Origin of the sequence: Pelagicoccus sp. SDUM812002 (assembly GCF_031127835.1) — a bacterium.
GTDB lineage: Bacteria > Verrucomicrobiota > Verrucomicrobiia > Opitutales > Opitutaceae > Pelagicoccus.
The window spans coordinates 1-57,671 of sequence record NZ_JARXHX010000004.1 but is presented as its reverse complement, the minus strand read 5'-3'; the positions used below and the strand labels follow the sequence as shown (position 1 = coordinate 57,671).

The following is a 57,671-nucleotide window of genomic DNA, read 5'->3' as shown; positions in this document are numbered from 1 at the left end:
CCGAGCTCGATACTCAGAAGCCTTAATGACTAACGGAAAAAAAAACGGCAAAGTCACAAGCCCTTGGTTCGCTATCCGAAAAGACCTCGACGCGAGGCAACGCCTCACCCTTAGCTGCCTATCCTTCATCTTGCCATTGGTCGCCTGGGCCTTTGTGAGCTACTCGCCTTTCATTTGGCATCCAGACGTAAAACTGCACATTTCGGCTGACCGCTCAGATGTAACCACGGTCTACACCGCCGGAGACCATCTCTCCAAAACTTACTTCCCTGAATTCGTAGCAGCCATCCGATCGGACAACCTGGAGATCCTTGCCTCCCGCGAATCTGGAGATGCTGAAAGCAGGGGCTCCTCCGTCCGAAGAGCGAACCTCAAGATCATGAGGCACATCTCCGACGCGGCGATCGCCAACGATTGGCTAACCCGCGTTGAGGCCAAGGAAGACGACCTGCTCTATGGAGTTTGGAGAGATGTCGCCGAGGGAAAATTAAGCGGCAAAAAGGTTAAATTTTCCGAGGAAAACCTAGCCATTATCAATCGAAACTGGGAACTGATGTCAGCAAGCTCGCCGACCTTTAGCTCCAGAGACTTGCCGGAAATCCCCCTCGAAAAACTCGTGCCACAAGGCGTTTCAGCCAACCCTGTCTACCTCCCTGCTCCGCACGAGGTAGTCATCAAAGGCCTCCAAGATTTCACCTTCGAATCAGAGAGTGACAAGCCATCCATGTTCGATCGCTACAAGCACTCGCTCAAGATCGTCTTTCTCGGCTTCCTACTCGCCGCCGTCGTCGGCGTGCCGCTGGGTGTGCTCTGCGGAACTTTTGACTTCTTCTCCAAGCTGTTCGAACCCTTTGTCGACTTTTTCCGCTATATGCCGGCTCCCGCATTTAGCACATTGTTGGTCGCGGTTTTCCTCGCTCATGACGCTCCCAAAATCGCGTTGGTCTTTGTTGGTACCTTCTTCCAGCTGGTACTAGTCGTGGCCAACACCACCCGACAACTCGACCGCTCCTTACTCGAAGCAGCCCAAACCCTCGGAGCGAAGAATATCACTCTCATCCGTCGCGTGATTCTGCCCGGTATCACACCAAACTTGTACAATGACATGAGAATCCTTCTTGGCTGGGCCTGGACTTGGTTGGTCATCGCCGAGCTGATCGGAGTCAAAAGCGGGTTGACTGAGTTCCTCGAAACGCAAGGTCGCTGGCGAAACTTCGATAGCGTCTTCCCAATCATCATCCTGATCGGCATGTCAGGCTTCGTGACCGACCAATTTCTCTCCTCCCTCCGCAAGTACCTTTTCCCATGGACGCCCGATGCCGCGGAGAAGAAGCACGGTTTTATCGGACGATTCTTCCTCTGGCTGGTAGATCCAAAAGCCTACAGCACACCTCTAAACGGAAAGGCTAAATAATGAGCAGCTCTATCGAATTACCGAGTTACAAGGAGCAGAGCGAAGACGTACGAACGCGGTTCGCCGAACTCTACCAGCGTCCCATAAAGCTGGAAGTCGAAGGCCTCAGCAAAAGTTTCACAACCGCTAAGGGATCCGTCGAAGTTCTCAGCCCCATAAGCTTCAATGTCCATCGGCGCGAATTCGTTTCCGTCATCGGCCCTTCTGGTTGCGGAAAATCGACCTTGATTCGCATGCTAGCGGGCTTGGAAACTCTCTCCTCTGGGACCTTCCTCCTCGACGGACAAGAGCCAAGCGGTCCGGGCGCAGACCGCGGAATGGTCTTCCAAGGCTACACATTGTTTCCTTGGCTCAGCGTGAAGAAAAACGTCATGTTCGGACTCGAGGTAAACGGCAAATCTGGCGCCGCAGTCGAACAGGAGGCCATGCAGTGGATCGAGCTCGTGGGTTTGACCCACGCCGCCGATAAATATCCAAGGGAACTCTCGGGCGGAATGAAGCAACGAGTAGCTATCGCTCGCTCGCTCGCCAACCAGCCGCAGATTCTTTTTATGGACGAGCCTTTCGGTGCCCTCGACCCCCACACGCGGTGCCAAATGCAAGCGCACCTCTTGCAGATCTGGCGCAACGTTGACGTCACCATCATGTTCGTCACCCACGACCTCGACGAGGCTATCTACCTCTCGGACCGCATCCTAGTCCTCAAGGCAAACCCTGGGGAAATTCTCGAATACGTCGAAGTTCCCGTTCCGCGACCGCGTACACCTGAGCAATTGCTCAGTCCAGAGTTTCTCGCCATCAAACAGCGCCTCGAGGAGCTCATCCATCCCAAGGAACCAGAAAGAGACGACGAGCCCCTGCCCAATATCCGCATGACGGGCATCGGCGACGAGGTCGAATGATCAGGAGTATGAATACACTAGCTTTGCAACATTGGGAAGAGCTCACCTGGGAAGAAATTCAAGCTAGGATTTCTTCTGGTAACGATGCGGCGATTCTCCCCATTGGGGCGACCGAACAACACGGACCGCAACTCACAGTCGGTATGGATTCCCTGCTAGGCCGGCACCTCTGCTCAAGCGTCGCCAAAATCACGGGAGTCCCCAGCCTCCCTCTCCTTCCTTACGGCTGCTCGCTCGGCCATTCCCACCGCTGGCCGGGGACGCTTGCCCTGAGCCCACACACCCTTGTCTCAGTAGTCACGGACATCGCCGATTGGCTTTATCCAGCTGGCATAAAAAAGCTATTTATCGTCAACTCCCACGTCACTAACGAGGCTCCTCTTCGCTGCGCATTAGAAATATTGCGAGCAAAGCATGACGATCTATGTATCGCCCTTTTCAATACCGGAAAGCTCACGCCAGAGATCGCTCAAGACTTCTCTGCAGACGCTGCGGACTGGCACGCCAATGCTGCGGAAACTAGCATTGTTCTCCATCTCGACCCTAGCGCCACTCGTCCTGGCAAGCTGGCAAGCTCCGACGATCCCGACCGCACCCAAGGCAAAGTCTTCTCGCACCCCGTTAACCGCACGAGTTTAATCGGTGTCACTGGCACTCCCAGCAAAGCCTCTCCCGACGCAGGAAAAGAGCTCTACCAGAAGCTACAATCTGCGCTCGTAGAGCTGATCCGTACTGGCCTGCAAGAGTCCCCTCCCTTGGATCACTCTTACTTCGAACAGAGTGTGCAGTAACCTCGGCTTTCAATAAACCAAACGACATGACAACCCTTTCAGACATATATAACAACCATAACACCGCTCGTGGATTCGCCTACGAAGAGGCGTATCCATGGAGCGACGACCAACTCGACTCTATCCAAAACTCGCTCAAAGAAGCGGGAGTCAAATACTGTGTCGGCTCTTACGTGGACATCCACGGCACCCCTAAAGGCAAGTTCGTGCCCCTCTCCCATTTTGACCACTTCGCCCATGGCTCGGAGCTCTACACCGGCTACGCATTGGACGGTCTCGGACAGGCCCCCAACGATGATGAGATCGCTTCCGTTCCCGACCTCGGAATGATCATTCCACTCCCGTGGAACCCAGAGGTTGCATGGATTCCCGCCGACAACACACTGCACGGAAAGCCCTACGAAATCAGTGCCCGCGTCGCGCTCCAAAAGGTGTTGTCACAAGCAAAGGAGCTCGGGCTCGGAATGAATCTCGGCATCGAAGCCGAACTTTTTGTTCTCAAGCAAGACGAGGCAGGTCGTCTCCATATACCTAATACTGACGACAACCTGACAAAAAGCTGCTATGACATCAAACGCTTCATGGATCGCTACGACTGGCTCGACAAGATGGCCACCGCGATCGACGATCTCGGCTGGGGGCTTTACTCCCTCGACCACGAGGATGCCAACTCACAGTTCGAGTTCGACTTCAATTACGCGGACGCCCTGACCATGTGCGATCGCTTCACCTTCTTCCGCATGATGGCCAAGCACTACGCCGCCGAGGAGGGTCTCGTCGCCACCTTCATGCCCAAGCCGTTCGCCGACAAGACTGGCAGTGGCGCCCATTTCAACATGTCGCTTTACGATCTCAAAACCAAAGAGAATCTCTTCAAGCGACCTCATACAGAGGACCCACGCGGACTCGGCATTACAGAACTCGGCTACCAATTCATGGCTGGGATTCTCAAGCACGGTCCTGCTCTCTGCGCCACCTTTGCTCCCACCGTCAACAGCTACAAGCGACTCGTCCGACGAGGGCTCATGGCCTACTACTCTTGGGCTCCTGTATTCAATTCATACGGACGCAACAATCGTACCAATTCCCTTCGCGTTCCCATGTCCGGCGGCCGCGTCGAATCCCGAAACGCTGACGCTGCCTGTAACCCTTACCTCGCTGCCACCCTCGCCCTTGCGGCTGGCCTCGAAGGCATTCGCGAAAAGCTGGATCCCGGTGAGCCTCAGGAAGTTAACCTCTACGAACTCTCTCTCGAGGAAATGCAGGAACGCGGAATCAGCGAACTTCCCACTTCACTCAAAGAAGCCGTCGCCGCCTTCGCCAGCGATCCTTTCACAAGAGAAACCCTGGGGGACACCCTCCACTCAGAGTTCGTAAACTATAAATCTGAAGAATGGCGCCAGTACCACCAAAGCGTCAGCCAATGGGAAATCGATCGCTACTCACGCCTCTATTAGTTGAAGAAAGTCCTTGCCCACGAAACCATCCCAAGTATTACGTTTTCTTAAATTCGTAATACTTTATGAAACCTGAAGATATGAACGATCCCGCAGAACGCGTCAGTATAACCATACCACGCTCTGTCCTCGCCAAGTTTGACAGCATGCTCACTCAGCGGGGATTTGCGAACCGTTCACAAGCTATCACCGAGATCCTTAACCGCGAGATCATCGAAGCCAGCGCCGACCACGACGAACAAATCATGGCCGGCACCATAACGCTTTTCTACAGCACGCGACGGAACAACCTACAAAGCACCCTCAGCAGGATCCAGCGCAAGCACCTCGCCGAAGTCATCAGCTCCCTGCACGTCCAACTCGAGGACGATCACATCATGGAGGTCCTCGTAGTCCAAGGCCCTGCTCATAAGCTCCGCTCTATCTCAAACGAACTCATTACCTGCAAAGGGGTTAAAACCGGAAAGCTGAACCTTTCCTCCACCATTATGCCACCGCTTCACCAGAAGTAGCTAGGTTTTCAATACTCACTCTTAACCGAAAAGATTTCACCATGTCTCTCCTACACAAAGAAACCCTCTCCGGAGCGGGAATGTGGTCCAAAGTCATTAAGCGAGGACGCACCCTTCGTCTCACCGATCTGGAAGGCGGCGCTAATGTTGGCATGCTCCTCTACAACGCCTACGAAAAACACGAGCGTTACAACATGCCCGACACGCTCAAGGGCCAATACATCTTCCACCTCAAAGCACCTTATTGCCTGCATTCTGATATGGGGCGACTATTCGCCTCCATCACCGCCGAAAGCTCCGGCTGGCACGACACGGTCTGTGGCGCGTCTGACGCAAAATCAGTGAAAGCCAAATACGGGCAAGGCGACTATCAAGAGCTACACAACGATTTCCATCGCAACGCCCAGGAGTGTTTCCTCATCGAACTCGCCAAGTGGGGCCTCGGCAAACGCGACCTCGTCCCCAACATCAATTGGTTCTCTAAGGTAGTCCCCGACGAAGAAGGCAAGTTAAGCTTCATAAAAAACCACAGCAAACCGGGTGACTGCGTAGCGCTACGCTTCGAGCTCGACACGCTCGTGGTCCTCAATACCTGCCCACACCCCTTCGATCCAAATCCTGAATACAAACCCAGACCCGTAGAGCTCGCTATCTCAGAAGCCGATACTTTCGACGAAGAAGATCCATCCCTGCAAGTCCGTTCCGAAAATCAGCGAGCCTACCATAACACGACCGTCTACAACACCCTCCGCTTCTAACTATTTTCCGCCCATGCTCACAGAATCAACCCTCGATCCCGCCGACGCTGTCTACCGTGAAGTCATCAAAGCCGGCGACCACTGGAGCCATGTCATTAAAAAAGGCCAAACGTTCCGCATCCTCGATCTAGAGGGCAACCAAGCTGCAGATACGCTTTTCTACAATGCTCACGATCCCGTCGATCGATACTCGGCTAGCGACACCATCCGCTGCCAACAAGCGCTTTACTTGACTTCCGGCACCACGCTTATGTCCACCGGTGGCAACGCCCTGCTCGAAATCACTGCCGATACCTGCGGACGACACGACACCCTCGGCGGCGCTTGCTCCCGCGAGTCCAATACGATGCGCTATGCCATCGAGAAGGAACCGATGCACGCCTGCCGCGACTCCTTTATCTGCGGGTTGCACGACCATTCAAGCGACCTCGGCAAGCGCGATATCACCTGTAATATCAATTTCTTCATGAATGTCCCCGTCACCCCCGAAGGCGGTCTCAGTTTCGAGGATGGCATTAGCGCTCCCGGCCGCTACGTCGAAATGGTTGCCCTCATGGATGTCATCGCCCTCATCTCAAATTGCCCGCAGCTCAACAATCCCTGCAACGCCTACAACCCAACCCCCGTCGAAGCCATAATCTGGGATTAAGAAAAGCCCACAAATTTAAAAAATCCTCACTAATAGAATTCCATTTTCCAAAATCAATTCGTGCCCATTCGTGTAATTCATGGGCAGAAAACCACTCTCCAGCAATCTACCGTGTTTAAAAAAGTTCTCATAGCCAATCGAGGCGAAATCGCCTGTCGTGTCATCCGCACGCTTCGCAAGATGGGCATTGGCTCCGTTGCAATTTACTCCGACGCGGATCGCTTCGCCCAGCATGTCGACCTCGCCGACGAAGCCGTCCGCATTGGCCCCGCGCCGGTTAAGCAGAGCTATCTTAATATACAAGCCATCCTCGACGCAGCCCACTCCAGCGGAGCCGAAGCCATTCACCCCGGCTACGGTCTTCTCTCCGAAAACGCAGATTTCGCGACCCAAGTCGAAACAGCCGGCCTCGCCTTCATCGGTCCCACTCCTCAGCAGATGATTGAGTTCGGCCTTAAGCACACGGCTCGAGAGATCGCCGTCGCAAACAACGCTCCACTTTTGCCAGGTAGCGATCTGGTGAATACGCTCGACGAAGCTTGTTCCGAAGCCAATCGCATCGGATTTCCCGTTATGCTCAAGTCTACCGCTGGTGGCGGCGGTATCGGCATGCGTCTCTGCTGGGCAGAAGATGAACTTCGAGACGCTTACGAATCCGTCAAACGCCTCGGAGAAAACAATTTCGCCAACAGTGGCATCTTCCTAGAGAAGTTCGTACAACGTGCCCGCCATATTGAAGCCCAGATATTCGGAGACGGAGCTGGAAACGTCGTCGCTCTCGGCGAACGCGATTGCTCCGTGCAACGCCGCAACCAAAAGGTTATCGAGGAGACTCCCGCACCTGCCATTTCTGAAGCCCAACGTAAGGACCTTCTTGATACGGCCGTACGCCTTGCCCAAGGCGTCAATTACCGATCAGCCGGCACCGTCGAGTTCGTCTACGACGTCGACGCTTCCGCCTTCTATTTCCTAGAGGTCAACACCCGCCTCCAAGTCGAACACTGTGTCACCGAGGAAGTCACCGGAGTCGATCTGGTCGAGTGGATGATTAAACAGGCAGCTGGCGAGATGCCTGACCTCGACTCTCTCGAGATCAAGCCAAGCGGCGCCGCCATCCAAGCCCGCGTCTACGCCGAGGACCCGAACAAAGACTTCCAGCCTTCCTCTGGGCTACTCACCGAGGTCACCTTTCCTAGCGACGTTCGCGTCGATTCCTGGATCGAAACGTCTACCGAGGTTTCCGCCTTCTACGATCCTTTACTCGCCAAGGTGATCACCAAAGGCTCCACCCGATCAGAAGCAATCGCCAAGCTCGCAATTTCCCTTGCTGCTTCTCGCGTCGAAGGCATCGAGACCAATCTGGAATACCTTGAGAACATTCTCGCATCCGACACCTTCCTCAATGCCGAGCACACCACAAAATTTTGCGATAGCCTAATCTACCACCCGAGTACCATCGACGTGCTCGACGCCGGAACACAAACCACCATCCAAGACTACCCTGGCCGCGTCGGTTACTGGGACGTTGGCGTTCCGCCCTCGGGCCCTTTCGACGCGTACGCCTTCCGCCTCGGTAACAAGATCCTCGGCAATGACGAAAAAGCCGCCGGTCTGGAAATCACAGTCACCGGACCAACACTTGTCTTCAATCATGCAACCACCATCGCCCTAACCGGAGCGGCAACCAACGCCACCCTCAATGGCGAACCTATTCCCTTTTGGCAGGCCATTGAAGTCTCAGTAGGCGACGAGTTGTCTTGCGGCAAAATCGTTGAAAACGGATGCCGCTCCTACCTCGCGGTCCAAGGCGGCCTGGATGTGCCCGACTACCTCGGGAGTAAGTCAACATTCACCCTGGGCCAATTTGGCGGTCACTGCGGCCGTACGTTGATCTTGGGTGACGTCCTCCATTTCAATAAAGCTGAACCGCAGCCACTCTACGAGGTTGAAGCGTCTCAGATTCCTGAATACAATAGCCACTGGAACATCCGCGTTCTTTACGGCCCACACGGAGCTCCCGACTTTTTCACCGACGAAGATATAGAGACCTTTTTCAAAACCAATTGGGAGGTTCACTACAACTCAGCTCGCACTGGTGTACGTTTGATCGGCCCCAAGCCTAAGTGGGCCCGGACCGACGGCGGCGAAGCTGGTCTACACCCATCTAACCTGCACGACAACGCCTACGCCATCGGCACCGTCGACTTCACGGGGGACATGCCCGTCATTCTCGGTCCCGACGGCCCCAGCCTTGGCGGCTTCGTTTGTCCGGCCACCATTATCAAGGCCGATCTTTGGATGATGGGACAACTCAAACCGGGCGACTCCGTCCGCTTCGTAAAAGTCGACCAAAGCACCGCCACTCGCCTCGAACTGGATCAGGAAACCATCTTTTCAAACACGTCCGTTTTAAAAGAACTCCTCTCGCGATCCTCGCACTACGGTACCGACCACGCCATCTTAGATCGACGCCCGAAACTCCCTCACCTTGACCGTCCATCCGTCTGCTACCGACGCTCAGGCGATAAGTATTTGCTGATCGAATACGGGGATATGAAGCTAGACCTCAACCTCCGCTTCCGAGCCCACGCTTTGATGGAGGCTGTCAAGGCTGCCGCTATCCCCGGTATCCTAGAACTCACACCCGGCATTCGTTCCCTGCAGATCCACTATGAGAGTCTGCAGCTCTCGCTCGATGCCCTCGTGGATCATCTGAAGGAGATCGAGGAGAAGCTCCCGCCGATCACTGAAATGAAGGTGCCCACCCGCACCGTCTACCTGCCACTTTCGTGGGATGACGAGGCCACAAAGCTGGCTATCAAGAAGTACGAGTCCGTCCGTAAAAACGCGCCATGGTGCCCGTCTAACATCGAGTTCATTCGCCGCATCAACGGCCTCAGTTCCATCCAGGACGTAAAGGACATCCTCTTCAACGCGAGCTACTTGGTCATGGGACTAGGCGACGTTTACTTGGGAGCCCCGGTGGCGACCCCTGTCGACCCGCGTCATCGTCTTGTCACTACAAAGTACAATCCGGCTCGCACGTGGACCCCAGAAAATGCGGTCGGAATCGGTGGAGCCTATCTCTGCGTCTACGGCATGGAGGGACCGGGCGGCTATCAATTTGTCGGTCGCACCGTGCAAATGTGGAATCGCTACAAGCAAACCAAGGACTTCAAGGAAGGAAAGCCGTGGCTGCTTCGCTTCTTCGACCAAATTCGATTCTACGAAGTCAGTGCCGACGAACTCCTCACGATGAGAGAGGACTTCGTACACGGTCGCTTCGAACTGAAAGTGGAAGAGTCCACCTTCGACTTGGCCCAGTTCAACAATTTCCTCTCCGAAAACGAGGCCGACATCAAGACTTTCAAGGACAAGCAGCAGGCCGCCTTCGACGCCGAACGCCAACACTGGATCGAAACCGGTCAAGCGACGTACGAAGCCGACGAAGCTGGGCTGGGAGCCATCGAAGAAAGCGAAATCCCAGAAGGTTGCCGCGCTATCCAAAGCCATGTACCGGGAAGCGTATGGAAAGTTTGCGTACAAGAAGGCGACACCGTCCGAAAGGGTGACGTCCTCCTCATTGTCGAATCCATGAAAATGGAAATCAACATCACCGCTCCGTCAGATGGCACGGTCGAAGCTTTACTGACAAACGAAGGCTCTCCCACCAACAAAGGCCAGAACTTAGCAGTAATTAGAGAGTAATCGTACAGTAGAAATACGAAGCTCAAGAGACAACATATCATCCACTTCGTGTTCTTCGTTGGCAAAATACCAATATGAATCTTTCTTTCGATCTCACTTCTCTTCGCGAAGGCTACCTCGCAGGTCACTACACTGTCTCCGATATCGTTCGTGAAACGCTCTCCCGCATAAAATCAGGTGACTCCAAAATCTGGATATGCGTGGACACCGAGGAGCGCCTTCTCGCTCAGGCGACCGAACTCGAATCCAAATCAGCTGACGAGCTTCCCCTCTACGGTATTCCATTTGCGGTTAAGGACAATATCGACGTCGCCCAGCTGCCCACCACTGCAGCCTGTCCTGACTACCTCTATTTCGCCGGCTCCGACTCTACCGTAGTAGCCCAGTTACGGGCCGCCGGAGCCATTCCCATCGGCAAGACCAATCTCGATCAATTTGCCACCGGGTTGGTGGGCGTACGCTCTCCGTACGGCGTTCCGGGAAACGCTTTCAATCCAGAGTACATTCCCGGCGGATCGAGCTCTGGGTCAGCTGTATCCGTGGCCCTTGGACAGGTTTCATTTGCGCTCGGGACCGACACTGCAGGCTCGGGTCGCGTGCCCGCTTGCTTTAATAATCTCATTGGCCTCAAGCCTAGCCGAGGTCTGCTCAGCAACACTGGGCTCGTGCCAGCCTGCAAATCCCTCGACTGCATCTCAATTTTCGCGCTCAACGCGAGCGACGCTCAAACCGCTCTGCACTCAGCTGCGTCCTTCGATCCGAGTGATTCCTACTCGCGTGCCTACCCTCGGAACCTGGAGTCGCCTCGTAGAACCTTTCGCGACGGTATGACTTTTGGAGTTCCTTCCCCAGAGCAACTCCAATTTTTTGGAGACGAGGACTACCTCAACCTCTACTTGGAAGCGGTCAAGAGACTGGAAGCTCTTGGTTTCAAGAAACAGGTCATCGACTTCTCCCCTTTCCTCGCGGCGGCCCGACTTCTCTACGAGGGCCCTTGGGTCGCCGAACGCTACTGGGCCATCCAGGACCTGATTAAAGAATCACCCGATTCGCTGCATCCCACGACACGGGCCATCATCGAAAAAGGGATTGAGGGCACGGCAGTCGATGCCTTCGACGCGGCCTACAAGCTACAAGCTTTCCGTCAGCAAGTTAAGCCTTTGTGGGATGAGATAGACTTCCTCGCCACCCCAACTGCAGGCACTCATTACACGATCGAAGAAGTCGAGGCCAACCCGATCCAATTGAATTCAAACCTTGGATACTATACAAATTTCATGAATTTGCTGGATCTCGCATCGGTCGCGGTTCCCACAGGATTCACGCCGAAGCAACTCCCTTTCGGAATAACCGTCATCGCACCGGCTTTCCACGACGAAAAACTACTCGCCATCGCGGACAAGCTCCAAGACGCCTCCGACCTAAATCTCGGAGCAACCCAATTCAAGCGGCACAGCGCTCTTGCACACGCGCCTTGCGATTCTTCACCGATCGCAGTCTGCGGAGCTCACATGAGCGGTCTTCCACTCAATCACCAGCTGACCAATCTCGGAGCCACTTTCAATCGGGCAACTCGAACCAGCGGCACCTATCGACTCTTCGCCCTTCCGGGTACCACCCCACCCAAGCCGGGGATAGTTCGAGACTCCGAAAGCGGAGCCTCGATCGAGCTGGAAATTTGGGACCTTCCAAAATCGCAATGGGCTAGCTTCATCGAACAAATCCCACCTCCACTCGGTATAGGAAATATCGAGCTCGAAGATGGTAGCTACGTGAAAGGCTTTTCCTGTGAAGCGTGGGCAACCACAGATGCCACAGAGGCTACATCACTAGGTGGCTGGCGGGCTTATCTGGAAGCGGCGCCGTAGCCGTCTATCCATCGCAAGTCTTCACCACATAGGTTCGGAACGATCTAATCTAAAGAGCGAAGACGATTCGCCAACAAAGCGGTGCAAAATCTGTCCGGCGGGAACAGTCTTTATCAGCGGGCCTGGTTAATTAAGGCTAACTCCCTAGTTTAGGGAGCTCAAAATTCCTAGAGTAGGTAAAAAGGGTACAAATTGCACGAGTAGTAGCCCTCAAGCCTCAAGGCTGTGCTACTTATCTCGATGTCCGGAAATCAGTCCATCGATTGAAACGAACGCACGCTATCCAAATGAAATTGACTTTCGCCAAAAGAACAACGCTCGCCTTTGCGTCCCTCACTATCTTGGGGCTCATCATCGGAGGTGTGGGAATCGCAACCAAAAAATCCATCCTTCAAGACTTACAGCTCTTTTCGCAGAACGTTCTCGATGCGACGGACCACCTACTCCAGCTCGATCGCGACTTACACCAAGCCTACATTGCCCAGCTCATGTTCGCGAACAGTAGCCCGGAAGAATTTGAAGGTCTGACAATTGTAACCAACGAAAACCTCGGTCAGGTTGAAACTCGCTGGGCAGGATTCAAGAAATCGGCCGCCCCCTATACGACTCCACGCATCAAAGAGATTCAATCCAAGTTTGAAGAGAGATTCGACAGGTGGAAGCAGTCGGCCCACTCGGCGCTTCGCCAACTAAACAGCTCCGACCCATTACAGCAGGCTGCTGGAACGGCCTTCGCCAGTGGACCTGCTCTTAAGGACTTCGACAGCGCCCGAGAACAAATAGATATACTAACAGAGGTGTTAGAAAAAGAGTCAGCGAGGATAAGGGAAAACGCTCAGTCCACAGCCAACAAAGGTGAGTGGGCCATACTGGCGACCATTTTCGTGAGCTTGATTATCGGTGCGCTTGTGAATTGGAAAATTGGATACGCCACGGCGAACAAACTTAAAATTATCGCAAGCAATATTGCTACCACCGCCTTCGAAACCGCTGAAACCACTTCTCAAATTAGCGACAGCAGTCGACGTGTAGCGGAAGGAGCGTCCGAGCAAGCTGCTTCCCTAGAGGAAACCAGCGCCTCCCTTGAAGAGAGTGCCGCCACCATCCAAAGTAGCGCCACAGCCGCCCAGCAAATTAAAGACGTATCTGCCGAGACCAATGCCGCCGCCCAGCAAGGAAGCTCTGAAATGAGGACCATGATCGAGGCGATGCAGCTGATTGCGGATTCGAGCTCCAATATAGCCAGTACCTTGAAAACGATCGATGAAATCGCATTTCAGACAAATATACTCGCCCTTAACGCCGCTGTGGAAGCCGCTCGCGCTGGCGAAGCCGGAGCCGGCTTTGCCGTAGTAGCCGACGAAGTACGCGCCCTCGCTCAGCGTTGTGCCAAAGCCGCCCGCGAAACTTCCGACCGCATCGAGGAGTCGACACAACGAAGCGAAGCAGGAATCCGCACCAGCGAACGCGTTGCTGAGGTTTTGGAACGCATCTGTAGTAAAGCATTCGAGATGGACGAGCTCATGAGCAACATGGCCACCTCTGCACAAGAGCAATCAGCAGGTATCACTCAGCTCAATACAGCCCTCACACAAATGGATCAAGTGACTCAAACCAACGCAGCTTCCGCAGAGGAAACTGCTAGCGCCACCGTCCAACTCGACCAACAAGCAGGCAAACTTCATCAAATGGTGGAAGAGCTTTCCGAATTGCTGGGTACTGAATCTTCATATAGGCATCATTCGAAGAAAGCAGCGAGTCCACTCCGCACGAGTGCAAGCGACGACTCCTGGAACTTTGACGAAACTCAACGCTCTAACGCCTCCCTCTCTACAACCACTTTCAATTAGTCGAACGGCATGAAAAATGTACTCATCACAATCGCATGCATTTGCCTTCTTCCAATCGCGTACTCTAGCGAGGGAACAGACCTATGGTTCACGGTGAATAGCTCGTCCAAGAATGTTGGAGACAACACCAAAACCAAGACTCACTTCGAAATTCGTCTACCTGATTTTGAAGAGATCGGATACTTCAGAGTTTCTCAAAAGTTCAACACAAACATTGGACAGAATTGGTCGCTCGGAACGCATCCCGTAGTCGAATTCAGCAAGCAAGGAGACGATTGGAACAACACCTATAGATTCGATCTAGAACTCAATCCAGCCAAGTTCACGTTAGGCGAAAATGGACCTTCTATCAGCATGCGAAACCGCTGGGAACTCCGGTGGAAAGAAGGAAAAGGTAGTGAGATTTTTCATCGCGTCCGCCATTCGTCTAAAGCGACGTGGAAGATAGACACGGGCCCCTTCACCTCGTTTACCATAGGTGACGAAATTTTCTACGAAGCGGACAAAGGCAAAATCACTAAGAATCGCTTCTACCCGGTCATGCTCGGTTCCAAGCTCGGCGCCCACAATATCAACTACTACCTTCTCTACGATAGCTCTCGTCAAGGAACCTCCGACAACTGGAATGGACGCTACATCGTCGGCTCCTCGTTGAGTTTCTAACCCAATTTCGCTCGGGAACGCCCAAACTCCATTATAGATTCTCGCGGGCGGTATTTTACAGCACGATCTTAACGCCACGGCGCAGATAGGTCGGGGAGTCGAGGTCTTGCCCTTCGAATAACGTTCCATCTGAGTTTTCGAACTCCCCTTTCGGATCACCCTCGGAAAAGGAAAACTCCTCCTGCGACGCAGCCTTACTGCTCTTGTGGGTTACGGGACGATCAGGCGGCGAACTCGCTCGCGGAGCGGTTTCCGTCTTTTCAACCTGAGGAGCTTCCTTCGCCTCTCGCGAATTCTGAATCCGCGGCTTTACTATCTTGGTGAACGGAATGCTGCTAACCTCGCTGGTTCCGAGAATACAGATCTCAACCGAGTCGCCCAAGTCTTCGTCGACAACCGCACCCATCGTGATATTGGCATCAGCTCCGAATTCCTCCGATACCGCTTCCATAATCATCTGCGTATCGGCGATGCCGATACGAGTGCCGCCGACGATGTTGACGAGCAACTGGTCCGCTTTCTTGGAAAACTCCGGAGTATGCAACAAAGGACAAAGCTTCAAGTCCGCCACCGCCTCCACCGCAGCGTTCTCTCCGTCGCCAGCCCCCAGACCAAATAGCGTTTTACCTGCCTTCTTCGCTAACATCTGGCGGAGTTGAGCGAAGTCCACATTGATCATGCCCGTCTTGTTCATCATGCACCAGATCGAGCGAATCGCCTTCTCGATCCAAGCATCTGCCTTGGCAAAGGCATCGAGAAGCGAAGCATCTGGATCTGATTCTTGGATCAATAAGTCGTTGGGCAGAGGCACCACTGCGTTGCAAGTGTCGCGCAATCGTTTGAGCCCTTCCTGAGCCACATTTCCCCTAGCTGATCGCTCGATCGTAAAAGGTAGTGCAACAAAAGCGATCACGATAGCGCCGCTTCTCAGAGCTTGCTCCGCGATAACGGGAGCCGCTCCCGTACCAGTTCCGCCACCTAGGCCGGCCGTGATGAAAAGGAGATCGACATCTTCCACCAAAGCATCGATCGCATCCAGATGCTTCAACGCCGCCTCTCGGCCGACTTCTACATCTCCACCCGTTCCCAATCCACCTGTCACAGATTTCCCGATACAGAGCTTATTGACAATGGGTGAATCCGCAAGTGCCTGTTGATCTGTGTTTATCGCAACCAACTCTACTCCAGACACTTGAGAAAGCATCAAGCGATCGACGATGTTTGATCCAGCACCCCCTACTCCAATCACTTTCATTCGGATTTCGGAGGATTCGTTTGGCTCGTCGTTTGTGAGATCGCTCATCGTTAATGGGTCGAAATTGCGTGCCTATACTTTTTGAAACAGGCTCTTTAGTCGGCCAAAAATGCTGCTCTGCCTATGCTTGGCGTAGCTTTTTTCGCTCTGATATTGCAGACCGTAGTGTAAAAGACCTAGTGCTGTGCTGTACTGCGAATCTTTCAGTTCACCTGAGGCCATCGCTGCATTGTTTCCGACGTGTGCTTGAATTCCAAATACGTTTTCCGCGCACTGGTCGATGTTCGCCAAATTACTGGTACCACCCGATAGGATTACCCCAGATGAAATCCTTTCCGGCAAATACTGGGCGCCGAGCTTCTTACGGACCACCTCGAAAATCTCACTCACACGTAGTTCGATTATTTTCTCGATGCTCCAGAGCGGAATGGGGCGGTCTCCAATTTCAAAGTCGTTATTCAGCCAAACCTTCTCGGTCTTATCCTTATGCTCTACGATCGCGGAACCATATCTCAGCTTCAGACTTTCCGCCTGTTTCAGCCGCATACGTAGGCCAATGCTTAAGTCGTTGGAAATATGGTCGCCTCCGATGGGAAGGCAGCCAGCTTTTATACAACGCCCATCAAGAAAAAGAGCGTAGTCGGTGGTTCCCCTTCCGATGTCGATGACCAAGGCTCCGCTCTTTTTTTGGTCAGTAGTTGCTACCGCCGCACTACTCGCCAAACCAGCCAGCACGATATCGTCCACGTGAAGGTTGAAGCCGTTTATGATGTGAATCGCGTCCCCGATCTTGCGGGAATCACCATGCATGGTCCAGTAACCGACTTCCAGTCGCTCCCCTTCCATGCCTACAGGTGACTCGACACTTCGACCATCGAGCCGGTAAGGACGCCGTAAGTGATGGATAGTAGTACGGTTTTCCGGCAGCTCTCGACCTTGGGCTAATGAACAAGCCTGTTCCACATCCTCTGATTGAACGCGGCCGTCCGGATCAGTGATATTGACGGACGCTTCGCTAGGGAATCCTTCGATATGCCCGCCCGTTTGAGCTAGGTATACTCCGTCGATAGAAACCCCAGCCTGGCTCTCCGCCGCCAAGATCGCAGCGTGCACGCAATCGCTAGCTAAGTGGTAATCAACGATTTCCCCTTTAAGAAGGCCTTTTGAAGACGACTGACCAAGGCCGATAACATTGAGTTTCCGTCCTTCATGGATCTCTCCAAGAAGCACCGTCACTTTGCTCGTCCCAATATCAACTCCTGCGATTACTTTCGTCTTGTACACCTTGCTTTGACCGTACGGCTGACGGTTTCTCGAATTATTTCAACCCGATACTGCGAGCCTATAGGAATCTTACTGGCACCTGATCTTCCAGGGTCAAATCTACGCTTGCGATTTCGCCTCTTCGCTTACTTCTACAATCGTCTAAGATGTAATCCAAACGCCCTAGTTGATTTCGAAAGTCCGCATAGCGATCGAAGACGACCTCCTTCGCGGCACGGCCTTTGGTAATCAAACGATCGTGACGCTCCAAAGAAACGATCCGCCAAGCGTTGTAAATGTGGGGAGCGACCGTTTGAGCTTCGGATAGCAGCTCCGCCAGCGGCCGGATACCTTCAATTCTAGAATAGCCAAATTCTTCCTTGGAAAGAGTTACTCCGTCCAAGAACGGTAACGTCCGAGCAACCTTTGGGTCCATATGTTCAGATTCGAATACGTAACCCTCTTCGTCTACGAAAAGCTTGAGCGTCTCTCCATTTGCACGCTGCGCCAAAATTCGGACAATCGGCTTCCTTTCCTTGATGCGTACTTCGAGCGCATCCGGGAAATGCCGGGAAACGACAGCGCTTCGCACCTGCCCGATCAGCTCGATACGCGCTTTCATCGCATCCAGATCCACGCTCAGTAGGTTTGCATTTTCGGGCACGTCCAATTGGCGCAAAATATAGTCCTGCTCCAAACTACCATCCGACTCTACATCGATCACCTGAATCGGCATGGACTCGCCCGCCTTGGTCAAAACCTCGGGTCCGCCCTCCAATCGAGGCAAAAAGTGCAGCGCCGCAACCAACACGCACACAAACAGAAGAGCCGCTCCCGTCACCTTGATGCGCCCCATCCAAACACGGCGTTCCGAGGCCGAGCTCATAGCCTTTGGCTTAACGCTTTGGTCGATGTCTTTCCACGTATTTGCTTTACGCTTACGTCGACTTGAGGATGTGGGAGTACGGGCCGCCATTTTAGCTAGAAGAATTGCCGTTTCTATACCTCAACAATGCCGGTTCTACAAGCTTTTGCAGTAGTTCGTCGAAATTGTATCCAAAAAGCGCCGCTGACATGGGCAAAAGACTCGTTTCCTTGAGTCCAGGGAGGGTATTGATCTCCAGAAAGTAGGGATTCTCGTCAGAATCCACCATACAATCAATGCGAGCGTAATCCCTGCAACCGCAGGCTTCGAAAGCACGTGTAGCCAGATTCCGGATGCGCTCGCTCAGTTCCGGGCTGATTACTGCCGGGGCGATGTATTCAGTCATCCCTTTCGTATACTTGCTGTCATAATCGAAACGACCGCTCTTGGGTCGAATCTCTACCACCCCTAAGGCCTCGCCATTCAACATGCCCACTGTCACTTCCTTGCCAACAATGCGCGGCTCTACTAGCCAGCGACCCGTCCTGCACTTATCAAGGCAATCTGCTATCTCCACTTCTCCCTCTGCAAAAAGCAATCCGACGCTGCTACCTTCCGCCACTGGCTTCAGCACCACCGAAGGGCCAAATACGGAAACGATCGTATCTGCCAGGGGAACTTCCGAGGCATCGAAAACGATTTCCGCAGGAACCGGCACACCCGCCGCAGCGAGCTTCGCCTTGGTTGCCACTTTGTCGAAAGTCAAAGCGCTGGACGCAGCATCGCACCCAGCGTAGTAGACGCCAGCCTCGTCCATCAGCCTCTGGGCTCCCCCATCTTCGCCAAAAGAACCGTGCAAGGTTGAAAAAACGACATGCTGTGCTGGATCCAGCCCCTCTGGCAACTCCGAGTAGGACTGCACATCGAAAAGATCTACCTCGAACTGTTTAGCTAAGGCCGCAGCAGCAGCCTTCCCAGAACCAAGCGACACCTCTCGCTCGGCTGAAATCCCTCCAAATAAAACAGCTATTCTCGGCGTCTTCATTTCAATGCTTCCTCCCAACTTGATCCAAACAACAACACCTCGGGATGCAGGTCTACTCCCTTTCGCTCCGAGGCCACCTTACGCGCAAACTTCACGAGCTCGATCACGTCCGCGCTGCTCGCGCCCCCTCGGTTTATGATAAAGTTTCCGTGGACCGAGCTAATTTCAGCTCCTCCGACGACAGCTCCCTTCAGTCCGAGTTCATCGATCAAGCGTCCTGCCGAGTCTCCCTCTGGATTCTTAAAAATGCACCCCGCACTCGGCTCCCGTGGCTGCGATTCCTTCCTCTTGTTTTGGTAGGTATCGATCGTGCGGCGAATTGCCGCCTGAGTCCCGTCGCTTTTCTTCGAAACGAAGATTGCATCGATCGCGATCGCCGTTTCGAGTTCTCGACAGTATCGGTATCCAAAATCTAGATCTCCCTTTCGGGCTTCCAGAATATCGCCCTCCAGGCTCACATATCGGATCGACTCCACGACATCGAAAACCCAGCCGCCCATGGCGCCGGCGTTCATTCGCAAAACTCCCCCCAAACTCCCCGGAATGCCTTCTAAGAATTCGAAGCCCTCTAAACCCACCTTCGCCGCTTGACCGCAAAGAGCTTTGATCCTCATCCCCGCGCCCAGGCGAGCCCGGCCCTCGCCCAAAAGCTCGAAGCGGCTCCAATATGGATGACTAAGACGTATCACCAATCCAGATACACCGCGATCTGAAACCACAAGATTGGAACCACGTCCTATCGGGCGAATAGCGATCCCTTCTTTTCGACAAACCTTCAAAGCGGTCACAAGTTGAGCAAGCGACTCTGGCTCGAAATACCGCTCCGCCGCGCCTCCCACCCGCATTGTAGTTTTGTTGGCCATAGGCTCGTCTGCGCGAATTGAAGTCGTAAAGCTGGAGACCGATGCCAAGGCTCGATTCACTTGTCCCCATCGAGTGTCCGACGCCGCGAGGGATTCGCTCAAGCGTTTCGCAAGCTGATCACCTACCCCTGCTCCGAGAAATAGAATCCGAACCTGCCCCTGTTGCACTCTGGCCAGCAATGTCGAAACTGGGTCAACCACACTCGAGATAAATATAACTCGGTCGTTCAACTTTCGACACGCTTGGTAAAGGTCCTGTCCCGTTCCACCTACGAGCCGTTGTTCACTCGCTGGGTACACATCCAACAGCACGAGCTCTTCGCAATCGGATAAACTGTTGGCGAACTCCGCTTTCAGCTCGCGGGTACGCGAATAACGATGCGCCTGAAAAACAACGACAGTCTGCCACCCTTTCAAAGCACCGATGCTATCCAAGACGGCATCGATTTCGCGCGGATGGTGAGCGTAGTCTTCGAATACTTGCACGTTCGGGCTGTTGTACCAGCAACGCTGGCGACGCTTGACCGGATTGAACTCAATAAGTTGACCTGCCCCAATTTTCGCTCCCATCGCCTCCGCTGCAAGAAATGCAAAGGACGCATCCATCGCATTCATGAGACCGGTTCGGTTGATGGACAATGTATCCAGTTCTGTAGCACCCGAGAAGCTCAATTCCGTCCAAGAGGAACCTGAAGTTTTCAGGGACAATTCAATTGCTCCACCTTCACCCACTGTCGATACAGAAACACTCGCGGAATCGCCGAGCTTATCACTCAAGGAAGACTGCAAAAATACGCTTCTCTTGGTTCGCGCGATTAAGCGGGAGAATGCGGCAAAGTAATCATCCTCCGTGCTGTAGCGAGCATGATGGTCATGATCGACATTCAGGATCACCGTTAATTCTGGATGAAAACCTTCGATCGTTCCGTCACTCTCATCGATTTCGGCAACCAGCCAGTCCCCAGCCGAAAATCGACTTGGCGGAAGCCGATCGAACTGAGCGCCCATGAGATATGAGAAATCTGTTCCGAATTGATTGAGTATATCAATCAACATGCCGCAGGTCGTCGTCTTCCCATGCGATCCTGCAATCGCGACCAGCTTCTTTTCTTTCGCTACCAAAGCCAAACACTCGCCGCGACGCAAACAGGGTTTGCCCTGCGTTTCCGCGTGAACCCGAACCGAATGGTTAGGAGATATAGCTGAGGAATAAACGACAGCACCCTCTCCCTCTTCTTCATATACACACAGCGATATCCCAAACTCCTCAAGTATTGCGCGGTTCTCTGCATTAAGAGCGTCGTCTTCGGCGCTCACGCGATGCCCCGCCGCCGCTAGATAAATAGCCAACGGTAGCATGCCAGCGCCGCCCGCGCCCAAACAATGAATACGCTCTGGCAACCCGTCGATCATGTGCGCAATCGTTGTTCTGTCCGAGCGGCCATGCTTAATCCGTTTCCAGAGACGATGCGCTCCAGGTCATTAGCCATGAACGATCTCACATCGGCCCGATCCGCTAATTCGAGATTGTGACGAAACTTCTGCATCAACCATTCGTTGAACAATACGTCTTGGACTTCCTTGAGCAAATCACCGATGTAGTCTTGCGACATGTGAATTCCACATCCCAGCGATTCAAAGTTCTTAGCGTTCTCCACTTGGTGGTCGTCTGCGGAAAATGGAAACGGTATCAAAATCCCTGGAGCTCGGCAACGCATCATCTCGGCAATACTGCCTGCACCTGAACGGGACACGACCAAATCCGCCGCAGACAAGACCGTGGCCATATCATCGGAAAAACGACGAAACAAAGATCTGACCACCGTGCCCTTGGGCGATTTGAAAGTCATGGAGCTATCGGCTTCCGTACCACCACCTGTTAAGCAAAAGACTTGTACCTCCTTTTGGGCGAGAATTGGCAAGCTAGCCTTGACCCACTTGTTAAGCGACTCCGCCCCTTGGCTTCCTCCCATGATGACTAGAAGATTGAGCCGCGGGTCTAAGCCTAGTTTTCGTTTCGCTGCCGACTTAGACTGGCTAACAATTTCGTTGCGCACTGGCATCCCCACATAGCGGATACGGCTGCTGCGTTTCGTTCGCACCGATACACCCTTTGGCAAGTAGATACGTCGAGCAAACCAACTAACGATACGCGTCACCCGCCCAGCGACTCTGTTCGCCTCGTGGATTACCGTTGGCAATCCTGCCAAGAAACCTGCCAACATCGCAGGCATAGAAAGAAATCCACCAAACCCGATTACCACGTCTGGCTTTTTGGCATGTATCATACGAGTGCACTTGATCGTACCGCGTACGAGACTAATCAAGAAAAGGACTAGCCGGTTTGGGCGTATGGAAAACGGTCGACCATCCACTGTCTCGTAATCGAAATCCCGATACTTTTTTACTAACCGAGAATCAACCTGTTTGTTGCTGATGAGTAGCGTACAATTCCAGTTCCTAGAAGTCAGCTCTTCCGCCAAAGCAATTCCCGGAGACATGTGTCCTCCCGTGCCGCCACACGCTATGATCGCTCGCTTCATCCTTCGATGTCCTTAAGTTTACGCTTCGACTGCTGGAGCACAGGACCTCGCCAAGCAAGGCTCGTGTTTAGAATAATGGCCACAAAGACCCCCATGGTCAGGTAGTTTGAACCTCCGTAGCTGATGAAAGGAAGCGGAAGTCCAGTGGTTGGCAACACCCCAGTAACGACTCCTAGGTTAAGAATCGATTGTACTGAAATCATCAATACACAACCGGCTGCAAGGAGATATTGGTAGGTATTGGGAGCGTTCCGGATATGCATAACACCGGCGATGAAGAGAACGCCGTAGATCGTTACTACTGCGAGCGTTGCGACCATCCCCAGTTCCTCGCCGATGATCGCGAATATAAAGTCATTGTGCGCTTCGGGTAGAAAGCTTTGCTGCTGACGCCCGTTGCCCAAGCCGACCCCATCGATACCGCCTGCCCCAAATGCGAGCAAGGCTTGCCAGCCCTGGTAAGCATCGCCTGCCTTCTCCGCTTCCATGTTCCAGAAAGCAGTCAATCGACTCCAACGCTCTGCGTCATTGTAGATCAAGGCTACCACGCCTGAGAATCCTAAGAGCACAGAAGGAACCAAGTATACCAAACGAACTCCCGCCAAATAGAGCAGACCTACAGCCACCATCACATAAATGAGGGCTGTTCCAAGGTCGGGCTGGGCAATCACTAGAGCTATGTAAACTCCCATACCAATTCCGGGGTAGATGAAGCCCCGCAAAAAGGTCGTATTCTCGGAGCGTATTGAACTGAAATAGTGAGCTGCAAAAAATACGAAACTCACCTTGGCTATCTCCGCGACCTGGAAGCCAATGGGCCCCATTCTAACCCAACTCCTACTGCCGTTGATGGTCGTCCCTATTCCCGGTACAAATACCAAAAGCAGGACGCCAATCCCCAGGAGGTAGCCCACCCAAATAAAACGGCGAATCCAATCAAGATTCACCAACATCAATATCAAAGCTACCAGTAGCGTAATTCCTACCCAAATTGCTTGCTTCTCAATAAAGAAGTACGGCGAGCCTTTGTTAATGTGTAGACTCGCACTAAAGAGAATGGTTATTCCCAGCACCGTCAACAAGGTCGCGCATACCAAAACAACAAGCGCTGGATTCAGTACGCCACTCGCTCCTACATGAGATTGCTTCTTACTCTTCTTCGCCATACCGCTGTAGTGGGAAGGATACTACAGGGCTATTCTGAGATTTGGATCAATGGCTGATCGTCCAAATCCTCTTCGCCAAAAGCCTCGTCAAGCGTCGGCAAGGGCTCGGAACTTTCACGGGGCAATTCCTCTAGGGTGGGCAAACTTCGAGTCGACGTCGAATTAGACGGCCGAGTCGTTTGAGGGCGAGCCGTCACGCTCGGTTCAGGTGTACGAATACGCGATTGGCCTTTTTCCGGAATAAGCAAAGTCTGTCCGATACGAATCAACCGAGGATTGCTGATATCGTTAATCTCCATCAACTCCGCAACGCTTACACCGTAGATCGCTGCGTACTTATCGAGCGTGTCCCCCGCCTCGACTGTGACCTTCGGACCTCGATGTTGCTTGGAAACGAGTGCCTCGCTGCTTGTACGAGTCGGTATGACCAATTCCTGCCCAACGCGAATCACGTCGTTACTTAATCCATTTGCAGCCTTCAGCTCTGCTACTGTTAAACCTTGGCGGGATGCGATGCGGGAAAGAACATCGCCCGACTTAACCGTATAAATTGACCCATTGACTGACTTGGGTTGAGGCGGCGCGTTCGTCGCGGCGGACTGGTAAGCTGTTGAGGAAGAATCCGGCGTGCGCGGGATACTGATCGTTTGTCCAGTGCGGATGTTAACAGTTAGGCCCGGATTTACAGCGGTGATGTCTTTCACATCAACATTGAAACGCTGGCCTATTCCCCAAAGGCTGTCGCCATTCTGTACCTTGTATTCGATTGTTTGAGACAAGCCTGATGTTGGAGCAACCGACGAATAAGAAGGATACAAGTCGTCATTAGGTTGGTTAAGCGGCTGCAGGAATTCGTCGTCTCGGTCGGTCGTCGCAGAAGGGTTAGGCTGGCTAGCACCACTACTTTTAGTGCCCGACGAACTGGGACGACGTGGCGCGAAACGTCCGCTCGAAGAAGCCGAATTGTTTGCCAGCATCACCGGCCTGCCATCGCCTGCGTTGTAGCCGCTGAGGTTACCGGCACGTGAATCGAAAAGTGTGCTCGAAGACGCGTCGACACTAGGGACGATTGCGGAAGGGCTTTGACTGGACCAAGTTCCCACTCCGGCTAGAGCTACAGAATCCCCACTAGGCTGATCGCCAAAATTTGTTACGAGGTAAGTTCCTCCTATGATCACGAGATGGGCTCCCGCTATCAAAATAATGCGGCTCAAAGTCTGGGCGCGCTTGCTCGATTCGAGGGTTTTGTACGCTGATAGTTTCATAGGTCTGACAAATGGCTGATGGCTCTCCTAAATGCTTCCCCACGCTGTGAATAGCCGTCGAACATGTCGAGACTCGCAAAGCCTGGGCTTAATAAAATATTTGTACCGGATTCTGCGACGGCGCTAGCACCCGCCACTGCATCGTCCAAGTCTTCGTAGACACGAACCCTCACGCCATGCTCCTCAAAAGCCGGCGCTAATTTAATAGAAGTCTCTCCTATGAGGTGCGCCGAGTGGATTCTTGGGGCGATTTTCGCCACAAATCGTGGTAAATCCCCCCCTTTGTTTTTACCACCGCCGATCCACACCACCGGATTCTCGAAACGTTTCAACGCTCCGTACACCGCATGAAAGTTGGTAGACTTAGAATCGTCCCAATACGAGACACCATTACGGTTCTCGATGAGCTCCATGCGGTGCGGGCTCTTCTTAAAATTGTTAGCAGCCTCGATGAGCTCGCCCTCATCCAAGCCCATCCTCAACCAGAGAGCGCGGGCAATCAGGTAGGTGTTTCGCTCGGGTAATGTTTCAAAAATCGTCCCCGTCACACCGAGCTCGGCCGCACTCAGACTGTTGTCTACCAGGCCATCTTCAGGCAGCTCGCGTCCGAATTCTTTGCCGAAAGATAACACGCTATCGTCAAATAGGAGGACATCACCTCGCTGCAACTTCACCAAAGTGTATTTGCTTTCGAAATACGCCTGCAATGACTTATGACGATCGAGGTGGTCTTCATCAAAATTCGTCCAAAGAAGCGAATCCGCATGCAGATACTTGGTCAGTTCCGCCTGAAACGAGCTCACCTCGCAAACGGCAACCGCTTCCAAATTGAAGTCGTCTGCGATCAAGCTAGAGATTGGTCGCCCAATGTTGCCGCAGGCGTAGGCTTCGATGCCAGCGCTGCTGAAGGCAGATGTGAGAAATTCCGTCAGGGTGGTCTTTCCGTTGGTGCCGGTGATTACCACGATCGGTCCCCTCCAGAGGCTAGCGCCAAGGTCGAGTTCCGGGATGATCTCGCAACCCGCCTCGCGGGCAGCTTGCAACCATGGGTGGTCAATCGCGAAACCTGGACTGCAGACAACAAGTCCAAACTTCCGAGCCGCCTCGACCCCGAAAGAACGCATTGACTCAGTTTCGGCTCGCTCGTCGAAAACATGGCATTCGCATCCCAAGCCCTCAAGCAAAGCACTCGCCGCTTGTCCGCTGGAAGCGCGACCAAGAATCGCGACAGGCGAATCCAAACGCTTTCTGAGCCACTTGGGCAATAGTGTCGAATGTGTGCTCACCTAAGTTTCAAGGTCCCCAGTCCCGCAATCGCAAAAATGAGCGATAGTATCCAAAACCTAACGACAACCTTAGATTCTGCCCAACCTTTCAATTCGAAATGATGATGAATCGGCGCCATGCGAAAGATTCGCTTCCCGGTCATTTTGAAGGAAGCGACTTGTAAAATGACGGACATCGCTTCCATGACGAAAATTCCGCCCACGATTATCAAAGTCACAGGTTGGTGCACCATAAAGGCGACTATACCGATCAAGCCGCCGAGAGCAAGCGATCCAGTGTCTCCCATGAAGACCTCCGCGGGGTGCGTGTTGAACCAAAGAAACGCAAGACCCGCTCCTACCAAAGATCCGCAAATAACTGTAAGCTCCCCCACCCCAGGGACAAAGGAGATCAGCAAATAATCCGAGATGATTGCATTGCCCGCCGCATAGGCCATCACCGCGTAGACTAGGGCCACTGATATCGTACAGCCAATGGCCAAGCCATCGACTCCATCAGTCAAATTTATCGCATTGCTCGAGCCTACGAGTACGAAGAATAGAAACATGAAGAGAAACCAAAGTGGCATGGAGACCCAAACAGCATCCTTGAAAAACGGTAGCCACAACTCCCTAGTAAGCGCGGCGCTCTCCGGGTTGTTGACTAGGATAAGGAGGGCAACGATCGTGGTGACGCTCTGCCACATAAGCTTGAAACGAGAACTGACGCCCTTACTGTTTCGCTTCGAGACCTTCAGAAAATCGTCCATGAAGCCCAAGCCCGTCAGGCTGACATAAACCAGCAGAGCGGTAAGCACCCAAACATTCCACTGAGCCCAGAGTAGACAGCTAGAAGTCACACTAAGACAGATGAGCAACCCACCCATAGTCGGGGTGTTTTTCTTACCTTCGTGCAGCTCTGCCAGTTTTCCGACTTCGCTCTTGTCCCGCAAACTTTGCTGAAAACTGAAGGAACGAAGCTTGGCGATGACCCAAGGGCCCAACATGTATCCAATCAACAATGACGTTCCCGACGCGAAAAGCGTCCTCAAGGTGATGAAACGCAGCAAACGGAACGGTCCGAAGTATTCTTCGTATTGTGCTAGATAGCTTAACACGAAACGCCTCCCTTCAAATATTCGAGAGCGGACTCTAATCGATAACGGCGACTGCCCTTCAAAAACAGGCTGCCCGCGAAACCAGCAAGGCGATCCTTAGCCTCCCCTACCGATGCAATTTCAAAGCAATTTCCTGTATCGCGTCCCACGTCCTTCATACCTCGCAACACGCTCTTGGCTTCGCTCCCAATCACAAGCAGGAAATCTTGTTTTCTAACAGGAAAATCCCGGCCGAGTTTCTCGTGCCAGATCGAGGATTCCGTACCGAGCTCTTCCATACATCCGAGCAGGAAAAGCCGCGGCTTTTCCTCAGGTGTTTCAGCGACGAAGGTCGCCAATGAATCCTTCATCGAAATCGGGTTCGCATTGTAGCAATCGAGGAAAATAGAGGTCTCGCCCAGTTCCCGCCACTCGTTGCGCATTGCGGATGGTTTCCAATCCCGAAGCGAATTCGCGATGTCCCTTGAGGGTACACCAAGTGAGAACGCAGCAGCTACCGCTAGAGCTACATTCGAAGCTAATCCAGCTCCTGAACCACTGTATCCAAATTCATGTACAGCACCGGCAATCCGTTGACGAAAACGCGTTTTGCCAGCTTCCGTACGAAAGTCGAAAGACCAGTCCCCCGACAACCCTGCATCGCGCCGAACCACCACCGCACTTGGGCAACGGATTTGCGGCAGGTAAGGCTCTACCGTCTCGCCAACGAAAGCTCCCTGCAGCTTTTTGCCCTGCAGCAACTTCCCTTTCTCGACAGCCACGTTTTCAACCGTCCCGAGATCTTCAAGGTGAGCCGCCCCTATCGCCGTGATGATTCCCAAATTCGGGGCTATCGCTCGGGCGAGTGCCTGCATCTCACCAGGTTCAGAAATACCTGCTTCCAAAACCGCGTACTCTGCGTCTGTTCCCTTTGGGCGAAGGATGCTGACCGGCACTCCGATCAAATTATTGAGATTGCCTTCTGTACTGAGCGTTTCGCTTTGCGACAGCAAACAAGCGAGTACTTCCTTGCAGGTCGTCTTGCCACAGCTTCCAGTGATGCCGATCACCTGGGCTTTCCAAGTAGAGCGAAACCCTCGAGCAGCATCGATGAGAGCTTTCGAAACATCGGCTACCACGAGTTGAGGCAAATCTACCTCCTTCCGGTAGCGATCTACAATTGATCCGGCCGCGCCTGCCGCTTTCGCAGCATTTAAGAAGTCATGCCCATCGCGGGCGGCCGTGCGCAATGCTACGAAAAGTTGGCCGAGCTTCAACTTGCGCGAATCGAAGCTGATAGCCGTGACCTCCGATGGCACCCCACTTTTCCATTCACCGGAGGTCCAATTTGCAAGAGCGACTGGGTCGATGCTAGCCACTCAGACTCGACCTCCTAGCTGCATGTTCTGGATCAAATCCAAAGCTACCTTCCTGTCGTCAAAGGGTACCACAGTCTCACCGTACTCTTGAAAAGACTCATGGCCTTTGCCCGCGATCAGAAGGCAGTCGCCCGCCTTCGACGCTTGCAAGGCGAGCTCGATCGCGCGTCGCCGATCGCCGACGAAATGCACGCGCGTCGGATCGACGAGCCCTTCTTTCATGTCCGCAAAAATGTCTTCGATCTTCTCGTTGCGCGGATTGTCGGAGGTCGCCCACGCTTCGTCCGAAAGCGTATTTGCCACCCTCGTCATGATAGGACGTTTGCCGCGATCTCGATTCCCGCCGCAGCCGAACACGACCCGCAACTTCCCTTTCGTGACTCCACGAAGCATACTCAAGGCATTCTCCAAAGCGTCCTCGGTGTGGGCGTAGTCTACCAACACGCTCGCCGACTGGCCAGCGTCCACCTTTTGCATACGTCCGGGTATACCCGAAAACGAATCCAAATCCTTTATACAATTCTTTATGTTCAAGCCGAGCCCGCCACAGATAGCCAAAGCCGCCAAAGTGTTGCTAACATTGTAGTCGCCCACCAAGGAGGTCTTCACTTCGTATTGACCATCCGGACAATCTAAAACGAAACGCGTCTGTTCTGCACTTAGCTCGATCGAACTCGCCCTAAACGTAGCATCCTCGGATTCGCCAAAAGTGATGGTCGCCACAGCATCGGGAATTTCGGGGATCAATCGCTTCCCGTATTTGTCGTCGATATTAACCACTGCGACCTTCGGCAGCTTCCCGTTCTCACCATTAAACATGCCACGCTTGACCGCGTAATAAGACTCCATGTCATTGTGGTAGTCGAGGTGGTCACGAGTCAGGTTGAGAAAGGCCGCGACTTCGAACCTTAAACCGCTAACCCGATGCTGATTCAAACCGTGCGAGCTCACTTCCATCACCGCTCCCTTGCATCCAAAATCGCGGGCTTGGCTGAGCAAATCGCAAAGATCAAGCGACTCGGGCGTCGTGCGAAACGAGGGAACAGTGCGACGAACAAGGTCGTACCCGATAGTACCCAAACAAGCGTAAGGCTGGCCTAGGTTCGCCATGATCTGCTTTACCAAATAGGAAACCGTAGTCTTGCCGTTGGTGCCGGTGACTCCAGCGAGCTTCAGGTCTTTGTCCGGCTTTTTGTAAAAAGTACGAGCGACAGAAGCGAGTATTAGCCTCGGGTTCTCGACGGTCACGTAAGCGACCTTTGCACTCCTGAACCGACGCGGCTGCGAAGAAATAACTGCCACCGCTCCTCGAGAAATGGCCTCATCTACGAATGAGTTTCCGTCCGAGCGCAGACCTGGCAGGGCAAAAAAGAGCGACCCGGGGGTAACCCGGCGGCTGTCGATCGCCAGCCGCTCGATTTTTGGATCCGGCTGGCCTTTAAGGACTTTCGAGAAATCCGCTCCGAGCAACTTGCTTAACTTTTTCGCTTTGATTTGCATCGTTTGATGTACACTCACTGAGCTATTGGACCCTGCCGCGGAAGACCTGTTTCGCGGAAGCACAGCTAACACGAAAATTCAGTTCCCTCCCGAGCTGAAGTTAGCGCCTTCTGCGTGAGCGTAGCCAGAGGCTCTCGGGACAGGACTGATCGCATAGTGGGGGATCAACTTCTTGGCAATTTCGCGAAAAGACGGTGCCGCCACGATGCCCCCGTACCCAAGTCCTCCAGTGGAGGGGCGTCCTCCATCCACGATAACCGTGATCACCACCTGCGGGTTGTTCGCGGGAAAAAAACCTGTAAACGAACCCACGTGCTGCTGAGTGGAGTAGCGTCCGTTGACGATCTTTTGAGTCGTACCCGTTTTACCCGCAACTCGGTAGCCTTCCACCATCGCTCGGCGAGCGGTTCCTCGCTCGGAAGCTGCCTCTTCGAGGAGCGTCGTTACCGTACGAGCAGTGCTGCGCGAAAATACTTTGCGCTTCGGCACAGGCCCGAACTCTACCACCTTTTCTCCTTCGTAGTTGGTAATCGCTGCGACCACTCGAGGCGTCATCAAGACACCGCCATTGGCCAAGGTCGAAGTCGCCATGTGGATCTGGATCGGGGTGGCCGCGATGGAGTGCCCCATCGTCATGCGCGAAAGCGTCAGGCGATCCCATTTGTTAGGCGGATTGAGGATACCTCGGGATTCGACTCCTAAATCGAGTCCGCTGTATTCGCCAAATCCATACCGCTCTACCCATTCATAAAAATTCTGTCCACCGAGCCTAAAGCCGAGATGAGCTGCCCCGCGATTCGAGGACTTGGAGATAACCTCCCCTACCGTTAAAATGCCCATCGCATGATCGTCTCGAGGAAGCTTCACCCGGTAACCATCCGGCATGACCGCTATGGACTGAGCACAGTCAATTTGCGTATCCACATTGACTACACGTTCTTCCAATGCCGCAGTCGCAGCTACGATCTTAAACGTAGAGCCGGGCTCTAAGATGTCTGTAAGAGCCCGGTTCTTTCGGGATTCGTCATCAGACTTCGAATACGCGTTTGGATTGAAACTCGGATAGTTTCCTAGACCCAGAATTTCACCTGTAAAGGGATCGGAAACGATGATCGTCGCCGCTTTGGGATGATAATTGTTTACAATTTGATGCAGCTCTTTCTGCACGACGTCCTGAACGTAGGAATCGATCGTTAGCACGACGTTGAGACCATCCGTTGAAGTCACTTGGCGGCGGCGGAACTGGGCCATTTCGCGGCGGCCCACTCCAATCTCCGTTTCTGTCCAACCCTCTTCTCCACTGAGATAGTAGTCAAACTCCCGCTCTACTCCCATAGCGGCCTGTCCATCTTTGCGAACGAAACCAATCACGTGTGAAGCGAGGTCGCCTTGCGGATACTCGCGTTCGTAACTCTTAGTGCTAGTGACACTACGAATTCCGAGTGCCTTTAGAGCTTCAAAGGACCGCGGCTCAACTCTGCGTTTGAGCAATTTCCAGCGAGGGTCGAGCGATTTCACGTCAACAGGAAGACGACCCTCAGAAACACCAAAAGCCTCTCGGACGTGAGAAACAGGAAGGCCTAAATTCTTAGCGATTTCGGGGATGCGAGCAAGGTCAGTACTCTTTATTTCATGACGATCAACCCCTACTTCTAGAAAGATGTGACTGGTCGCGAGAATCTCTCCGTTGATGTCGAAAATATCTCCTCGACGCGGCATCTCTCGCAAAACGCGAAAACGGCTGCTCTCAAGCTCATCTACCAGCTCAGTGCTCTTGAAAGCGTGCAATTCGACCAAGCGGTACCCTATCGCTCCGTAGCCGAAGAGAAAGAAAAGAGCGAGTATCCAAAATCTGAATTTAGTACCGGGGCGGCTTGCCATCTGTCGTTAGAAGCGCGCTGCGGTAAGCATCGAATTCGACTGCTTTTCGTAGAGACGCTTCGTGGGGTCTTCCAAGACATGAACGATCTGGCGTTCGGTTGGCAGACGAAGTCCGAGACCGTAGGCATTGTTTAAAGCCTTCAGTTGGTCGCGAGTCGTCTTGCGTGCGATAACGGCGCCGAGTTCGGCGATATGGCGCTTCTGCTCGGAAATATCTGTGTAGAGAGACTTGTTCTCGTTCGCGAGAACGGCGGCTTCGTGACGCAGGTATACGGTCCCCAAGCCAAACATTCCGACAAACAAAGTGAAAGCGAAAGTCAGCCAGATAATTCGGTTTAAAATAGAAGGGGTACGGGATGTATTCCGAGTCTTGCGTTTGCTCATGATGCCTCTAGCGCCAGCTCCCTATCGCGGGAAGGGATCTTGTAGACGCGTTCAAAGGGTTTGAAAGAGATGGTGGGGGATATCGAGCCGACGCTCGCCTCTTGGCGGCAGTCGAAAGAGCCAGCTCCAAAGGAGCTGCCTAGGCTTAAGGTGACAATTTGTCGGTTCAGCACCGACTGAAGCGTGGTTGAATTTCTCATTATCCTGCGACTCTGTAGCGTTAGCGTATTCATTATTTTGTTACTTTATCTTTCTCAAAACGCGGAGCTTCGCTGAACGACTCCGCGGGTTTTCGGCGACTTCCTTGTCACTAGCCGTTATTGGGCGCTTGCCGAGAAGCTCGCAGAGCGTCTCGCGCATGTCCTGAGGGCGGTTATCCCGCGAGCCTTCCGGCCTTCCCGCCCAACGTCGAAAAAGGACTTTCGCTACGCGGTCTTCCAACGAGTGGAAACTGATCGCGCAGAGGATTCCTCCGATCTTGAGCTGGTTGAAGGCAGCGGGCAGTCCGCGTTCGATCACGCCTATCTCGTCGTTGATCGCTATCCGGATACCTTGGAAAACCTTGGTTGCCGGATGCAGCTTAGAAGAAAAACGAACCCTCGCTGGAGTGCAGGATAGGATAAGATCAGCGAGTTGTGTGGTGGTGCTGAGTTCGTTTTTTTCCCGGGCCGCAAGGATCGCATCGACGATTTTGCGCCAGTTCTTTTCTTCCGCGTATCCGCGAATCGCGTGTATCAATTCCGCTCGATCGGCTGTGGCGAGCCAGTGAGCAGCGGATACACCCGCTTCAGGATTCATCCTCATATCGAGAGGGGCTTCTCCACGGAAAGAGAATCCTCGGTCGACCTCGTCCAACTGGAAGGAGCTAACTCCAAAGTCGAAGAGGATCCCGTCGAAGGGACCTTCCTCAAGCTGGTCGAGGGTTTCGAAATTCATTCGGTGAAAACGGAATCGATCACCGTAGCGCTCCTTGATCTCAGCAGCGCGAGCGACCGCTTGCGGATCTTGGTCGAGTCCTACCACAGTGCAGTCAGCAGCATTGAGCACGAGCTCAGTGTGCCCCCCTCCTCCGAAGGTGCAGTCCAGGTACAAGCCACCGTCGCGTGGAGCGAGGTGCTCCAGCGTCTCCGCCGCAAGTACTGGTACATGTCCTTCCATGATGGGGGCGATGCCGCCTAGACTATCGATCGCTGAAATCACTGTTAAGGTTGCGAGCTGCCACGCGTGGCAGCTTGTATTCAAAATCCCATGTCGAGCAGTGGCGGATATTCCCGCGGCCGAAAGTGCCGCCCACCCCGAGATAGCGCCCGGCACCCGGAGCAAGCTTCTTGCGCGGGGCAAGCCCCACTGCATCCATTATGTTCGAAAGTATTGATTGGCGGTCTTTCATGCGTCTACGTCTCCCTTGTTAAATTCCAGCGAGCTTCATGATCTTGCCCATGTCGTCGTTGTTGGCTTTCGGGTCGACTCCGGCCCAACGCTCTGGCGACCAGATGCGGAAGTCTGTCAAACGACCAACAACCATGACCTCCTTGGTGATCCCTGCATGCTCGAGCAAGTCCTCGGTGAGGTTTACGCGTCCTTGCTTGTCACAGCCAAAGGAGTGCGCCTGCGAAAATAGCTTATCCTGAAGCGTCGCCATCTCCTCGTCGCTCAAGCTCTGCGACTCGATGAGCTCCATCAGCTTTTCCACGCGAGAGGGGGGAAGCACGTGAATAGAACCCGTACCTGGGTCTGGGAATGCCAAATAGACGTCCTCCGTATCCCCGTCAAAGCGCCACTTCGAAGGAATCGTAAGACGATTCTTCGAATCAAGGTTTCGTTGGTGTTTGCCAACGAAAATTGGTCTGCCCAAGGCGCTCATTAAAATTTGTTTCCGGAAGTTCTGTGAAAAACTTCCCCAAAGCTCCCCACTTTCCCCCACTTTTCAATTAAAATCCTCCACATCAGGCCATTTTTACTATCCACATGTTATTCACAGCCTATTCCTTGACACTGGATTTACATTTCGGGGTGTTTTCCGTCTGTGCAGAGGGAAAATGGCTCCCTTCAGGTTTTCCGGCTCCGCAAAGCACGCGGCTTATCAACCGTCCAAAAAGCGCGGTTTTGGGCGGCATTTCAGGCTCCTCCGCAAACGATGTGAATAACTCGCGAACAAGTGTAATAAGTCCGCCTCGAACAGCGCCTCTGAGCTTGCTTGGAAACGCCCGACTGCCTATCCCGTTCCCACACACATCCCATGACGCCTCCGAAAAATATTCAGCTCATCGGCAACGAGCTCGCCCTTATCTGGGCAGACGGCTCCGAATCCTACATTAAGGCTCCAATTCTACGCGCCGCCTCTCCAAGCGCCGAAACCGCCGGCGAACGTGATATCCTCGGCGTCTTGCACGGTGGCGAGCACGGCAAGAACTACTCTAACGTCGAGATCCTCAGTTGGCAGTTCGTCGGAAACTACGCCATTCGCTTCAAGTTTTCAGATGGCCACGCTACCGGGCTTTACAGCTACGAGCTCCTCAAGCAACTCGGAGAAGGTTAGAAACGGCTTTATCGCCAAGCCACAGCCCCCGATGGCCTTATCTCACATCAAAGCCGTCACCTTTGACGCCGCACACACAATTTATCACCCGCATCCTTCAGTAGGTGAGATCTACCAAGAAGTCATGCAGCTGCACGGGCTCGACTACCCCTCCGACGAGCTCGAAGCAGGATTTCGCCGTGCCTTCCGCAACATTTCCAAAGACACCGCCATTCTCGACGGCGAAAAACGCGAGTGGAGCTACTGGCATTCCATCGTGCTCGAATCGATCTCCCAACTCTCCCCGCAACCTAAAGACTTCGCGGCACTCTTCGGCGACCTCTGGAATGAGTTTTCCCTCGGCCACCGCTGGCGCCCCGAAACCACCGCATTCGAAACCATCACCCAGCTGCGTGCTCGCGGATACAAAACAGCCCTTCTTACCAACTGGGACCATCGCGTGCGACGCGTCGTCGCAGAAACAGGCTTCGCGGACAGTTTCGACCGCCTTTTCATCTCAAGTGAAATCGGCCACGAAAAGCCTGCACCAGAAATCTTCGACTATTGTCGGTCCTCGCTTGGGCTCGCTCCCGAGCAAATTCTCCATGTCGGCGACTCCCTCCAACACGACATCCAAGGCGCTCAAGCAGCTGGCTGGAGCGCTGTCCGCATCTCTGAAGAAAATGAAGTCCCGACAACCAGCTGTAGAAGCATACGAAAGCTGAGCGAATTGCTGGACTTCCTATAGATGCCCCAAGGTCGCTCTCCATTACTACCGACTTTACAAAACACCCCTACTCCCGTTTTCTGCACGGCGTTATGTCACACACATGCATCCACGAACGCACCTCCAAGGAGGATATTGAAAAAGGCAACAAGCTGCAGCCCAAGTTCGACAGCAACGGCCTGATCCCCTGCATTACGACCGAGGTCCATTCTAACGAGGTGATTATGTTCGCCTGGATGAACGAGGAAGCCCTCAAGCATACCGTCGAAACCGGCAAGGCTACCTACTATAGCCGCTCCCGTGGAAAGCTCTGGGTCAAAGGAGAATCGTCAGGTCAAATCCAATGGGTTAAGGAACTCCGTACCGACTGCGACCAGGACGTGATACTCATCAAAGCTGACATCGGCGAAAACGGAGCGGCCTGCCACACCGGCTACAAGTCATGCTTCTACCGCAGGCTCGAGGGCGAAGAACTCGTCTACGACGGCGGAGAGCGCGTCTTCGATCCAGCCGAAGTTTACAAGAAATAGCGACTTCACCAAGAGGGAGAGGCTTTGATGCCTCCCCTCTTTTTTTGAACCACACCCCTTCCGCTTCCGCTGAACGTCTCCATGTCAAAACACCTTCCCTACTTTCTCGGCTGCCCCGCATGGTCAAATCGCGAATGGATCGGCAAGGTGTTTCGCACGGGCACCGACACCAACAACTTGCTTCGCGAATACTCTCGCGTCTTCAATACAGTCGAAGCGAATACCCTTTTCTACGCCCTTCCTCCCATGGCTACGGTAGAGCGTTGGATGGCTGAATCCGCCGACGGCTTTCGATTCGCTCCGAAATTCCCTAAAGCCATTTCGCATGAGCGTCGCCTCAGTGGAGCTGATGAAGAAAACAAAGCTTTCTTCAAAGTTCTCGAAGCCCTCAGCCACGGCGACAAGCTCGGCGTTTCTTTCCTGCAGCTCCCCCCCTCCTTCAATATCAACAACCTGGATACGCTTCGCGAATACCTGAAATCACTACCAGGAGACTTCCCATATGCCATCGAGCCTCGCCACATCAGTTTCTACGACGGTGCTGACAACGAAAGGCGACTCGACGACTTGCTCGAAAACCAGGGTATTGACAAAGTCGTTTTCGACACCCGCCCCCTTTGGTCCAGCGAGCCAGACGAAAAAGAACGCAAGGCGCGGGAACGAAAACCGCAAATGCCAGTTCGTCAAATCGCTCTCGGCAAACATCCCATTATTCGATTTGTCGGAAAAAACAAAGTAGAGAAAAACGAAATCTTCATCAAAGAGTGGGCATCTGTCATCAACAAATGGATACTAGAAGGCAAGAAACCTTATCTCTTCGGCCACGCTGGCGACGACGCCTTCGCACCCTTCGTCGCACGACGCCTGCACCTGCAACTAAAACGCATCAACCCACTTCTGCCGGAACTCCCTGAATTCGAAAGCGACCGTATCAAGCCGGAAAAGGAAATCGAGCAGCTAGACTTGTTTTGATTGTAGGGTCGTCGCTTGCGACGCAACGCAAATCCAACCCCGATCTCGTGCAATGCGGCATGGCGACAAGCGCCAGCCCCACGCCCTCCTACTTGCTCCCGCCCGTAATCCCCCGCTCGGACGCTTCCACAAAGCCCACGTAAGCTTTCACTTCCTGCGTATCCGCGTACTCACTACTGAGCACGGCCTCGACCGCTTGCTGGCGATTCAAGCCCTGGCGATAAAAGGCTTTGAAGATAAACTTCACCGCAGCCATCTGCTCCGAGCCAAAGCCGGACCGTTCCAGTCCGACCTTGTTGAACATTCGGATCTTAGCCGGATTTCCATCGCCCAGCATAAAGGGCGGGATATCCTGCTCCACCTTCGCGCAGCCGCCAATAAAGCTACGATAGCCGATATGGCAAAATTGATGGATCGCTGTGCCGCCTCCTCCTATACCAGCGTAGTCTTCCACGATAACATGTCCGGCAAAAGTCGCCCCATTGCTGGCCACGATGTTATTCCCTAACTTGCAGCAATGCCCCACATGACAGTAAGCGAGCAGGTAGTTGTCATCGCCAATCTCAGTAAATTCGCCGTCCTTGGTGGCTGCATTAATAGAAACGTATTCGCGAAAGATATTACGATCGCCTATTATTACGCCCGGATTACCACCCTTGTACTTCAAGTCCTGGGTCTGCATACCGATGCTGGAATACGGGTAGATATGACAGTCTTCTCCTATTGAGGTATTTCCCCAGACCGTAGCGTGATGCCAGATTTTGCTGCGTGCGCCGACACGAACTCCGGCGCCGATAACCGCATAGGGCCCAACCTCTGCATCCGCGGCGAGCTCCGCCTTGGGATCAACAACCGCTGTGGGATGAATCTTGTTGCTCATGTCGATTGTATCTAACTTTTCTATACATCTTCACCCTCGCCCAAGATCATGAACTTGAGCTCGCCAGAGGAGGCAACTTCGTCACCCACGTAGCAAGTGGCTGAGGCGGTCCCAATCTTGGCCCGCATAATCTTGAGGAGCTTGATATCGATTCGGAGCTGATCGCCCGGGATTACCTTGCGCCGCCATTTTACCTTATCGACGCTCATGAAAACCGCGGTCTTACCCTCTTGGTTGATTTTGCGAAGCATTAGGATGCCCGCTGCCTGAGCCATTGCTTCGATCTGCAACACACCTGGCATGATCGGCTGACCTGGGTAGTGGCCTTGGAAAAACGGTTCGTTGATCGTAACATTTTTGATCGCGGTCAACTCGTCATCACCGCGGAATTCAGTGACCCGGTCGATCATCAAAAATGGGTAGCGATGCGGCAGGGTCTCTATCACGCGCCGTATATCGAGCTGCGTCTCCTCTTCGATCCGAGCCGTCTTCGGTTTTGCCTTTGCGGGAGCGGCTTCACCTTTGGCGAGCTCATCCATACGCTCTGCTAACTTGGCCGTGAGCTCCGCGTTGACCGCGTGACCGGGTCGAACCGCGACGATGTGAGCCTTGAGCGGTTTGCCGAGCAACAGCACGTCTCCAATCACATCTAGGATCTTATGGCGCACGAGCTCGTCGTCGAAACGCAGCGGCTCTTTAGACATGATCTTATCGTCTTTAAGCACGATGGCGTTTTCGAGACTGCCCCCTTTGATTTTGCCTAGCTTGAGAAGCTCTTCGATATCTTCGTACACCGTGAATGTGCGAGCGGCTGCAATCTGAGTCGCGAACACGTCAGGGTCAATCTCGATGGACAGGTGCTGCGTGTGAATTCCGCGATCGTCCGCAGAGGTGCAGGAAATCTTGAAGCCATCATACGGCAAAGCAATCAGCGAGGAATTCCCTTTGGTTACCGAAATCGGTTGATCCAGCACGAAGTACTCCCTTTCCGCATCGAGCTCCACGGGTTCCGCTTCGAGGATCAGGTTCACGAAACCTTTCGAGGATCCATCGAGGATGGGCGGTTCGGAGGCATCCATTTCGACCTCTACATTATCGATACCCATCCCGTGCAAAGCTGCGAGCACATGCTCGACGGTATGAACCTTCACATGACCGGATGCCAGAGTCGTCGCTCTAACCAAGTCGGTAACCTGCGAAATGTGCGGCTTTATGACCGGCTTGTCGTGAAGGTCCACGCGGCGGATGGTAATCCCCGCGTTGGCCGGAGCCGGCTTCAGCGTGAGCTGGGTTTTGTCACCAGTGTGGAGGGATGCGCCTTTGACAGAGACTTCGCGCAGGATCGAGCGTTGCTTCATGGGGATCGCTTAGTGGCAGTAATGATGGATGAATTCAAGGATTTAGACAGGAGGGACGTTCCGAGCGTGAGCGACAAACGAGCAAAGCGAGCTTCCTACCTCGGCCGCTAGCCGACAGGAGCCGTTTGCTTCATAAAAAAAGCCGCCTCCGATCAGGAGACGGCTCTCGAAAGTTTCGAATCGCAAAACGATTCTGACGGGTCTTACGCGACGCGCTCTACGATGAGAGGCGGTGGCGTCGGACGCTTCGGAGCAAGACGGTAAGCGGCCTTGAAATACTCAAGGGCCTGCTCGAGCTTCGCCTCGTCGTTGTAATGGATCATCATGAGTGGCTCGCCCTGTTTGACCTGTGTGCCAACCTTCTTGATATCGGAAACGCCCACTGCGTAGTCGATCTTGCCATCTTCGTCCGCTCCGGCACCGAGGAGGTGAACCCCTTTGGCAATCTGAGCTGCGTTGATGGTATGGACATAGCCCCGCTTCGGAGCTGGCAACTTGCGGATATGCTTCGCTGTGGGAAATTTGTCCGGATCGTCGATGTAAGAAGTGTCGCCGCCTTGGGCTGCCACTATTTCCTTGAGCTTCTCGAGAGCCGTTCCGTCTTCGATGTGACGTTGCACTGTCTGCTTGGCCGAAAGCGTAGAGCCCGCAACACCAGCGAGACGCACGATTTCCATGCCGAGCTTGAGAACGAGCTCTTGCAAATCCTCCGGACCTTCGCCCTTGAGAAGCTGAATCGCTTCCTTGAGCTCTAGTGCCGTTCCAACGGTGTCGCCGAGCGGCTGGTTCATGTCTGTGACGAGAGCTACACAACGACGCTTCATAGAGCGGCCAACGCGAGTCATGCTGCGAGCGAGCTGCTTTGCCTGCTCGAGATCGCGGATAAAGGAACCATTGCCCCACTTCACGTCGATCACGAGGCCTTCCGCACCCTCGGCGAGTTTCTTGGAAAGAACACTGCCGGTGATAAGCGGAAGACTTGGGATTGTTGCAGTCTTCTTGCGAAGGTCGTAGAGCTTGGCGTCAGCGGGGGCGAGTTCTGAGCTTTGCCGAACCATCGCTCCACCGATTTTCTCCAGTTGCTCGATGAACGCATCGATACTCATGTCGGCATTGAAACCGGGAACTGCGCTGAGCTTGTCTAGAGAGCTGATCGCGAAGTCTTGGTCGATTCCTCCCATCATCGGAATTACGATGCCGGAAGCTACTGCTAGCGGGACGAGAACGAGCGAAGTCTTGTCGCCCACTCCACCCGTTGAGTACTTGTCGATCTTCGGCTTAGCGATGTGCGAAAGGTCGATCACTTCGCCGGAAAGCATCATTTCTTCGGTAAGGATCGCCGTTTCCTGAGCGGACATTCCTTGGAAGTAGATGGCCATGGCCATGGCGGCCATTTGGAAGTCAGGCATCTCTCCGTCCAGGATAGAGTCGATGATGTATCTGATCTCTTCCTTGGTGAATTCTTGGCCATCGCGCTTCTTTTCGATAAGATACGCGTAGCTCGGCTTGATGAAACGACGGCTGCTTAAGGTTTTTCTAACCATATGGATTGTACGGAAACGTATTGCATGCCGTTTGCGGCCATGGCAGGGGGACGCCCGCGAACCCATTCGCTAGGAAAGCATCACCCACACCATTGTCGCTCTTGGACTTACGGAGGATTTCACCAATAAAAGTGAAGCCCTGCGACCGCCCAAGCGGCAATTTTGAAGAGCGTATTATGCCACACGTGTCAAGCCCCTATCTAAAAGCCTCCCGCTAGGATTTTGCTCGCCGAAAACAAGGGTATTCACGGGTACTATTTACCGGCTCAGGAAAGAATCCCATTCGATTCGGAGCTTGCTCGCTCCGAGAAGCCGGATTTTGTAGCCGCTCTATGCAAGAATGGTTCGACCTCGCAAAAAAACTCGACTCGCTCGTGCGGGAAGCCGCCGCTTCCTCAGGACTCGAAGACTCTTTCACCGCTGACATACGTTCAGCGGATCCGCGTTTCGGAGATTTGCAGGCGAACGGCGCCCTTCCCTACGCGAAGCGTAACAAGATAAATCCGAGGCAAATCGCCCAGGCTATCGTCGAAAAACTGCAAGCCAACCAAGAGCTAGCAACCGTCGCTGATTTGTCTATCGCAGGACCAGGCTTCATCAATTTCTCACTCAAGCCCGACTTCCTGCAGACATGGCTCACAACCTTTTCAGGTTCCGAACAGCTCGGCCAGGCAGCAGCTCACCTCCAAAAAGACGAAGTTGTCGTCGTCGATTACAGTTCTCCCAACACCGCAAAGCAGATGCATATCGGGCACCTGCGCTCTCTAATAATCGGCGAATCCATATGCAAGCTACTCGAATTTTGCGGGGCAAAGGTGATTCGAGACAATCATATCGGCGATTGGGGTACCGCTTACGGACGCTTATTCTACGCCTACAAGCGCTTCCTCGACGAAGAAAACTTGCGAGCCAACCCTCTTGGCGAACTCGAACGCCTTTACAAACTCGGCAGCCAACTTGCGTCCGAGGACGAAGAAGTCGTCACGGAATCCCGCGAAGAGCTGGTCAAGCTGCAGGGCGAGGACCCCGAAAGCATGAAGCTATGGGAAACCGTCAACACCCATAGCATCGATGGTATCAAGCAAGTCTACGAGCTCTTCGATATCACTTTCGATCATTACCTCGGCGAGAGCTTCTATCGTAACATGGTGGAGCAGATTTACAAGGAATTGGAGGAGACCGGTCTCGGCGAAAAAAGCGAAGGTGCTTGGGTGGTCTTCCATCCAGAACACAAACGATTCGCAACCCAGCCCTTCATGTACCGCAAGTCCGACGGGGCCTCCAACTACGCCACCACCGACTTGGCGACCATGCTCTACCGAACCGAGCACTTCAACGCGTCGAGTATCATTATCGAAACCGACTTCCGCCAAAAGGACCATTTCGAGCAACTGGAACTCACCACCAAAAAATGGTTTGAGAAAACGGGGCGCACCTTTCCGAAGTTCAGCCACGTTTTCCACGGTACCATCATGGGCGAAAACGGAAAAGCCATGGCCTCCCGTAGCGGTGATCCCGTACTCCTGAAGGATCTCATCGCTGAAGCGATTCAAAGGGCCGGCAAACTCATCCGCGAGAAAAACGCGGAAAAGGTCGAGAAAGGCCAAGCGCCACTCAGCGAAGAAGATATCGCCGCCGCCGCCAAGGTCATCGGGACCAGCTCCATTCGCTATGCTGAACTCTCGCAAAACCGGACTAGCGACTACGTCTTCGCATGGGACAAGCTCCTCAGCTTCGAAGGAAACACCGCTCCCTACCTGCTTTACGCAGCCACTCGCATCAAGAGTATTTTCCGCAACTTCGAGCCCACCGAGCTCGAAAATCTAGCAAGCACCGCGAGCACAATCGAGACAGCGGAAGAACTGGCCCTCGCCCGCAAGATCCTAGGTTTCGTCGGCGTGCTGCAGCAAACCATCGAGACCTTGCGCCCGCACCTGCTTTGCACATATCTCTTCGAACTGGCCGGATCTTACAGTTCATTCTACAACGCCAACAAAGTGATTGTACCCGAGAAAGACATACAGTCGCGGCGCCTAATGCTCTGTCAACGCACTCTAGATGTGCTGGAAACGGGACTAAGCCTCTTAGGCATTCCTACTTTGGAACGAATGTAATAGCGTGTTCAAGGGCTTCCCGCGCCTTGACAAAGTACCTGCAGCAAGTGTCTCATTGGGCTACTTCCCTAGCCCATGAGAGAATACTATATCCGACGCGAAGGCGATGAGGATGCGAGCGGCCCGTTCGACATCGATCAAATATCCTCACTGATCGAGGCGAACAAGCTGGATGCCAGCGCCTACTTCTACGACATCGAGACAGAGTCGTGGCTGACCATCTCATCCAACCAGGAGCTGATGGATACCCTTTTCCCAAAGAAGCGAAAGCTCTCTCTGCGCACCGAGGCATCCGAGGAGGAAAAGAAGCGGCTCGTCGAGGAGGAAGCAGCCAAAGCTGCGCTTGCAGCATCCGAAGCCGCTAAAACTCAGGCGGAAGCGAACGAAAACCCGGAGCTATCAGACCAAGCCGAAGTGCCATCCGAGAATTCCCCAAAAGAGTCTGCCGGGAAAAGCAAGAAAGCCGAAGAGGAGCCCTCCTCAGACGAGGGTAAAAAGAAAAAGAAGAAGAAAGGCGAAAAGCCCGAGATGCGGCAAAAGCTAGAAGTCACCAAGATGCTTGCACTGGCGGAAGGTCGAGCCGACGACCCTGGCGGCAGGTCTCCCCGCGAAAAGCAAGCTGCCGTCGCTTTCTTCGGCCTTCGGTTCCTGACCGCATTCTTCGCCGCTTCAATATTGGCTATGGCATACATCGAGAAAGACTTGGTTCTTTCAGCAGATGCTATCGCTATGGCGAAAAGCCCCTACCTGTTGATCGCAGCCTTCGACTTGATCATCACAGTCACACTCCTGCTGCAGGTCACAGAGGTGTATCCAGTTATTCGATTCAGAGCTGCAGTCGGGGCAGGACTACTCACCATGCTTTACTACTCGAGCGGTGACACGATTTTGCTCGTCAGCAATATCCTCCTGATGGGAGCGATTTACTTTAGCAGCGCCATAATCAAAATCCGACTCCTGATCGCCTGCGGAGCCGCTGGGCTTCTCGGGATCTGCGGTTACGCCTACTCCTTCTTTCTTTAGATCGAAGAGGAGTGCTCCCACGTCTTCTGTGCTGCTGGAGATTCCGCTCACGCCTCTCCACCAACGACCCAAATGAATCCTCGCCTCAAGCAACTAGTATCTAGAGCCAGGATCCTGCAGCGGGAGATGTGGCGTCATCACGGTGAGGCCAGTTCCAAACGTCGGAGCATAGCCTTCGCAGTCGGGCGCGTCATATCCATAACCGCAAGCGGCATGAAGGAAAACCGCTTGCTCGCGCGAGCGGCAGCATTGAGCTTTAGCTCCCTCTTGGGCTTGGGCCCCATGATCGCCCTTGCAGTGATGCTATCAGGATTCGTCCTGAATCAAGCGGAACCTGGCATGGCTCAGGAAACGATTGAACGGATCGTCTCCTACATCGCTCCCCAGGTCAGCCTGACAGAAGGCGAGGCTGCGAGCGAGGAAACTGGACTAAGCAAACTGATTTCTGACTTCATAGCGGCCAGCCAATCCGGTGCTGTCGGCATCGGCGGCGCATTAGTGCTCGGAGTAATCGTCATCCAGCTTTTCATTACGATCGAGGACGCATTCAACGACATATGGGGCGTTTCAAAGGGCAGAAAGCTTGTCACGCGCGTCATACTCTACTGGACGGTCATCACTCTCGGCACTGTGATGGTATTCGCCGGTATCGCCATCGCCGTAACGAAACTGATAGAGCTCAACAACCAATTCATGGCCTTCACCGAAGGCCTACCTGGATCCGAAACCGTCAATAGCTGGGTTTCAAACTATGGCGTAAAGATTGGGACCTTCCTCTTCCTGTCCTTTCTTCTTGCGACGTTCTATCGATTCATTCCCAACACCCAAGTCGAGTGGAAGGCCGCCCTCGTAGGCGGGCTATTCTCGGTGAGCTGCTTCGCAGCCAACAACGCTTTCGCCTTTCTCTACGTGGAGCGCGTCGCCATGCAACGCACTCTATATGGCTCGCTTAGCATCCTGCCTGTGCTCATGATCGGCCTTTTCACCTTCTGGATATGCCTTCTCCTCGGCGGGCGACTATCGTTCGCCGTACAAAATGCTCGATTCCGCAGTGGTAGGGTGGCGTGGGACGAGCTCAGCCAAGCCTCCCAAGAAAGCCTTTCCCTCCTGCTGTTAGCACAGATAAGCCGACGCTTCCGCGATTGCCGAGATGCGTACTCTAGTACCGAGCTCGCCCAACAAAACAACTTGCCCCGTCCACTCACCGGAGCCGCCCTAGATCGGCTGGTCGACCTCAATCTCGCATCCACTTTACCTCCCAAGGAGAAAGACACCTACAACGCCTACCGCTATCAACCGGCTCGTCCGCTGGAGAAAATCGCACTGCTAGACTTCAAGAAAAGTTTCGAATCCTACGGCTCAAATCCAGACGACAATTTTTTCGACGCCCGGGATCCTCTCGTCCGTCGCTACCATGAGCTGATAAACAACGCTCGGAACTCAAGTTTCCAACAAGTTACCTTAGCCGAAGCGCTAGACTCTTTCCACAAGAATCAGAAAGCGTGAACACTCATTTCCATGGGCGGTTTTGTCCATTGACAGGCTAGTCGCCTAGCCTAGTTTAGCCGCCTTTAATTGCGTATCCCCTTATGATTTCCTGGCTACAAAACAAACTGCAGAAGCATCTGCTTCTCGTATTCATCATCTTCGCCGTACTCATCATCGCGTTCATCGTGCAGATCGGCAACCAGGGACCGATAGGAGGCGGAAAGGAAGCGACCGCAGACCTGTTCTTCTACGATTCTCCGATGAACACCGAAGCGGCACGCGTCGAGATCCTTCGCGACGCCCAGCTAAGCGCCTCCCTCAGCCGCAATCCCCGAGCAAGCCAGAACCTACCCTACGAGCGAGCCACCGCTCGCTACATCGCAAACCAAAATTTGATCCCCGAGCCCACTGAGGATCAACTGCTCGAGTACATCAAAACCCTGCCTGCTTTCCAGAACCAGCTCGGCCAGTTCGACGCCCAAGCCTACAACATGATCTTGGACAGCATCAGCTTAGGTGGAGCCTACAGCAAGAATGACCTGCACCGCGTCCTCGTCGATGACTACCGAATCGCAAAGGTATACACCGCCCTTGAGGGAGCCGGCTTCGTGAACGAATCCGAGATCCTAGACAGCCTCAGCCAGCGCCTCGCCAAATGGTCGATCCTCGTTGCCGAGAGCGATCTGAACACATATGCACCCGAAGTCGAAATAACCGAAGAAATGCTCCGAAAGCACTACGAGGACTTCAGCTTCCAGTACCAGACTCCAGAGCGCCGCGTCGTCAACTACATCGAAGTCGAAGCAGCCGACTACGTTGACGAAATCAAGCCTAGCGAAGACGAGCTCATCACCTACTTCGAATCTAACATTGACCGCTACCAGGCAGAGCCGTCCGAGGATCCAGACGCTGAACCAGCTGAGCCCATCACCTTCGAGCAAGCACGACTCGCTGTCCGCGAAGATCTTCGAATAGAAAAGGCCCGCGAACTCGCTGCAGAACGTGCCTACGATCTCGTCGTTCAAATTCACGAGAACGACTTCTCCCGCGAATCGCAGGGCCTAAAGGACGCAATCGCGGAGCTGAATCTCGAGCTGAAGACCGCTTCCTCCTTCGCAGCCAATGAAACTCCGATTGGCACGACTTGGGGACGCAACATGGTTAACGAAGCCTTCAGCCTCAGCGAAAGCCGCTTCTACTCCGAGCCACTCCAACACGGAAACAAGTCTATCGTGCTTTTCTACGACGACGTTATCGAGCCCACCATCCCAAGCTTCGAGACCCTCCGCCAACGTATCACTGCTGATGTACGCGCCGAAAAGCTTCGCGAAGCACGAGCCGCACATGCGCTTGAGCTACAGGAAAAGCTAGCCGCAGCTGCCGATAGCGAAGACAGTTTCGGAGCCGCCGCTGAAGAAGCAGGCCTCACGGTCAGCTCATACAGCGACTTCACTTTGAGCGAGCCGGCAGAGGGCCTCGACCGCCGTGCCCTATCGGCCCTACTCGAGCTCGAAAGCGGGGAGGTATCTGACTTCGTTCGCCTAAATGGCGACAACCAAGGAGCCTATCTCTACGTCCTCTCTAAAGAAATTCCAGAGGTCGACAAGGAAGACCCTCAGTACGCCCAAGTCGCCCAATCCCTCAAGAACCTTTCCAATCAATTTTCCGCTCAGCAATACATAAGTACGCTGACCATACAGGAGCAGAACCGTCTTGGCTTCGCCCAATAAGGTTTACTGAGGCAGCTCCCAGCACGGCTTTTCAGATGCCTCTGCAGCGATTCAGACCGATATCCGGCCGCTGCAAACTCTGCCGAGGTGAGGTGGAAGTCCACCTCGCCTCTAACGGCCCCGCTCCCTCGGAATGCCCCAAGTGCGGGCAGGACATCGAACCCTGCCCGACTCTCACGGCACCGCAAATGAAAATAAACGTCAAGCCATCGGTCAGCAACGCCAAGGCCGCTGGATTCAAGGTCTTCAAGAAGCTCGACGGTGGCGAGCTAGAGCAGCAATGAAACGCGACCCAAAGCACCTGCTCTACGGCCTCGGGCCCAATCAAAATTCCCTCAAAGGGATCTGGCTGCTCTGTCTTCTCTATTTCGGCTCCCTCATCTCCGGCGCTGTTCTTAGCTTGATTGCCTTCAAACTGACCCACTATTTCGATCCCGACGCGAGCGGCTACCTAGCAAACAAGCCGTATCCAAAGTTCTTCGACCGCGGCCGCTGGCTCAGTGTACTGCTGCTGCTTCCTTACCTCTTCATCCAGTGCCGTATCACGAGCTGGAAAGCTATCGGTTTCTCCCGCCCCATACTCGTCACATTTACCCGCTGGTTTGTGAGCGGAATCGCGATGATCTTCATCATATACGGATTCAATACTGCAACGGGTGCCTTCTCCTTCACCTGGGACCCCACTAAGCTAGCATCCAAGATCGACGATGCGATTCTCGCCTCTCTACTCATTGGAATATTAGAAGAAATCGTATTCCGCGGGCTAGTATTCAGAATGTTTTACACCGCGCTCCAACCAGTCACAGCGATTCTGCTTTCGTCGTTCTTCTTCGCCGCACTACATTTTAAGACTCCCGAGTTTTCACTTGGTGGCATAGCTCCGTCGGAAGTCGGCATCGCCGAGGCCGCCCAGATCGCAGCTGGAACTGCGGTTGCCGTTTTTACCGAATTCGACCTCAAGTATATCCTCGCCATTTTCCTCGTTGGCGTCGCCCTGCACCAGGTATTCCTGTTGGCTAACAATCTTTGGGCAAGTATTGCTATCCATGCTGGTTGGGTCTTCACCATCAAGCTCTTTGGTAACGCCTTTGCTACCACCGAACAGGCGAGTGCCTTTAGCGGGACCACACGCGTCGCCGATGGATACTGGGTAAGCATCGTGCTCATCGTCTTCGTCGCCCTCTTCGCCTATTTCCTACACAAAAAAGGTGCGGCGGCCTCTCCGAGTCCCTAGACTCGCCAATCCCATGCCTCGCAAAATTGCAGTCATTTCCGATACGCATGGGCGCGTGCCCGATAGACTACTCGATAGGATCCACTGCGCCGAGGAAATCTGGCACCTCGGCGACGTCGCTCGCCCCGATATTCTAATCCCCATCCAAAACCTAGGCCGACCGCTCTGCGTCGTGAAGGGAAACTACGACCCTCATGGCATCTGGCCTGAAACTCGCGACCTCGAACGCGAAGGCTTTCTATTCCGACTTCAGCATCACCCACCCTACGGCTATTGCGAGAACACGACCGCCATTCTCTACGGCCACCTCCACCAACCACTCGACGATCGCGAACATGGCGTCCGAGCTCTTAATCCCGGAGCCATCACAGGTCCTCGCAATGGCAGTGCCGCCAGCTTCGCCTGGCTAACCTTCCCCGAGAAGGGACAATGGGAGTGGGAGATAGAGACATTTTAGTTGGCAGACTGCGATCCTTCACCCCTAGGACTCATCAGGAAAGCTACCACTTCCTCGGAAATCTCAATCGATGCTCGATTCGACCAATTTGGGAGGGTTCAAGCGGCGGTAAGTCATCGACCAACAAGCGTTGGTCATCCAGCTCCAGGATCGCTTTGGCGCAGTCTTGCAGTTCCCGCCAACGTGCAAAGTCCAAGCTCGGAGCGTTTACGATGTGCCGCAACAAGCTCAGCCATTCCTGCCTAGCACGCTGCACGTCTCCAAACTTGAGATCGTCGCCCAATAACTTCTTTCCCTTGCCAGCCGACTCCGACCATTGGGCAATAACTTCCGCCGCCCCGTCTCCATAATGTGGAGGCAATCCATGCCTCAAATAGCCATCGTAGGTACGATCTCGATACGCTACTCGGCAAGCTCGCGAGAGCCGATGACTATATTGCGAATAATCGTCGAACCGATACCCAGCCCGCAGGTTAGCTATATCGCGAGCAATAGCGTCGACCGCATAATTTGCATCTTCTAAGGCAGCCGCGACGGCTAGCCCCTCTCCCCCTTGGAAAAGGCTGAAGATTCGACCCCTCAAACTGGGTCGTCCCGCAGCATCGATCAAACCCAGCTGCCGCCAAGCCAAGGCTGGACTGCGAGCAGGGCTCAGCTCCCCTTCGCAAACAGGACGCTGGATGCAAGCTTGGCACTCCAGCGGATACGCCCGCCGCGTCTCCGGCTCGTGCAAAGACACGCCCCATACGTCCCTATCAAAAAGTCCTATAACTTCAGAAAAAGCGAAAAAACCGATCAGCCGAAACCCCTCCCGTTTCGTATTCACAAAGTCACCACAGTTGACCAGCTTACCCCATGGCAAAGCCTCCAAGGTGTCCACCTCCTGACGTTTCTGAAGAGCCACTCCTCGTTCAGCGAATTCCTTGAGCAACCACCCAGCGAGTTGGATGCGTGAAGATTTCTTCTTGTCCACAAAACCGATTAAGCGCTTCTTGCCCAGGGTGTCCCCTAACCGAACCAACTTGCCGCTACCGAGATCTTTCACCACCGATTTCTGGCCAAGAGCAGGGAGCAACTTTCCTCCAATCCTTACCCGAACATCTTTCCAAGCAGCCTCTACCTTTTCTCGACGCGGTTCCCAAGCACCTTGGGAGTTGAGAATCTCCTCGCTGTTAGCCGTCGCATAGCGAGCCCGCTCGGCATCCACCATCAACCCGCAGGGCATATCAGGGACTTGAATACTGTGCTCCGCACCCACCTTGGCTGGTGTTTCGCTATACAAACGTTCGCAGGCCTTGACTACTTCTGGAAACGCATCCATCTGCCGCTCGGCAGCTACGTCTAGAATCCCGATCAAGCTCGGCCAATCGAGCAGTTTGGGTCGACGCACCGGACGCTGTTTGCCTTCACGCAAACGCGGACGATCGGGCGCGACCAATGCGTAACCAATCGTATCGAAGCCACGGCGTCCCGCTCGTCCAAACATCTGCAGTAACTCGTCCGGACGGATTAGCTGCTGAATGTTGCCCATCGTGAACTGTGATTCTGTCACAAGTACCGAACGCATGGAAAAATTAACCCCCGCCGCTAGCCCCGTGGTTGAGACCACGATACGTAACTGCCCCGCTTTCGCCAAGGGTTCGACCAGCCCCGCCCGCTGCTGATAGCTGAGCCCACTATGATGGTAGGCCACTCTCTTGTTGAGCAGTTTCTCAAGCGTCCCTCCTGCCAAACGCTTCTGCGCCGGGCTGAGAGCAAGCGGGTTTTCGATCGGCAAAGCAGCCGCCAATTGACGGGCCAACGATTCTGCCCCTTTTCGCTGCGGAGCGAAAATCAAAATCGGCCCTAAATCAGCCATCAATGCACGCGCCACCAAACGCGGCCAGAAGCCGGTGACCGTACGCGGTGGGTTGAAAGAGAGAGAATCGAGATGTATCTCTTCCAACGGAACCGGCCGTTTGTCGACCGAGATGAGGTGGGAGCGGCGACCGAGGCGCCCCAGCCAATCTACGATGTCTTGCGGATTGGATACGCTTCCACTCAAAAGCAAAAGCTGAGTCTGGTGGGGAGCAAGAGCCACGCAAAGCTCATAGTTCACTCCGCGAACTTCGTCTCCAATCATCTGATACTCGTCGATCACGAAGAGTCGCGGACCCCTCCCGCGCAGGAAGCGCGGCTTTTGCGTTTCCAGAGTTGCCACCACCACGGGCGCTTCAGGGTCAACGGCGACATCGCCCGTGACGATTCCCACCCGCCAGCCTTTTGCCCTAAACTCTCGAAGCTTGTCATTGGCAAGCGCTCGAGTCGGCACAGCTAACACGATTTGCCCGTGGCGATAGGATTCGGCGATCAACTCCACGAGGTATGTTTTCCCGGCTCCCGTGGGAGCGTTTACCACTACGTCCTCTCCCGCCTTGATGCGGTGCAAGGCGTCTTGCTGCCACAAGTCAGGAATCTTGAGATGTATGTCTAGGTCGCCGAAGGAGTTCACGCTCGAGATTCGATTTTCTTGAAGTAAAGGGCAGTTGCTACCACTACGGTACAACAAACTTCTGCAAAAGGACGAGCGAGGGCTTCCGTTGTTAGCGGAATTCGCTACCTTGAGTTTTGCGTATTAGAAAATGCAGATGCTTCCGCCGACACGAGAGATAAAGCTAATGACGTTCAACATCGCCCACGGGCGAGGCCTTTCTCTCTACCAAGGGTTCAGCAGCGCCAAGACCATATCCAAAAATCTGGAGCGCATCGCACACATAATCCGCGAGCAACAGCCAGATGTCGTTGCCCTCCAAGAGATCGACGCATCTTCACACTGGAACAAGCATATCAACCTGCTCGATTATCTGCAGTCCTCCACCAACTACCCGCACTCCGTACACGGCATCCACAATCGGCGCTTCGGGCGCAAGCCCCTCGCTTACGGTAATGCCTTCCTTTCCAAGCACCCCGTGAAGAACTGGAAGGTCGAATCCTTTGGCTCGAAAAGACTTGGGGAAAAAGGGTTTCTGGAAGCCTGCTTTCTCATTGATGAGATCGAGATCGACATCATCAACCTGCATCTCGACTTCCGATCCCGTCGCACTCGCTTACGGCAAGTAGATAAGCTACTTTCATCCATACACGCTCGTAGCGAAGCTGACCCCTACCACCTTCCACCCATCATTTGCGGCGACTTCAACACTAGCTCCCGCTCCTCCCGCGACGCCTTGCATCAACTCATCGAACGCTCCGCGGACAACCAAGACTACGAATACTTCCCGAAAAAGGAACGCACCTTTCCCGCCCTGCTCCCTTCTCGAGGCCTCGACTTCATTCTTTTGGCAGCTCCCTTTGAAGCCGTAGAAACCGCGGTAATAAAAAGCTTCGCATCCGACCACCTGCCGGTCTTAACCCGGATTGAAGCTCCTGTAACATCGCCGCTACCGGTGATAGTTAATTCCTAGTACACCCGTAGCGAGACGGAGCTCCGCGGCTGGCGCCAAAAGCAGCGGGAAGACTACATCATCATCTGCTTGCTGGGGGATAGGCCATGTTGATGAGCCATCGCGATTCCCTCCGCGTGTGCACGAAAAAGCCCGAAGCAATTCACTCCGGGCTAAACGAAAATTGAAAAACAGAAGTCGTCTTACTTTACAACGTGGCCAGAAACGAGCTTGGTCATTTCGAACATAGTGACCTTATCGCGGCCGTCGAAGACCTTCTTAAGGGCAGCGTCAGCAATGATTTCGCGCTTGTTTTCTGGATTCTGGAGATTGTTAGACTTGATGTAGTCCCAAAGCTTCTTGGTGAGCTCGGTACGAGGAAGTGGGTCAGCACCGACAACTGCAGCAAGAGCAGCGTCAGGAGTTACAGGTTTCATGAAAGCCGCGTTGGCTGGTTTTGAAGAAGAAGATTTTGCCATAAGCTTCTCTTGGATACGACTGCCCTTCGGCAAATCAACCTAAATAAGCGGCGGAAAGGCCTATTTTAGCCGTTCAAATCCTCCTCTGCGAAAGTCAGTCGACCTCCCTTAGCAGGCCCTCTCCAGCCGCGAATAGACGAAATCCCTCAATCTCCACCAGCAAATGATCTAGCGTAGCAAGCATCTCTCGCGATTGCGGCTCCTGGCACTCCCCCATTAGCTTCTTGCAAGCGGCGGCAAGACGATAGGCATGCAATATGTCGCAACCATTTTTGAGGGAGTTAAGATCCTTCATGAAATCAACGCTGACTGGATAGCTGGGGTTCTCGCTCAGTCGTATCGTCAGCTCCGTACCTTGAGCTACGAGCGCCTTCGCCAATCTTTTCAGGAGCTCGCGATCGTCCTGCCAAATATCCAAATTCAAAACCTCGAGCTCTTCTAGCCCTGACGTGGTCCTAATCGCACTAGCTCTGGACTCTTTGGCAAGCCCCACAGTGGCCTTGAGCTCGCCCATTCCCAATGGCTTCTCTAAGACATGCGCATCCGTGACGCACGCGTAGGACTCCTGTGGACTCATGACTGCCCACATTGGAGAACGCCCCCAATCCTTCTTGCTTCTTTCAGATATGATCGTTCCCAAAGCGTCCGCACCCATTCCAGGGATTAGACTATCAACAATAACAAGATCGTATGGCTGGGCCTTGAGCCGCGCCAACGCTTCACCTCCCGACAAAGCTCCAGTGGAGCGGCAGCCTAGCTTTCGCGAAAGCGTTCTGCAATATTCCACTACTTCCGGATTTTGATCCACTACCAGGATCCAAACCGGAGCATCGGCCACGCCCCGGGACTCTAGCCCAAGCGAACGGATGGACCTGGAAGCCCACTCCCATGCGGCCGGCAGACTCCTTTCCGACTCCCCGTCCGTCTTCGGCCTAAGCACGATACAGCTCACTCCCTTCGATTCGCCAAATCCGCGGGCAACGATGCTGAAACTCGGATTCCCTAAGCGGAGCCGCAATTCGCAGTCAGGCGGCATGTCTTCCAAACAAACGAGCAACTCTCCCACTTCCGCTAAATCCAACCCCTCATCCGCCAGGTAGTCAGCCATATCTAAGCCTCGGGCTGGCTCGTTGGCTTGCGCTCCCGGCAAACCTGAAAAAGCGAGCACCTTCATTCCTTTGTCGATTAACAAAAGTCGCCAATCAACAGGAAGCTCAGGCAGTGGGCCGGCCGAATCTTTGCTTGTGTGTTCACTCATGCGTTAGAAAGGGAAAACACAAAGTAACGGGAATTTCCGCAATTTTCGATGCTGGCCTCACTTTTAGCAAAAGACTCGCAAATCTCCAACTTTTAAAAAAAATGTTAAAGCCCTTTGACAATTCAGGCGATCCAAACAGATTTTCCTAGTACATCGCCTCAATTACCCGCGCCACCCTCAGCGGATCCCCTTCGGGGCTGTCACTGAGCCAGTGCTTAGGAACTCCACCAGACCTCATGGGTCGAAAGGCAACAAATTCCATAACTGGAGCGATCCAACCAAACCAACCAACCCTTTTCCACCATGACTCAACCAACCAACCAGACAAGTCGCATGGTCGTTCTGGAGGATCAGCTATTGCTGAGAGACCTCCTTTCATCCTTGGCCACCTCTGTCCCTGGAGTGATGGTCGTAGGCGAAGCCACCGAGGGCCGCCAAGCCCTTGCCCTTTGCGAAGAGGAGAAACCCGATATCGTAATGTTCGAAATGTATCTTCCCGGACTTAATGGCATCGAAATCCTCCGACAATACGGCCCCAAGCATCCTGAAACCCGCTTCATCGCGATTTCGTCAAACTTTACGCCTGACTCGATTCGCGAGCTCCTTGAACTAGGCTGCCATGGCATCGTTTCCAAGTCTTCCGCGGCAGCCAAACTCAAGGAAGGCCTCCGCGAAATAAAGAGCGGCAGCGGCTATCTCTGTCCCGTTTGCGCAAGCCTCCTGCGAGAGTCCCATCTCGTCGGCAGCTCAATCGCTAAGAAAAAGAACCGGCTCTCCAACCGCGAACGCGAGGTTCTGCAAGCTGTGGCTGAAGGCTTTAGCACCAAGCAAATTGCTGAGATGCTGGAAGTCAGCGTCAAGACGATCGAAGCTCATCGAGCCAACTTGATGAAAAAGCTCGACGCTCGGAGCGCCGTCGAACTCACGCGTTGCGCGTTCGAAATCGGCATCATTGAGCTTCCAGGCCAAAGCAAGCCCGCCGCCTACACGATGCCTGGTTGACTCGATCCGCACATCCTTTTTGGTCATGAACCCGTCCCGCCACCGCTAGGCGGGTTCCTTTTTTCTTTACCCGAAGCCAGCTTGTTCACCACCGTGATGGCCTCCCCCACCAAGCTCAATCAAAGCTTGCGAGCAACCTTCGAGTAGACGACTCAATAGGACGACAGCTTCTGTATCGCTGATACCCCGTTGATGATTTCGAACTTAAAGCACTCGCTCCACTTCGTCTTGATTGCCCTACTCGCGATCGAAAGCACGACCTTCGCCCAAGAGGTCATAGACAAGGACACCAGTCGCCTCATTCGCCGCAGCGAAAAACTCGCAAATTCGTTGGTCGACATCCAATCCGATGAAAGCTCCTTGATCCCCCCAACCGTGATGAGAAGAGCAAAGGGCTTGATCATACTCAAACAATACGAAGCGGGCGTCATATTTGGAGCGAAGGGCGGCTTCGGTGTCGCTCTGCGAAGAAACGCAGATCATAGTTGGAGTGCACCCGCTTGGATCAAAACCGGCGAAATAAGCGGAGGTTTGCAGCTCGGAGCACAAAAGCTGAACGTTGCGCTCGTCATCATGAACGACGATGGCCTGAAAATGCTCAACAAAGCCAAATTTAGAGTTGGCATCGACGCTCGCGTAACCCGAGGACCCACAGGCTCCAACTACGAGTCGAACATCAGCGAGGATGCCGACATCTTCGCATACAACGTCAATGAAGGCTACTACGCCGGCGCTACGTTCGAAGGCGGCGTGCTCCTTCCCGACCGTCGGGCGAACGAGGTAAGCTACCTACATCGCTTTGAGGTAAGCGAAATTTTAGCTGACGACTCGCTGGAGGTCCCAGCCTTTTTTGATCGCCTCCTGCGCCTACTTTCTGAAATCGAGGCTGGGCAGTCCGCAAGACCGTAGACATTTTTCGCGATTGCCCGCCTACGTTTGGGGGAAGAACTTCATTCCAATCTGCACAGAGCCTTGATTTTTATCTGAAAATGCTTTGACGTACAAATGTAGGAAACAGATTTTCACGCTCCATGTCATACAACTGCATACCTTGCAGGACCCCTTTTTCAAAGCACTTCCCCGACCATCGATCAAAGTTCAGGGATACGCTTGACTCATTTTCACATCACTATTTCAACCAACACCCGAAAAGTAGCGTAGTTCCCCACTCCCCACCCAACCAAGCTCGAACTCGTCGAGATAGCAAAGGCTGGGAGCCGACTCGCCCCTTTCGTCAATTTTAGATACCTCAATGGACACTTCATTCGCAGCTACGCTAATTGACGCTTGGAACATCATAGTTTCAGGCGGCTGGATCATGATACCGCTCTTCTTGCTAGGGCTCGTCGCTTTCTATGTTGGAGCGCGACTCCTCCTTTTCTTCTTTCGAGGAAACCACAAGAAGACTTCCATCGCTACCTGCGAAGAATGGGTGCGTGATAGCGCCAAGGCCCAAGGCACCGTTGGCGAGATTATACGCTACTCCCAAGATGGGATCACTTCCGTTGAAGATATCCAAGACCGATTCTCTGAAATCCGCACCGCTGAGATTCCCCGCCTGCAACAAAACATCACCTTCCTGCAGATTATGATCAACACCGCTCCCCTGCTCGGACTTCTCGGTACCGTTCTCGGGATGTTGACCACCTTCTACGGAATTGCTCTCGGTGGATCGGAAAGCACCACTTCCATCGTTGCTGGCGGTATTCAAGTCGCCCTCATCACCACGCAAATGGGTCTGTGCCTCGCGATCCCCGGATATATCTTCGTGTACTTCCTGAAGCAGAAGGTAATCGACTACGAAAGCTTCCTCGTCCGCCTTGAGAGTATCACACTCCAGCATTTCGCCGGACTCTCCAACAAAGCCTAAGCGCCTCAAGCTAACCGAAACACCAACCTTCAGACGCAATGAGCTCTAACTACACACCTTCGAACCAACAAGGAAACGCCTTATTCAATGGCGGTCTCGCGGTACTCTTCACCGTCGCCGTTTTCGCGGTTTTACCCTTCATGCAGTACCTCGGCAAGTTCGCCAACCCCGGCATACAAGTAGCGACCGAAGACGCATCCGTACAACCACCGCCACCTCCACCGGAGGACCAACCGCCGCCACCTGAAGAGGATAAGAAGGTCGACGAGCCGGAAATGGAAGAACCACCTCCACCGATGACGCTCGCTCAGTTGGAAATGGCCCTAAACCCTGGTTCCGGTGATGCAGTCGGCGACTTCGGTTTCGGCGACTTCAACTCTGGTATCGACGCCCTTGAGGGTATGCAAATTTTCTCCTTGGCAGACGTAGACAAGAAGCCAAGCGCATTGGTTATGTCGACTCCACTCTATCCTTACTCGATGCAGCAATCGAAAACAAAAGGTAGCGTGGTCGTGGAATTCGTACTCGATACGAACGGCAAGGTCCACCGGGCACGGGCAATCCGATCCACCCATCGAGAATTCGAAGAACCAGCGATCCAGTGTGTACAACGTTCCACCTGGAACCCTGCGGCTAAGGACGGTCAGCCCGTAGCATGTAAGGTGCGTATCCCGATCCAGTTCTCACCGTAGAAACCTCCGATAGAGCTTTCCAAAAGCGAC

At 53.7% G+C, this 57,671-nt stretch carries 51 protein-coding genes; 27 read left to right on the top strand and 24 right to left on the bottom strand.

Annotation, left to right across the window (positions count from 1 at the left end; genetic code table 11):
- Positions 1 to 25: 25 nt before the first annotated feature.
- The 11 genes from QEH53_RS07780 to QEH53_RS07730 all read left to right on the top strand — a co-directional run bounded on the left by QEH53_RS07780 (position 26) and on the right by QEH53_RS07730 (position 14,572).
- Entirely contained in the window at positions 26 to 1,414 is a 1,389-nt protein-coding gene (locus QEH53_RS07780; protein WP_309022599.1) for an ABC transporter permease, read from the top strand.
- Positions 1,414 to 2,316 carry an ABC transporter ATP-binding protein gene (locus tag QEH53_RS07775; RefSeq protein ID WP_309022598.1) on the top strand — a complete coding sequence of 301 codons (903 nt, stop codon included), beginning with the start codon at positions 1,414 to 1,416 and terminating at the stop codon, positions 2,314 to 2,316. Before QEH53_RS07780 ends, QEH53_RS07775 begins: the two co-directional genes overlap by 1 nt.
- Before the next feature lie 8 nt (positions 2,317 to 2,324).
- Positions 2,325 to 3,107 (top strand): creatininase family protein, encoded by a 783-nt coding sequence (locus tag QEH53_RS07770; RefSeq protein ID WP_309022597.1) that lies wholly within the window; start codon positions 2,325 to 2,327, stop codon positions 3,105 to 3,107.
- 26 nt (positions 3,108 to 3,133) lie between these two features.
- The gene (gene glnT, locus QEH53_RS07765; RefSeq protein WP_309022596.1) at positions 3,134 to 4,564 is read left to right on the top strand and encodes a type III glutamate--ammonia ligase; all 1,431 of its coding nucleotides are present in this window, start codon (positions 3,134 to 3,136) and stop codon (positions 4,562 to 4,564) included.
- 65 nt (positions 4,565 to 4,629) lie between these two features.
- On the top strand, positions 4,630 to 5,076 hold the full coding sequence (nikR, locus tag QEH53_RS07760) for a nickel-responsive transcriptional regulator NikR (protein WP_309022595.1): 447 nt from the start codon (positions 4,630 to 4,632) through the stop codon (positions 5,074 to 5,076).
- Between the two features lie 41 nt (positions 5,077 to 5,117).
- Entirely contained in the window at positions 5,118 to 5,834 is a 717-nt protein-coding gene (locus QEH53_RS07755) for an urea amidolyase associated protein UAAP1 (RefSeq protein WP_309022594.1), read from the top strand.
- Positions 5,835 to 5,847: 13 nt separating this feature from the next.
- On the top strand, positions 5,848 to 6,483 hold the full coding sequence (locus tag QEH53_RS07750) for an urea amidolyase associated protein UAAP2 (protein WP_309022593.1): 636 nt from the start codon (positions 5,848 to 5,850) through the stop codon (positions 6,481 to 6,483).
- 111 nt (positions 6,484 to 6,594) lie between these two features.
- Positions 6,595 to 10,191 (top strand): urea carboxylase, encoded by a 3,597-nt coding sequence (gene uca, locus QEH53_RS07745; RefSeq protein WP_309022592.1) that lies wholly within the window; start codon positions 6,595 to 6,597, stop codon positions 10,189 to 10,191.
- Positions 10,192 to 10,265: 74 nt separating this feature from the next.
- Positions 10,266 to 12,059 (top strand): allophanate hydrolase, encoded by a 1,794-nt coding sequence (gene atzF / locus QEH53_RS07740; RefSeq protein WP_309022591.1) that lies wholly within the window; start codon positions 10,266 to 10,268, stop codon positions 12,057 to 12,059.
- Positions 12,060 to 12,346: 287 nt separating this feature from the next.
- On the top strand, positions 12,347 to 13,909 hold the full coding sequence (locus tag QEH53_RS07735; RefSeq protein WP_309022590.1) for a methyl-accepting chemotaxis protein: 1,563 nt from the start codon (positions 12,347 to 12,349) through the stop codon (positions 13,907 to 13,909).
- A 9-nt stretch (positions 13,910 to 13,918) separates the two neighbouring features.
- Entirely contained in the window at positions 13,919 to 14,572 is a 654-nt protein-coding gene (locus QEH53_RS07730; RefSeq protein WP_309022589.1) for a DUF2490 domain-containing protein, read from the top strand.
- 55 nt (positions 14,573 to 14,627) lie between these two features.
- Here QEH53_RS07730 and QEH53_RS07725 read toward each other — a convergent pair whose 3' ends face one another.
- From QEH53_RS07725 to QEH53_RS07640, 18 genes are all read right to left on the bottom strand, one after another.
- A complete protein-coding gene (locus QEH53_RS07725; RefSeq protein WP_309022588.1) occupies positions 14,628 to 15,875 on the bottom strand; it encodes a cell division protein FtsZ in 1,248 nt (415 codons plus the stop codon).
- Between the two features lie 24 nt (positions 15,876 to 15,899).
- Positions 15,900 to 17,111: a cell division protein FtsA gene (ftsA, locus tag QEH53_RS07720; RefSeq protein ID WP_309022587.1), complete on the bottom strand. Its 1,212-nt coding sequence runs from the start codon at positions 17,109 to 17,111 to the stop codon at positions 15,900 to 15,902.
- A gap of 58 nt (positions 17,112 to 17,169) precedes the next feature.
- Positions 17,170 to 18,066, bottom strand: coding sequence for an FtsQ-type POTRA domain-containing protein (locus QEH53_RS07715; RefSeq protein ID WP_309022586.1), 897 nt, complete (start codon positions 18,064 to 18,066; stop codon positions 17,170 to 17,172).
- 1 nt (position 18,067) lies between these two features.
- Positions 18,068 to 19,000, bottom strand: a complete 933-nt coding sequence (locus QEH53_RS07710; RefSeq protein ID WP_309022585.1) for a D-alanine--D-alanine ligase — start codon at positions 18,998 to 19,000, stop codon at positions 18,068 to 18,070.
- On the bottom strand, positions 18,997 to 21,276 hold the full coding sequence (murB, locus tag QEH53_RS07705) for a UDP-N-acetylmuramate dehydrogenase (protein ID WP_309022584.1): 2,280 nt from the start codon (positions 21,274 to 21,276) through the stop codon (positions 18,997 to 18,999). Before murB ends, QEH53_RS07710 begins: the two co-directional genes overlap by 4 nt.
- Positions 21,273 to 22,406: a UDP-N-acetylglucosamine--N-acetylmuramyl-(pentapeptide) pyrophosphoryl-undecaprenol N-acetylglucosamine transferase gene (locus tag QEH53_RS07700; protein WP_309022583.1), complete on the bottom strand. Its 1,134-nt coding sequence runs from the start codon at positions 22,404 to 22,406 to the stop codon at positions 21,273 to 21,275. Before QEH53_RS07700 ends, murB begins: the two co-directional genes overlap by 4 nt.
- On the bottom strand, positions 22,403 to 23,572 hold the full coding sequence (locus tag QEH53_RS07695) for a putative peptidoglycan glycosyltransferase FtsW (protein WP_309022582.1): 1,170 nt from the start codon (positions 23,570 to 23,572) through the stop codon (positions 22,403 to 22,405). The genes QEH53_RS07700 and QEH53_RS07695 overlap by 4 nt, the downstream gene beginning before the upstream one ends.
- 29 nt (positions 23,573 to 23,601) lie before the next feature.
- A complete protein-coding gene (locus QEH53_RS07690; protein WP_309022581.1) occupies positions 23,602 to 24,837 on the bottom strand; it encodes a LysM peptidoglycan-binding domain-containing protein in 1,236 nt (411 codons plus the stop codon).
- A complete protein-coding gene (murD, locus tag QEH53_RS07685) occupies positions 24,834 to 26,123 on the bottom strand; it encodes a UDP-N-acetylmuramoyl-L-alanine--D-glutamate ligase (RefSeq protein WP_309022580.1) in 1,290 nt (429 codons plus the stop codon). Before murD ends, QEH53_RS07690 begins: the two co-directional genes overlap by 4 nt.
- Positions 26,120 to 27,220 (bottom strand): phospho-N-acetylmuramoyl-pentapeptide-transferase, encoded by a 1,101-nt coding sequence (gene mraY, locus QEH53_RS07680; RefSeq protein ID WP_309022579.1) that lies wholly within the window; start codon positions 27,218 to 27,220, stop codon positions 26,120 to 26,122. The genes murD and mraY overlap by 4 nt, the downstream gene beginning before the upstream one ends.
- Positions 27,214 to 28,578, bottom strand: coding sequence for a UDP-N-acetylmuramoyl-tripeptide--D-alanyl-D-alanine ligase (murF, locus tag QEH53_RS07675; RefSeq protein WP_309022578.1), 1,365 nt, complete (start codon positions 28,576 to 28,578; stop codon positions 27,214 to 27,216). Before murF ends, mraY begins: the two co-directional genes overlap by 7 nt.
- Positions 28,579 to 30,078 carry a UDP-N-acetylmuramoyl-L-alanyl-D-glutamate--2,6-diaminopimelate ligase gene (locus tag QEH53_RS07670; protein WP_309022577.1) on the bottom strand — a complete coding sequence of 500 codons (1,500 nt, stop codon included), beginning with the start codon at positions 30,076 to 30,078 and terminating at the stop codon, positions 28,579 to 28,581. It abuts the gene before it with no gap.
- Positions 30,079 to 30,156: 78 nt separating this feature from the next.
- Positions 30,157 to 31,959 carry a penicillin-binding protein 2 gene (locus QEH53_RS07665; RefSeq protein ID WP_309022576.1) on the bottom strand — a complete coding sequence of 601 codons (1,803 nt, stop codon included), beginning with the start codon at positions 31,957 to 31,959 and terminating at the stop codon, positions 30,157 to 30,159.
- A gap of 6 nt (positions 31,960 to 31,965) precedes the next feature.
- The gene (locus tag QEH53_RS07660; protein ID WP_309022575.1) at positions 31,966 to 32,343 is read right to left on the bottom strand and encodes a hypothetical protein; all 378 of its coding nucleotides are present in this window, start codon (positions 32,341 to 32,343) and stop codon (positions 31,966 to 31,968) included.
- Positions 32,340 to 32,543, bottom strand: coding sequence for a hypothetical protein (locus QEH53_RS07655; protein WP_309022574.1), 204 nt, complete (start codon positions 32,541 to 32,543; stop codon positions 32,340 to 32,342). Before QEH53_RS07655 ends, QEH53_RS07660 begins: the two co-directional genes overlap by 4 nt.
- A gap of 40 nt (positions 32,544 to 32,583) precedes the next feature.
- Positions 32,584 to 33,543: a 16S rRNA (cytosine(1402)-N(4))-methyltransferase RsmH gene (rsmH, locus tag QEH53_RS07650; RefSeq protein ID WP_309022573.1), complete on the bottom strand. Its 960-nt coding sequence runs from the start codon at positions 33,541 to 33,543 to the stop codon at positions 32,584 to 32,586.
- Positions 33,524 to 33,733, bottom strand: a complete 210-nt coding sequence (locus QEH53_RS07645; RefSeq protein ID WP_309022571.1) for a hypothetical protein — start codon at positions 33,731 to 33,733, stop codon at positions 33,524 to 33,526. The genes rsmH and QEH53_RS07645 overlap by 20 nt, the downstream gene beginning before the upstream one ends.
- Before the next feature lie 18 nt (positions 33,734 to 33,751).
- Positions 33,752 to 34,207, bottom strand: a complete 456-nt coding sequence (locus QEH53_RS07640) for a hypothetical protein (RefSeq protein WP_309022570.1) — start codon at positions 34,205 to 34,207, stop codon at positions 33,752 to 33,754.
- Positions 34,208 to 34,582: 375 nt separating this feature from the next.
- Here QEH53_RS07640 and QEH53_RS07635 point away from each other — a divergent pair, with 375 nt between their 5' ends.
- The 4 genes from QEH53_RS07635 to QEH53_RS07620 all read left to right on the top strand — a co-directional run bounded on the left by QEH53_RS07635 (position 34,583) and on the right by QEH53_RS07620 (position 37,090).
- Positions 34,583 to 34,882, top strand: coding sequence for a gamma-butyrobetaine hydroxylase-like domain-containing protein (locus QEH53_RS07635; protein WP_309022569.1), 300 nt, complete (start codon positions 34,583 to 34,585; stop codon positions 34,880 to 34,882).
- Between the two features lie 31 nt (positions 34,883 to 34,913).
- On the top strand, positions 34,914 to 35,609 hold the full coding sequence (locus QEH53_RS07630; RefSeq protein WP_309022568.1) for an HAD-IA family hydrolase: 696 nt from the start codon (positions 34,914 to 34,916) through the stop codon (positions 35,607 to 35,609).
- Between the two features lie 71 nt (positions 35,610 to 35,680).
- Positions 35,681 to 36,118, top strand: coding sequence for a phosphoribosyl-AMP cyclohydrolase (gene hisI / locus QEH53_RS07625; protein ID WP_309022567.1), 438 nt, complete (start codon positions 35,681 to 35,683; stop codon positions 36,116 to 36,118).
- 81 nt (positions 36,119 to 36,199) lie between these two features.
- The gene (locus QEH53_RS07620) at positions 36,200 to 37,090 is read left to right on the top strand and encodes a DUF72 domain-containing protein (RefSeq protein WP_309022566.1); all 891 of its coding nucleotides are present in this window, start codon (positions 36,200 to 36,202) and stop codon (positions 37,088 to 37,090) included.
- Between the two features lie 88 nt (positions 37,091 to 37,178).
- Here QEH53_RS07620 and lpxA read toward each other — a convergent pair whose 3' ends face one another.
- From lpxA to QEH53_RS07605, 3 genes are all read right to left on the bottom strand, one after another.
- The gene (lpxA, locus tag QEH53_RS07615; protein WP_309022565.1) at positions 37,179 to 37,970 is read right to left on the bottom strand and encodes an acyl-ACP--UDP-N-acetylglucosamine O-acyltransferase; all 792 of its coding nucleotides are present in this window, start codon (positions 37,968 to 37,970) and stop codon (positions 37,179 to 37,181) included.
- A gap of 20 nt (positions 37,971 to 37,990) precedes the next feature.
- The gene (locus tag QEH53_RS07610; RefSeq protein WP_309022564.1) at positions 37,991 to 39,328 is read right to left on the bottom strand and encodes a bifunctional UDP-3-O-[3-hydroxymyristoyl] N-acetylglucosamine deacetylase/3-hydroxyacyl-ACP dehydratase; all 1,338 of its coding nucleotides are present in this window, start codon (positions 39,326 to 39,328) and stop codon (positions 37,991 to 37,993) included.
- 203 nt (positions 39,329 to 39,531) lie between these two features.
- Positions 39,532 to 40,872, bottom strand: coding sequence for a thymidine phosphorylase (locus tag QEH53_RS07605; RefSeq protein WP_309022563.1), 1,341 nt, complete (start codon positions 40,870 to 40,872; stop codon positions 39,532 to 39,534).
- Between the two features lie 332 nt (positions 40,873 to 41,204).
- Between QEH53_RS07605 and argS the strand changes: the two genes are divergently transcribed.
- From argS to QEH53_RS07570, 7 genes are all read left to right on the top strand, one after another.
- The gene (gene argS, locus QEH53_RS07600; protein ID WP_309022562.1) at positions 41,205 to 42,986 is read left to right on the top strand and encodes an arginine--tRNA ligase; all 1,782 of its coding nucleotides are present in this window, start codon (positions 41,205 to 41,207) and stop codon (positions 42,984 to 42,986) included.
- A gap of 75 nt (positions 42,987 to 43,061) precedes the next feature.
- Complete coding sequence (locus QEH53_RS07595; protein WP_309022561.1) at positions 43,062 to 44,009, top strand: hypothetical protein; 948 nt, start codon at positions 43,062 to 43,064, stop codon at positions 44,007 to 44,009.
- Positions 44,010 to 44,081: 72 nt separating this feature from the next.
- Positions 44,082 to 45,515 (top strand): YihY/virulence factor BrkB family protein, encoded by a 1,434-nt coding sequence (locus QEH53_RS07590; protein ID WP_309022560.1) that lies wholly within the window; start codon positions 44,082 to 44,084, stop codon positions 45,513 to 45,515.
- An 83-nt stretch (positions 45,516 to 45,598) separates the two neighbouring features.
- Complete coding sequence (locus tag QEH53_RS07585) at positions 45,599 to 47,227, top strand: SurA N-terminal domain-containing protein (protein ID WP_309022559.1); 1,629 nt, start codon at positions 45,599 to 45,601, stop codon at positions 47,225 to 47,227.
- Between the two features lie 35 nt (positions 47,228 to 47,262).
- Complete coding sequence (locus QEH53_RS07580) at positions 47,263 to 47,511, top strand: hypothetical protein (protein WP_309022558.1); 249 nt, start codon at positions 47,263 to 47,265, stop codon at positions 47,509 to 47,511.
- The gene (locus tag QEH53_RS07575) at positions 47,508 to 48,461 is read left to right on the top strand and encodes a CPBP family intramembrane glutamic endopeptidase (protein WP_309022557.1); all 954 of its coding nucleotides are present in this window, start codon (positions 47,508 to 47,510) and stop codon (positions 48,459 to 48,461) included. Before QEH53_RS07580 ends, QEH53_RS07575 begins: the two co-directional genes overlap by 4 nt.
- 13 nt (positions 48,462 to 48,474) lie before the next feature.
- A complete protein-coding gene (locus QEH53_RS07570) occupies positions 48,475 to 48,918 on the top strand; it encodes a metallophosphoesterase family protein (protein WP_309022556.1) in 444 nt (147 codons plus the stop codon).
- Positions 48,919 to 48,961: 43 nt separating this feature from the next.
- Here the strand turns inward: QEH53_RS07570 and QEH53_RS07565 are convergent, their stop codons facing one another.
- Positions 48,962 to 51,409 (bottom strand): DEAD/DEAH box helicase, encoded by a 2,448-nt coding sequence (locus QEH53_RS07565; protein ID WP_309022555.1) that lies wholly within the window; start codon positions 51,407 to 51,409, stop codon positions 48,962 to 48,964.
- Positions 51,410 to 51,575: 166 nt separating this feature from the next.
- Between QEH53_RS07565 and QEH53_RS07560 the strand changes: the two genes are divergently transcribed.
- Complete coding sequence (locus tag QEH53_RS07560; protein ID WP_309022554.1) at positions 51,576 to 52,361, top strand: endonuclease/exonuclease/phosphatase family protein; 786 nt, start codon at positions 51,576 to 51,578, stop codon at positions 52,359 to 52,361.
- Between the two features lie 182 nt (positions 52,362 to 52,543).
- On the opposite strand, the gene QEH53_RS07555 is transcribed toward QEH53_RS07560, so the two are convergent.
- On the bottom strand, positions 52,544 to 52,777 hold the full coding sequence (locus QEH53_RS07555; protein ID WP_309022553.1) for an SWIB/MDM2 domain-containing protein: 234 nt from the start codon (positions 52,775 to 52,777) through the stop codon (positions 52,544 to 52,546).
- 136 nt (positions 52,778 to 52,913) lie between these two features.
- On the bottom strand, positions 52,914 to 54,077 hold the full coding sequence (locus tag QEH53_RS07550; RefSeq protein ID WP_309022552.1) for a hypothetical protein: 1,164 nt from the start codon (positions 54,075 to 54,077) through the stop codon (positions 52,914 to 52,916).
- A 303-nt stretch (positions 54,078 to 54,380) separates the two neighbouring features.
- Between QEH53_RS07550 and QEH53_RS07545 the strand changes: the two genes are divergently transcribed.
- The 4 genes from QEH53_RS07545 (at position 54,381) to QEH53_RS07530 (ending at position 57,641) form a co-directional block, all read left to right on the top strand.
- Positions 54,381 to 55,079, top strand: coding sequence for a response regulator transcription factor (locus QEH53_RS07545; RefSeq protein WP_309022551.1), 699 nt, complete (start codon positions 54,381 to 54,383; stop codon positions 55,077 to 55,079).
- 192 nt (positions 55,080 to 55,271) lie between these two features.
- Complete coding sequence (locus QEH53_RS07540; RefSeq protein ID WP_309022550.1) at positions 55,272 to 55,988, top strand: lipid-binding SYLF domain-containing protein; 717 nt, start codon at positions 55,272 to 55,274, stop codon at positions 55,986 to 55,988.
- 343 nt (positions 55,989 to 56,331) lie between these two features.
- Positions 56,332 to 56,949 (top strand): MotA/TolQ/ExbB proton channel family protein, encoded by a 618-nt coding sequence (locus QEH53_RS07535; protein ID WP_309022549.1) that lies wholly within the window; start codon positions 56,332 to 56,334, stop codon positions 56,947 to 56,949.
- A 38-nt stretch (positions 56,950 to 56,987) separates the two neighbouring features.
- Positions 56,988 to 57,641, top strand: a complete 654-nt coding sequence (locus QEH53_RS07530; RefSeq protein WP_309022548.1) for an energy transducer TonB — start codon at positions 56,988 to 56,990, stop codon at positions 57,639 to 57,641.
- Positions 57,642 to 57,671: the final 30 nt, after the last annotated feature.

What these genes read in the sequence shown, in the direction of transcription:
- hisI (WP_309022567.1), top strand. Translation starts at nt 35,681, where the DNA reads ATGTCACACACATGCATCCACGAACGCACCTCCAAGGAGGATATTGAA.
- QEH53_RS07780 (WP_309022599.1), top strand. Translation starts at nt 26, where the DNA reads ATGACTAACGGAAAAAAAAACGGCAAAGTCACAAGCCCTTGGTTCGCT.
- atzF (WP_309022591.1), top strand. Translation starts at nt 10,266, where the DNA reads ATGAATCTTTCTTTCGATCTCACTTCTCTTCGCGAAGGCTACCTCGCA.
- QEH53_RS07630 (WP_309022568.1), top strand. Translation starts at nt 34,914, where the DNA reads ATGGCCTTATCTCACATCAAAGCCGTCACCTTTGACGCCGCACACACA.
- QEH53_RS07610 (WP_309022564.1), bottom strand. Translation starts at nt 39,328, where the DNA reads ATGAAGCAACGCTCGATCCTGCGCGAAGTCTCTGTCAAAGGCGCATCC.
- QEH53_RS07540 (WP_309022550.1), top strand. Translation starts at nt 55,272, where the DNA reads ATGATTTCGAACTTAAAGCACTCGCTCCACTTCGTCTTGATTGCCCTA.
- QEH53_RS07695 (WP_309022582.1), bottom strand. Translation starts at nt 23,572, where the DNA reads ATGGCGAAGAAGAGTAAGAAGCAATCTCATGTAGGAGCGAGTGGCGTA.
- QEH53_RS07575 (WP_309022557.1), top strand. Translation starts at nt 47,508, where the DNA reads ATGAAACGCGACCCAAAGCACCTGCTCTACGGCCTCGGGCCCAATCAA.
- QEH53_RS07700 (WP_309022583.1), bottom strand. Translation starts at nt 22,406, where the DNA reads ATGAAGCGAGCGATCATAGCGTGTGGCGGCACGGGAGGACACATGTCT.
- QEH53_RS07750 (WP_309022593.1), top strand. Translation starts at nt 5,848, where the DNA reads ATGCTCACAGAATCAACCCTCGATCCCGCCGACGCTGTCTACCGTGAA.
- QEH53_RS07710 (WP_309022585.1), bottom strand. Translation starts at nt 19,000, where the DNA reads ATGAAGACGCCGAGAATAGCTGTTTTATTTGGAGGGATTTCAGCCGAG.
- QEH53_RS07670 (WP_309022577.1), bottom strand. Translation starts at nt 30,078, where the DNA reads ATGCAAATCAAAGCGAAAAAGTTAAGCAAGTTGCTCGGAGCGGATTTC.
- QEH53_RS07775 (WP_309022598.1), top strand. Translation starts at nt 1,414, where the DNA reads ATGAGCAGCTCTATCGAATTACCGAGTTACAAGGAGCAGAGCGAAGAC.
- QEH53_RS07730 (WP_309022589.1), top strand. Translation starts at nt 13,919, where the DNA reads ATGAAAAATGTACTCATCACAATCGCATGCATTTGCCTTCTTCCAATC.
- QEH53_RS07665 (WP_309022576.1), bottom strand. Translation starts at nt 31,959, where the DNA reads ATGGCAAGCCGCCCCGGTACTAAATTCAGATTTTGGATACTCGCTCTT.
- QEH53_RS07645 (WP_309022571.1), bottom strand. Translation starts at nt 33,733, where the DNA reads ATGAAAGACCGCCAATCAATACTTTCGAACATAATGGATGCAGTGGGG.
- QEH53_RS07605 (WP_309022563.1), bottom strand. Translation starts at nt 40,872, where the DNA reads ATGGTTAGAAAAACCTTAAGCAGCCGTCGTTTCATCAAGCCGAGCTAC.
- QEH53_RS07735 (WP_309022590.1), top strand. Translation starts at nt 12,347, where the DNA reads ATGAAATTGACTTTCGCCAAAAGAACAACGCTCGCCTTTGCGTCCCTC.
- glnT (WP_309022596.1), top strand. Translation starts at nt 3,134, where the DNA reads ATGACAACCCTTTCAGACATATATAACAACCATAACACCGCTCGTGGA.
- QEH53_RS07530 (WP_309022548.1), top strand. Translation starts at nt 56,988, where the DNA reads ATGAGCTCTAACTACACACCTTCGAACCAACAAGGAAACGCCTTATTC.
- QEH53_RS07545 (WP_309022551.1), top strand. Translation starts at nt 54,381, where the DNA reads ATGACTCAACCAACCAACCAGACAAGTCGCATGGTCGTTCTGGAGGAT.
- QEH53_RS07570 (WP_309022556.1), top strand. Translation starts at nt 48,475, where the DNA reads ATGCCTCGCAAAATTGCAGTCATTTCCGATACGCATGGGCGCGTGCCC.
- QEH53_RS07640 (WP_309022570.1), bottom strand. Translation starts at nt 34,207, where the DNA reads ATGAGCGCCTTGGGCAGACCAATTTTCGTTGGCAAACACCAACGAAAC.
- QEH53_RS07725 (WP_309022588.1), bottom strand. Translation starts at nt 15,875, where the DNA reads ATGAGCGATCTCACAAACGACGAGCCAAACGAATCCTCCGAAATCCGA.
- QEH53_RS07690 (WP_309022581.1), bottom strand. Translation starts at nt 24,837, where the DNA reads ATGAAACTATCAGCGTACAAAACCCTCGAATCGAGCAAGCGCGCCCAG.
- QEH53_RS07770 (WP_309022597.1), top strand. Translation starts at nt 2,325, where the DNA reads ATGAATACACTAGCTTTGCAACATTGGGAAGAGCTCACCTGGGAAGAA.
- QEH53_RS07660 (WP_309022575.1), bottom strand. Translation starts at nt 32,343, where the DNA reads ATGAGCAAACGCAAGACTCGGAATACATCCCGTACCCCTTCTATTTTA.
- murB (WP_309022584.1), bottom strand. Translation starts at nt 21,276, where the DNA reads ATGATCGACGGGTTGCCAGAGCGTATTCATTGTTTGGGCGCGGGCGGC.
- QEH53_RS07755 (WP_309022594.1), top strand. Translation starts at nt 5,118, where the DNA reads ATGTCTCTCCTACACAAAGAAACCCTCTCCGGAGCGGGAATGTGGTCC.
- QEH53_RS07620 (WP_309022566.1), top strand. Translation starts at nt 36,200, where the DNA reads ATGTCAAAACACCTTCCCTACTTTCTCGGCTGCCCCGCATGGTCAAAT.
- QEH53_RS07580 (WP_309022558.1), top strand. Translation starts at nt 47,263, where the DNA reads ATGCCTCTGCAGCGATTCAGACCGATATCCGGCCGCTGCAAACTCTGC.
- QEH53_RS07550 (WP_309022552.1), bottom strand. Translation starts at nt 54,077, where the DNA reads ATGAGTGAACACACAAGCAAAGATTCGGCCGGCCCACTGCCTGAGCTT.
- QEH53_RS07590 (WP_309022560.1), top strand. Translation starts at nt 44,082, where the DNA reads ATGAATCCTCGCCTCAAGCAACTAGTATCTAGAGCCAGGATCCTGCAG.
- lpxA (WP_309022565.1), bottom strand. Translation starts at nt 37,970, where the DNA reads ATGAGCAACAAGATTCATCCCACAGCGGTTGTTGATCCCAAGGCGGAG.
- QEH53_RS07715 (WP_309022586.1), bottom strand. Translation starts at nt 18,066, where the DNA reads ATGGCGGCCCGTACTCCCACATCCTCAAGTCGACGTAAGCGTAAAGCA.
- nikR (WP_309022595.1), top strand. Translation starts at nt 4,630, where the DNA reads ATGAAACCTGAAGATATGAACGATCCCGCAGAACGCGTCAGTATAACC.
- QEH53_RS07595 (WP_309022561.1), top strand. Translation starts at nt 43,062, where the DNA reads ATGAGAGAATACTATATCCGACGCGAAGGCGATGAGGATGCGAGCGGC.
- QEH53_RS07555 (WP_309022553.1), bottom strand. Translation starts at nt 52,777, where the DNA reads ATGAAACCTGTAACTCCTGACGCTGCTCTTGCTGCAGTTGTCGGTGCT.
- argS (WP_309022562.1), top strand. Translation starts at nt 41,205, where the DNA reads ATGCAAGAATGGTTCGACCTCGCAAAAAAACTCGACTCGCTCGTGCGG.
- QEH53_RS07585 (WP_309022559.1), top strand. Translation starts at nt 45,599, where the DNA reads ATGATTTCCTGGCTACAAAACAAACTGCAGAAGCATCTGCTTCTCGTA.
- QEH53_RS07535 (WP_309022549.1), top strand. Translation starts at nt 56,332, where the DNA reads ATGGACACTTCATTCGCAGCTACGCTAATTGACGCTTGGAACATCATA.
- QEH53_RS07560 (WP_309022554.1), top strand. Translation starts at nt 51,576, where the DNA reads ATGACGTTCAACATCGCCCACGGGCGAGGCCTTTCTCTCTACCAAGGG.
- QEH53_RS07655 (WP_309022574.1), bottom strand. Translation starts at nt 32,543, where the DNA reads ATGAGAAATTCAACCACGCTTCAGTCGGTGCTGAACCGACAAATTGTC.
- QEH53_RS07635 (WP_309022569.1), top strand. Translation starts at nt 34,583, where the DNA reads ATGACGCCTCCGAAAAATATTCAGCTCATCGGCAACGAGCTCGCCCTT.